This is a genomic window from Microcoleus sp. AT8-A3 (genome assembly GCF_036705675.1).
GTDB lineage: Bacteria > Cyanobacteriota > Cyanobacteriia > Cyanobacteriales > Microcoleaceae > Microcoleus.
This window is the reverse complement of record NZ_JAUBVD010000005.1, coordinates 66,613-124,283: the sequence shown is the minus strand read 5'-3', so window position 1 is coordinate 124,283 and position 57,671 is coordinate 66,613. Positions and strand designations below refer to the sequence as shown.

47 protein-coding genes (1 of these 47 running past the window's edge) are annotated in these 57,671 nt (G+C 45.6%); 20 read left to right on the top strand and 27 right to left on the bottom strand.

The genetic code is table 11. The annotated features are described in order from the left end of the window. From QUB51_RS04890 to QUB51_RS04880, 3 genes are all read right to left on the bottom strand, one after another. Positions 1–1,385: the 5' portion of a tetratricopeptide repeat protein gene (locus tag QUB51_RS04890; protein WP_333260688.1), read on the bottom strand. 820 nt of this gene lie to the left of the window's left edge; only the first 1,385 of its 2,205 coding nucleotides appear in the window; the start codon lies at positions 1,383–1,385; its stop codon lies off the left edge, out of view. Positions 1,386–1,403: 18 nt separating this feature from the next. Next, positions 1,404–2,324: an Rpn family recombination-promoting nuclease/putative transposase gene (locus QUB51_RS04885; RefSeq protein WP_333057191.1), complete on the bottom strand. Its 921-nt coding sequence runs from the start codon at positions 2,322–2,324 to the stop codon at positions 1,404–1,406. 160 nt (positions 2,325–2,484) lie between these two features. Then, positions 2,485–3,420 (bottom strand): NAD-dependent epimerase/dehydratase family protein, encoded by a 936-nt coding sequence (locus QUB51_RS04880; RefSeq protein WP_333057190.1) that lies wholly within the window; start codon positions 3,418–3,420, stop codon positions 2,485–2,487. Positions 3,421–3,691: 271 nt separating this feature from the next. Between QUB51_RS04880 and dnaG the strand changes: the two genes are divergently transcribed. After that, positions 3,692–5,710 carry a DNA primase gene (dnaG, locus tag QUB51_RS04875; RefSeq protein WP_333057188.1) on the top strand — a complete coding sequence of 673 codons (2,019 nt, stop codon included), beginning with the start codon at positions 3,692–3,694 and terminating at the stop codon, positions 5,708–5,710. Positions 5,711–6,086: 376 nt separating this feature from the next. Here dnaG and QUB51_RS04870 read toward each other — a convergent pair whose 3' ends face one another. Beyond that, a complete protein-coding gene (locus QUB51_RS04870) occupies positions 6,087–6,602 on the bottom strand; it encodes a pentapeptide repeat-containing protein (protein WP_333042425.1) in 516 nt (171 codons plus the stop codon). Between the two features lie 14 nt (positions 6,603–6,616). On the opposite strand from QUB51_RS04870, the gene QUB51_RS04865 reads away from it, so the two are divergent. Then, entirely contained in the window at positions 6,617–7,210 is a 594-nt protein-coding gene (locus QUB51_RS04865; RefSeq protein ID WP_333233613.1) for a YraN family protein, read from the top strand. A 201-nt stretch (positions 7,211–7,411) separates the two neighbouring features. Here QUB51_RS04865 and QUB51_RS04860 read toward each other — a convergent pair whose 3' ends face one another. Further along, positions 7,412–7,801 carry a hypothetical protein gene (locus QUB51_RS04860; protein ID WP_006632408.1) on the bottom strand — a complete coding sequence of 130 codons (390 nt, stop codon included), beginning with the start codon at positions 7,799–7,801 and terminating at the stop codon, positions 7,412–7,414. Between the two features lie 148 nt (positions 7,802–7,949). Between QUB51_RS04860 and queA the strand changes: the two genes are divergently transcribed. Next, positions 7,950–9,089, top strand: coding sequence for a tRNA preQ1(34) S-adenosylmethionine ribosyltransferase-isomerase QueA (gene queA, locus QUB51_RS04855; RefSeq protein WP_333260683.1), 1,140 nt, complete (start codon positions 7,950–7,952; stop codon positions 9,087–9,089). Between the two features lie 42 nt (positions 9,090–9,131). Here queA and rpmF read toward each other — a convergent pair whose 3' ends face one another. Both rpmF and QUB51_RS04845 read right to left on the bottom strand, forming a co-directional pair. After that, on the bottom strand, positions 9,132–9,305 hold the full coding sequence (gene rpmF, locus QUB51_RS04850; RefSeq protein ID WP_006632406.1) for a 50S ribosomal protein L32: 174 nt from the start codon (positions 9,303–9,305) through the stop codon (positions 9,132–9,134). Between the two features lie 176 nt (positions 9,306–9,481). Further along, positions 9,482–9,958, bottom strand: coding sequence for a TM2 domain-containing protein (locus tag QUB51_RS04845; protein WP_333057184.1), 477 nt, complete (start codon positions 9,956–9,958; stop codon positions 9,482–9,484). Between the two features lie 416 nt (positions 9,959–10,374). Here QUB51_RS04845 and acsF point away from each other — a divergent pair, with 416 nt between their 5' ends. From acsF to QUB51_RS04830, 3 genes are all read left to right on the top strand, one after another. Then, positions 10,375–11,451, top strand: coding sequence for a magnesium-protoporphyrin IX monomethyl ester (oxidative) cyclase (gene acsF, locus QUB51_RS04840; RefSeq protein WP_333057206.1), 1,077 nt, complete (start codon positions 10,375–10,377; stop codon positions 11,449–11,451). Between the two features lie 160 nt (positions 11,452–11,611). Further along, on the top strand, positions 11,612–12,493 hold the full coding sequence (locus QUB51_RS04835; RefSeq protein ID WP_333057205.1) for a hypothetical protein: 882 nt from the start codon (positions 11,612–11,614) through the stop codon (positions 12,491–12,493). Continuing rightward, positions 12,478–13,887, top strand: a complete 1,410-nt coding sequence (locus tag QUB51_RS04830; RefSeq protein ID WP_333057183.1) for a site-specific DNA-methyltransferase — start codon at positions 12,478–12,480, stop codon at positions 13,885–13,887. The genes QUB51_RS04835 and QUB51_RS04830 overlap by 16 nt, the downstream gene beginning before the upstream one ends. A 121-nt stretch (positions 13,888–14,008) precedes the next feature. Here QUB51_RS04830 and QUB51_RS04825 read toward each other — a convergent pair whose 3' ends face one another. Then, entirely contained in the window at positions 14,009–17,371 is a 3,363-nt protein-coding gene (locus QUB51_RS04825; protein ID WP_333260681.1) for a CHAT domain-containing protein, read from the bottom strand. A 295-nt stretch (positions 17,372–17,666) separates the two neighbouring features. On the opposite strand from QUB51_RS04825, the gene QUB51_RS04820 reads away from it, so the two are divergent. Then, complete coding sequence (locus tag QUB51_RS04820; RefSeq protein WP_333233609.1) at positions 17,667–19,181, top strand: phospholipid carrier-dependent glycosyltransferase; 1,515 nt, start codon at positions 17,667–17,669, stop codon at positions 19,179–19,181. A gap of 329 nt (positions 19,182–19,510) precedes the next feature. On the opposite strand, the gene trmB is transcribed toward QUB51_RS04820, so the two are convergent. From trmB to csaB, 3 genes are all read right to left on the bottom strand, one after another. Beyond that, positions 19,511–20,143 carry a tRNA (guanosine(46)-N7)-methyltransferase TrmB gene (gene trmB / locus QUB51_RS04815; RefSeq protein WP_333057179.1) on the bottom strand — a complete coding sequence of 211 codons (633 nt, stop codon included), beginning with the start codon at positions 20,141–20,143 and terminating at the stop codon, positions 19,511–19,513. A 148-nt stretch (positions 20,144–20,291) separates the two neighbouring features. Continuing rightward, on the bottom strand, positions 20,292–21,023 hold the full coding sequence (locus QUB51_RS04810) for a Uma2 family endonuclease (protein WP_333207655.1): 732 nt from the start codon (positions 21,021–21,023) through the stop codon (positions 20,292–20,294). A 13-nt stretch (positions 21,024–21,036) separates the two neighbouring features. Then, positions 21,037–22,083 (bottom strand): polysaccharide pyruvyl transferase CsaB, encoded by a 1,047-nt coding sequence (gene csaB, locus QUB51_RS04805; RefSeq protein ID WP_333057177.1) that lies wholly within the window; start codon positions 22,081–22,083, stop codon positions 21,037–21,039. Between the two features lie 410 nt (positions 22,084–22,493). On the opposite strand from csaB, the gene QUB51_RS04800 reads away from it, so the two are divergent. From QUB51_RS04800 to QUB51_RS04775, 6 genes are all read left to right on the top strand, one after another. Continuing rightward, on the top strand, positions 22,494–22,805 hold the full coding sequence (locus tag QUB51_RS04800) for a DUF2499 domain-containing protein (protein WP_333154630.1): 312 nt from the start codon (positions 22,494–22,496) through the stop codon (positions 22,803–22,805). 16 nt (positions 22,806–22,821) lie between these two features. Then, a complete protein-coding gene (locus QUB51_RS04795) occupies positions 22,822–23,241 on the top strand; it encodes a lysozyme inhibitor LprI family protein (RefSeq protein WP_333207654.1) in 420 nt (139 codons plus the stop codon). A gap of 201 nt (positions 23,242–23,442) precedes the next feature. Next, positions 23,443–24,738 carry a transposase gene (locus QUB51_RS04790; RefSeq protein ID WP_333233606.1) on the top strand — a complete coding sequence of 432 codons (1,296 nt, stop codon included), beginning with the start codon at positions 23,443–23,445 and terminating at the stop codon, positions 24,736–24,738. 96 nt (positions 24,739–24,834) lie between these two features. Then, positions 24,835–27,495 carry a DNA polymerase III subunit alpha gene (locus tag QUB51_RS04785; RefSeq protein WP_333207652.1) on the top strand — a complete coding sequence of 887 codons (2,661 nt, stop codon included), beginning with the start codon at positions 24,835–24,837 and terminating at the stop codon, positions 27,493–27,495. Position 27,496: 1 nt separating this feature from the next. Next, the gene (locus tag QUB51_RS04780; RefSeq protein WP_333207651.1) at positions 27,497–28,276 is read left to right on the top strand and encodes an LAGLIDADG family homing endonuclease; all 780 of its coding nucleotides are present in this window, start codon (positions 27,497–27,499) and stop codon (positions 28,274–28,276) included. Beyond that, a complete protein-coding gene (locus QUB51_RS04775; protein ID WP_333207650.1) occupies positions 28,269–29,861 on the top strand; it encodes a helix-hairpin-helix domain-containing protein in 1,593 nt (530 codons plus the stop codon). Before QUB51_RS04780 ends, QUB51_RS04775 begins: the two co-directional genes overlap by 8 nt. A gap of 169 nt (positions 29,862–30,030) precedes the next feature. Here QUB51_RS04775 and QUB51_RS04770 read toward each other — a convergent pair whose 3' ends face one another. The 3 genes from QUB51_RS04770 to QUB51_RS04760 all read right to left on the bottom strand — a co-directional run bounded on the left by QUB51_RS04770 (position 30,031) and on the right by QUB51_RS04760 (position 31,754). Further along, the gene (locus QUB51_RS04770; protein WP_333057168.1) at positions 30,031–30,330 is read right to left on the bottom strand and encodes a DUF3593 domain-containing protein; all 300 of its coding nucleotides are present in this window, start codon (positions 30,328–30,330) and stop codon (positions 30,031–30,033) included. A 463-nt stretch (positions 30,331–30,793) separates the two neighbouring features. Further along, positions 30,794–31,444: an ATP-binding protein gene (locus QUB51_RS04765; protein WP_333057167.1), complete on the bottom strand. Its 651-nt coding sequence runs from the start codon at positions 31,442–31,444 to the stop codon at positions 30,794–30,796. A 181-nt stretch (positions 31,445–31,625) separates the two neighbouring features. Beyond that, a complete protein-coding gene (locus tag QUB51_RS04760; RefSeq protein WP_333057166.1) occupies positions 31,626–31,754 on the bottom strand; it encodes a hypothetical protein in 129 nt (42 codons plus the stop codon). Positions 31,755–32,060: 306 nt separating this feature from the next. Here QUB51_RS04760 and QUB51_RS04755 point away from each other — a divergent pair, with 306 nt between their 5' ends. After that, positions 32,061–32,804 carry a pentapeptide repeat-containing protein gene (locus QUB51_RS04755; protein ID WP_333057165.1) on the top strand — a complete coding sequence of 248 codons (744 nt, stop codon included), beginning with the start codon at positions 32,061–32,063 and terminating at the stop codon, positions 32,802–32,804. Positions 32,805–32,906: 102 nt separating this feature from the next. Here the strand turns inward: QUB51_RS04755 and QUB51_RS04750 are convergent, their stop codons facing one another. Together QUB51_RS04750 and gatA are read right to left on the bottom strand one after the other, a co-directional pair. Beyond that, positions 32,907–34,022 carry an alpha/beta fold hydrolase gene (locus QUB51_RS04750; protein ID WP_333057163.1) on the bottom strand — a complete coding sequence of 372 codons (1,116 nt, stop codon included), beginning with the start codon at positions 34,020–34,022 and terminating at the stop codon, positions 32,907–32,909. 142 nt (positions 34,023–34,164) lie between these two features. Continuing rightward, positions 34,165–35,625, bottom strand: a complete 1,461-nt coding sequence (gene gatA / locus QUB51_RS04745; protein WP_333057204.1) for an Asp-tRNA(Asn)/Glu-tRNA(Gln) amidotransferase subunit GatA — start codon at positions 35,623–35,625, stop codon at positions 34,165–34,167. A 1,244-nt stretch (positions 35,626–36,869) separates the two neighbouring features. Between gatA and QUB51_RS04740 the strand changes: the two genes are divergently transcribed. The 3 genes from QUB51_RS04740 to QUB51_RS04730 all read left to right on the top strand — a co-directional run bounded on the left by QUB51_RS04740 (position 36,870) and on the right by QUB51_RS04730 (position 39,730). Then, positions 36,870–37,325, top strand: a complete 456-nt coding sequence (locus QUB51_RS04740; protein WP_333057162.1) for a helix-turn-helix domain-containing protein — start codon at positions 36,870–36,872, stop codon at positions 37,323–37,325. 213 nt (positions 37,326–37,538) lie between these two features. Then, the gene (locus QUB51_RS04735; protein ID WP_333260678.1) at positions 37,539–38,843 is read left to right on the top strand and encodes a serine hydrolase; all 1,305 of its coding nucleotides are present in this window, start codon (positions 37,539–37,541) and stop codon (positions 38,841–38,843) included. Positions 38,844–38,899: 56 nt separating this feature from the next. After that, positions 38,900–39,730 carry an alpha/beta hydrolase gene (locus QUB51_RS04730; protein ID WP_333260675.1) on the top strand — a complete coding sequence of 277 codons (831 nt, stop codon included), beginning with the start codon at positions 38,900–38,902 and terminating at the stop codon, positions 39,728–39,730. A 135-nt stretch (positions 39,731–39,865) separates the two neighbouring features. On the opposite strand, the gene QUB51_RS04725 is transcribed toward QUB51_RS04730, so the two are convergent. From QUB51_RS04725 to carA, 6 genes are all read right to left on the bottom strand, one after another. Further along, positions 39,866–40,144 carry a DUF1816 domain-containing protein gene (locus QUB51_RS04725; protein ID WP_333057159.1) on the bottom strand — a complete coding sequence of 93 codons (279 nt, stop codon included), beginning with the start codon at positions 40,142–40,144 and terminating at the stop codon, positions 39,866–39,868. A 296-nt stretch (positions 40,145–40,440) separates the two neighbouring features. Then, positions 40,441–41,874: a 23S rRNA (guanosine(2251)-2'-O)-methyltransferase RlmB gene (gene rlmB, locus QUB51_RS04720; protein ID WP_333233604.1), complete on the bottom strand. Its 1,434-nt coding sequence runs from the start codon at positions 41,872–41,874 to the stop codon at positions 40,441–40,443. Between the two features lie 162 nt (positions 41,875–42,036). Beyond that, a complete protein-coding gene (locus QUB51_RS04715) occupies positions 42,037–43,218 on the bottom strand; it encodes a transposase (RefSeq protein ID WP_333057157.1) in 1,182 nt (393 codons plus the stop codon). 216 nt (positions 43,219–43,434) lie between these two features. Then, a complete protein-coding gene (locus QUB51_RS04710) occupies positions 43,435–43,881 on the bottom strand; it encodes a ribonuclease III domain-containing protein (protein ID WP_333057156.1) in 447 nt (148 codons plus the stop codon). 383 nt (positions 43,882–44,264) lie between these two features. Beyond that, positions 44,265–44,621, bottom strand: a complete 357-nt coding sequence (locus QUB51_RS04705; protein WP_333037230.1) for an STAS domain-containing protein — start codon at positions 44,619–44,621, stop codon at positions 44,265–44,267. Positions 44,622–44,809: 188 nt separating this feature from the next. Further along, positions 44,810–45,967, bottom strand: a complete 1,158-nt coding sequence (gene carA, locus QUB51_RS04700; RefSeq protein WP_333233603.1) for a glutamine-hydrolyzing carbamoyl-phosphate synthase small subunit — start codon at positions 45,965–45,967, stop codon at positions 44,810–44,812. A gap of 610 nt (positions 45,968–46,577) precedes the next feature. Here carA and QUB51_RS04695 point away from each other — a divergent pair. Further along, on the top strand, positions 46,578–47,222 hold the full coding sequence (locus QUB51_RS04695) for a retropepsin-like aspartic protease (protein ID WP_333057153.1): 645 nt from the start codon (positions 46,578–46,580) through the stop codon (positions 47,220–47,222). A 424-nt stretch (positions 47,223–47,646) separates the two neighbouring features. Here the strand turns inward: QUB51_RS04695 and trpD are convergent, their stop codons facing one another. Together trpD and QUB51_RS04685 are read right to left on the bottom strand one after the other, a co-directional pair. After that, entirely contained in the window at positions 47,647–48,762 is a 1,116-nt protein-coding gene (gene trpD, locus QUB51_RS04690) for an anthranilate phosphoribosyltransferase (protein WP_333058292.1), read from the bottom strand. A 12-nt stretch (positions 48,763–48,774) separates the two neighbouring features. Next, on the bottom strand, positions 48,775–48,948 hold the full coding sequence (locus QUB51_RS04685; RefSeq protein WP_333058293.1) for a hypothetical protein: 174 nt from the start codon (positions 48,946–48,948) through the stop codon (positions 48,775–48,777). A 66-nt stretch (positions 48,949–49,014) separates the two neighbouring features. Here QUB51_RS04685 and QUB51_RS04680 point away from each other — a divergent pair, with 66 nt between their 5' ends. Both QUB51_RS04680 and QUB51_RS04675 read left to right on the top strand, forming a co-directional pair. Further along, complete coding sequence (locus tag QUB51_RS04680) at positions 49,015–49,269, top strand: hypothetical protein (RefSeq protein WP_333058294.1); 255 nt, start codon at positions 49,015–49,017, stop codon at positions 49,267–49,269. Positions 49,270–49,786: 517 nt separating this feature from the next. Further along, the gene (locus QUB51_RS04675) at positions 49,787–52,780 is read left to right on the top strand and encodes a PAS domain S-box protein (protein WP_333058295.1); all 2,994 of its coding nucleotides are present in this window, start codon (positions 49,787–49,789) and stop codon (positions 52,778–52,780) included. Between the two features lie 928 nt (positions 52,781–53,708). Here QUB51_RS04675 and QUB51_RS04670 read toward each other — a convergent pair. The 3 genes from QUB51_RS04670 to QUB51_RS04660 form a co-directional block, all read right to left on the bottom strand. Further along, on the bottom strand, positions 53,709–54,392 hold the full coding sequence (locus QUB51_RS04670) for a ribonuclease HII (RefSeq protein WP_333207648.1): 684 nt from the start codon (positions 54,390–54,392) through the stop codon (positions 53,709–53,711). A 2-nt stretch (positions 54,393–54,394) separates the two neighbouring features. After that, positions 54,395–56,740, bottom strand: coding sequence for an Rne/Rng family ribonuclease (locus QUB51_RS04665; RefSeq protein WP_333058297.1), 2,346 nt, complete (start codon positions 56,738–56,740; stop codon positions 54,395–54,397). 409 nt (positions 56,741–57,149) lie between these two features. Then, positions 57,150–57,278, bottom strand: coding sequence for a hypothetical protein (locus tag QUB51_RS04660; RefSeq protein WP_333058298.1), 129 nt, complete (start codon positions 57,276–57,278; stop codon positions 57,150–57,152). Between the last annotated feature and the right edge of the window lie 393 nt (positions 57,279–57,671).

Below are 57,671 nucleotides of genomic sequence, written 5' to 3'. Positions count from 1 at the left end.
AAAGATGCGATCGCCTCTTGAGACTGTTGCAACTTATCCAAAGCATAACCGCGTCCCGTCCAAGCTTCCAAGTATTCCGGCTTTAATTCTATGGCTTTATCATAAGCTGACTGCGATTCTCGATATTTTTTCAATTCATATAAAGTTTTGGCTTTTTCCTGCCACACTTCCGCGTAGTCAGGCCTGAGATTTATTGCTCGCTCATAAGCGACCAGAGCTTCTTCAAATCGGCTTAAATTGTAAAGAGTATTGCCTCGGTTGTACAGGTCAGTTGCATTGGCAGAATTAAAAGTGTTTACACCATAAATAGATGCTATAATACTGATGCCAATTAAACTGGCGATCGACAATATTTTAAAATACAGTTTTTTTCGGGATTTGGGCGGCCCCTTCGCAGCAGCCACCGGAGGCAATACAGGAACTGTACCGCTGAAAGAATTTTTCAATTCTTTAATAGCTTGCAGCGTTTCGCCGGCACTAGAATAACGTTGCCGAAAATCGTACTTTACCATCTTATCTAAAATAGTCGCAAATTCAGGACTGACTGATGTTTTGTCCTGCCAAATTATTTCCTCTGTCTCGGTATTTTTTGGCATTTGGTGAGGATTTATGCCAGTGAGGAACTGAATTGCGATCGCACCGACGGCATAGATATCGCTGCTGAGTTTCGGGTTGCCGTGAGCTTGTTCGCTGGGCATATAACCGGGCGTACCGATGCTGACACTCAAGCTATTCTTGGGCTGAGGAGTGGTGATTTGAGTAGTAATTTCTTTGACGGCGCCGAAGTCAATTAAAACTAATTTTCCGTCTCTATCTCTGCGGAGTATATTGCGGGGATTGACATCGCGGTGAATCACATTTTGCTGGTGTACAAAGTCTAAAATTTCGAGAAGTTCTTGCAATATACAAATGACTGCATCTTCCTGCATGACTCCCGCAGTTCCTCCTTGGTAAGAGGAACCCCCCCCAGCCCCCCCTTGGTAAGGGGGGGAGCCAAGTCCAGCCCCCCCTTGATAAGGGGGGGAGCCAAGTCCAGCCCCCCCTTGGTAAGGGGGGGTTTGGGGGGGTATAATTTCTTGGCTTAAATCGTGACCTTCAATAAATTCTTGAACTAGGTAAAATTCTTGATTTTCTTCAAAGTAAGCAAAAAGTCGGGGAATGCGATCGTGATTTCCCAACTTGTACAAAACTTGTGCTTCAGTATCAAATAAACGTCTTGCTACCTGTAGAGTTTCCGGATCAGTTGCGTGAGGTTTAAGCTGCTTGACGACGCAGAGGTGATTGCCTGGTAGCTGCTTATCTTCCGCTAAATAAGTTTGAGCAAATCCGCCGCCTCCCAAGTGACGGATAATACTGTAGCGATTGCCGAGTGTTATTCCAAGCATGAGATTTACCTAATATTCCTAATCTTTTGGAGAATTAGCTTCCAACCAAGCTGTTAAATCTTCGGCATTAGAAAAATCTAACATGGCTTCTGCAAGATTCTCTAATTTGTCGATCGGCAATTGGCGAATGCGGCTTTCAATATCCGGGTTTATTTGACCTAAACGGCGACTTAGCAAACGCATAATTAACCCTACTTGTCCTTCTTGTCTGCCTTCTTGTCTGCCTTCTTCCCGACCTAAAGCCACTGAACCCTCTTGATCTTGAGCAAAAAACTCTTGCTGTTGTAATATGTTAAATTCCTCCTGTGTCAAACTAACTTGATTGGCAATTTCAAAAGCTTTCTGAATTTCCGGGACTGTGACCATTGTTTGAGGTACTTCATCCAAAGTGCCAGTAGTTTTGATAAAGTAAATCCACTTGTCCGTAAGAGTTTCCAGTCGATCCAATTCTTTCTTAAATTTTGGCAACTCTACAAATACTAACTCAATATCATTTTGTAGATAATCAGACAGGCGAGTTCTTTCTTTGAAGACAAAATGCGAAATCACATCTTGCTCGCCGCGAAACATTTCAAAATCAGTGATAGTCAAAGCAATCACAGGTCGCAGTTGCTTGTATAGTTCTCCCCTTGTTAATTGGAGTGCATAGGTTTTTGCTGCATTGTACAAAACTCGCTTGCCAAAGGCCTGTACCTTCAAAACTTGCATTTCGATAATCACATATGTGCCGTCATTAAGTAGCGCTTTGACATCTAAGTAGCTGTTTTTTACTCCCGCTATTTGAGGGCCAAGATAAGGGTCAAGGATTTCTAAACTTTCAATTATCGATCGCCCTTCATAGAGTATGGCATTCAAAAAACTAATCAGAATGTCTGTACTCTGGGCGGAGCCAAATATTTTCTTGAAGGCAAAATCAATTTTGGGATTGATAAATCTCATGTTATTTTTCTCCTTCGACATTTGTACTTAACACGGCTGCCAACCTTACTGTGACAGTCTGTTTGCTTTCTTTCTTGTTCCCTCCCCGAACTCGCGGGGAGGGTTAGGGTGGGGTTCTAGATTTTTTCGGACATTAAGATGCTCCCACTATAACTTAACTTCAAACGGCTTTCAAAATCTCGTCATCAACTGAAAAATCTATCTCAGCTTTGCCCCGCCCCGAAACTACATAATCATTCTGAAAAGAATCTTTTAAGCCAGAAACTAAGTCAAATTCCGGCTGCCAGTTAAGCTCGGTGACAGCTTTATTAACTGAAGCAAAAAAGTGCTGCAATCTCATCGGAAAAGCTTTCTTTTTGCCGAAGTCAAATTGTTTGGGATCGTAGTGTACAATCTTAATAGCATCAGGGGATTTACCTGCTGCTTGAATGCAGGCGCGGGCTAAACCGTCAAAGGTGACAAATCGATCGCCTGAAACGTTGTAAATTTGCCCGATCGCCCTAGAGTTGCCCAAAACCGCCGCCATTGCTTTAGCCAAATCCTGACAGTGCCCCAACTGCGTGAAGTGCATTCCGTTACCGGGAATCGGAATCGGTCGATCGCGCACAATGCGATCGAAAAACCAAGCCTCTAAATCGTTATAATTTTGAGGGCCGTAAATGTAAGTCGGGCGAATCGAAGTCCAAGGCAAACCGGACTCTGCCAAGTAATTTTCGGTTTCGCACTTACCCAAATGCCGGCTTTTAGGATCGGTAGCGTCCCCTTCAATATGAGGCATTTGATCCGACTTCAAATAAACCCCCGCAGAGCTCATGTAAACAAAGTGCTGCACCCGCCCTTTAAATATTTCAGCTAAAGGCTTTGTATCGCTGAGTTCGCGGCCGTTGTTGTCAAAAACCGCGTCAAACTCAACCGTCGATAACTTTTCTTTTAGTTGTTCGACATTTGTGCGATCGCCCTGAATCTGTTTTACGCCCGCAACCGGTACAGGCTTGTTGCCCCGGTTAAACAACACCACTTCATGCCCTTGTGCTGCTAAAATCTTAGTAAGATAAACCCCAATAAACCGAGTACCGCCCATCATTAAAATTCGCATTAATTTCGATGCTCCTTACAGTTAGTATAAATATCTTACAATAAAGTTATGCCCTAGGGCGTGTTTTCTATCCCCGGAGATCCCCCTAAATCCCCCTTAAAAAGGGGAGTAGGGGTTGACTTTGACACTAATTATTTCACCTTTTTAAGGAGGCTGGGATTTTGAATCTCATGAGAAATCACTCAGAGTAGATAATTCATCCGTGTATCCGTGTCCTCATCCGTGTAGTGCTTTCCTTCTCCAACACTTTCAATTTGCCTAAAATAGCCCTATGCAAGTTCCCCGGCTGCATCCAGAAACAATCGAAGAAGTCAAACAAAGAGCCGACATAGTAGACGTTATTTCCGGTCGCGTCGTGTTGCGGAAACGCGGCAAAGAATTTGTAGGTTTGTGTCCTTTTCACGACGAAAAATCTCCCAGCTTTACTGTCAGTCCCGGCAAACAAATGTATTATTGTTTCGGCTGCGGTGCAGGCGGCAATGCTTTTAAGTTTCTCATGGAATTGGAGAAACGCCCTTTCAGCGAAGTAGTATTAGAATTAGCTAAAAATTATCAAGTCCCCGTCAAAACAGTCGAACCGGAACACCGACAAGAATTGCAGCGGCAAATTTCTCTGCGGGAACAACTCTATGAAATCTCAGCACTAACAGCCAACTTTTACGAACACGCTTTGCGGCAAACCCAAGGAGAAGAACCCTTAGCTTATCTCAAATCAGAACGCCAGCTAAGCGAAGAAACTATCCAACAATTTCAATTAGGTTATGCACCCCAAGGTTGGGAAGCACTTTACAGTTATTTAGTAGAACAGAAAAACTATCCCGCGCAATTAGTAGAACAAGCTGGATTAATTGTACCCCGAAAAAATGGCGGCAGCGGTTATTACGATCGCTTCCGCAATCGCATTATGATTCCCATTCGCGACACCCAAGGCAGAGTCATCGGTTTCGGCGGCAGAGCTCTCGGCGACGAACAGCCGAAATACCTCAATTCTCCCGAAACAGAACTGTTCGACAAAGGCAAAACTTTATTCGCCTTAGATACAGCCAAAACAGCCATTAGCAAAGCCGATCGCGCAGTGGTTGTAGAGGGGTACTTTGATGCGATCGCACTTCAAGCAGCCGGCATCTCCAACGCCGTCGCTTCCCTCGGCACAGCCTTAAGTTTAAACCAAGTGCGGCAGTTATTGCGCTACACTGACTCCAAACAAATTATCCTTAACTTCGACGCCGACAAAGCAGGAACTCAAGCAGCAGAACGCGCGATTGGGGAAATAGAAAAACTCGCTTATCAAGGAGAAGTCCAACTGCGGGTGCTCAACATTCCCGACGGCAAAGATGCCGACGAATACCTCAAAACATACTCCCCAGAACAATATCGAGAATTGCTCGAAAATGCTCCATTGTGGCTCGACTGGCAATTGCAACAAATGCTCGTAAATCAAGATTTGAAGCAAGCCGATACTTCCCAGCAAGTCACAAAAAAAATTATTAATTTATTAACTAACATCACTGACGACAATCAGCTAGCACATTACCTGCAAAAGTGCGCCGAAATTCTCAGCAAAGGAGATTTTAGACTCACAAAAATGATTGCTGAAAACTTGCTCAATCAAGTAGTCAGCGATTGGGCTAAGCGCCAGAGTCAAGACGAATCTTTGACAATGCCCCTGTTAATTAGAAACAAGCTGAAGCCGAACAAACAATATAAAAAGCAGCGTGCAAGCGGCGAAAACCAAAGCTCAAAATCAAGCTTATCTGCCGTAGCCCGCAGTCTTTTAGAAGAAGCAGAAGCGCAATTATTGCAGATTTATTTGCACTGTCCCGAATACCGCCAAGATGTCAGAGAAGCAATAGAAGCTAGAGACGTGCAGTTTAGCCTTTCTCACCACAGATTTTTGTGGCACCAGATTGTGAATGCAGAAATATTGCACAAAATGTCTTTACAAGTAGCGCCTTCAGAGTTAATATTGAAATTACAAGATAGCTTCATTGAATATCCCAATCAACTCAATCAAATCTCGCATTTATTTCACTTGAATGAGTTCTCAGAAAGAAATGTTTATCGCGCACCTCTAGTAATTAGATCGGCCCTCGCCTGTATCGAGCAAATTATCAGCATGAAGCGCCGCCGGATTGCACTCAATATGTGGGAAAAAGCCAAGGCCGCTAGCAGTGGCGAAGAGGCTATAGAATATCACCAACTATTCTGTGCCGAACAAGAATGGCTCAAGGAATTAGAGCGGCTGCGTCAAGTTAATTTTTACGATTTAACATCCGTGCCTTGGGGCTAATACCCTTTTAGATTTTAGATTTTAGATTTTAGATTGGAGATTGGAGATTGGAGATGACTCGTTCGATATAGGTGGGAAGCTAGGGCTGTTTCGGGGCAACCACGGGGAGTAGGGGTCGGATTGCCCCTACCGAAAAGCAGGGTTTTGTAGGGGCGGTGCCAAGAGTGCCCGCCCAGCCCATAGACGAGCGGGTAGGGGTTTCAGATATCGGGGCAACCACGGGGAGTAGGGGTCGGATTGCCCCTACAAGAGAATGAAACAGCCCTGGGTTTGAAGCTTGCGTGCGGTTACATTTTTTTAAACTGATATAAGGAATAAAGTCCCTACTAAGAACCCGTTTGTACTAAGGACTTTATTACTTTATTCAACGACCCTTTTAATAATCGCAAAAAAGAGTTTCGCGAGTATCTCTACCTGTCACGGGATTAGTACCTTTTGCCACTTTACAAAGTTTTTCTATCATATCGTCTCGCAGCAGTGTCTCAGTAAAATCTGCACCGTCAATGATAGCTCCTTCCAGCCTGGTATTGTAAGCGAAAGCACCCTCAAGGATAGCATTAGTTAAATTCGCTTTCATCATGCGAGCTAAATCTAAAGTAGCACCCGTGAAATTAGCGCCTTCTAAATTTGCTTCTTCCATATTGGCCGCAAAAAAGCTGACGCCCCGCAAATCTGCATTAGTAAAATTGCTGTTGCGAAGATTGGCTTTATTAAAGCTGTCGTCAGTCAGAACTTGGCCAGTAAAATCAGCGCCGACTAGGATTTCTTTGTCGTGATCCAAAGCGAAAGCAGGTGCGGGATTAATGCCGATCGCCCCAGCGGCAATTACTGCTAAAATAACAAAACTCAGCAAGAAAGTATAAATATGTTGGCGAATTCGAGAAATCATCATACAAGTTCAAGCTAATGAGCAGTCGTGACAGTTCTGAATTGAATTCTACCAGAAAGCGCGTCAAGCGTAGCTATCCCGTAGGGAATCGCCCGCTTGCCACCGCTGACTCCAATTCCCCCCAATCTCCAAACTCTAGGGATATCGGCACATTGGGAGAAAACTTAGTCGCCGAGTGGTTGCAGCAGCAAGGTTGGGAAATCCTGCACCGCCAGTGGCACTGTCGCTGGGGAGAGATTGACATCATCGCACTCGGAAGAGATGAAGAAAGCGCAAAAAACCGAAGTCTTCCCAATCACACATCCCAAACATTAGCATTTGTAGAGGTGAAAACTCGCCGCCGGGGAAATTGGGATGCGGGTGGAATGTTGGCTATTAATACCACAAAACAAGCCAAACTTTGGCAAACAGCCGAAATATTTTTAAGCACCCATCCAGATTTAGCCAATAATTATTGTCGCTTTGATGTCGCTTTAGTCAGGTGCGAACCTTCACAACAAAACACTAAGCAAATCTTACCACCATTAACAGCAGCGCACTCTCAATCCGCCGTTGCAGGTAACTACCGACTCACCCTGCAAGAATACATTCGATCGGCTTTTAGCATTTAAAAATATATAATAATTAAAATTTAGAGGGTAAAATCTCAAACCAATGCCCCTAGGTCATTTTTAATTGTTAACTTGCCTAGGCTGTCGCGCAGTTCTCTCTTAAGCTTTAACGGAGCTGAAAAAAGCGTTAAATCTTCTCCCGCTTTCCCCTTCTCTCCCTCTCCTGTTCTGTCATCACAGTTAATGTATATGCGTAGCAATCTAGGCCAGAGTTTCCGGGCAATATCCCAGACCCTTGACAAACTGCTGGCGAAACGCTTCAATTTCTTTGCGGTCAGGGCTGCCGTGACAAACCACGGCCACCTGGTAGCGGCGCATCACGCTCAGTGGCGACTGTCCGGTTTCCAAACTCCAAAGCGCCATTTGCAAGCGAATTTCAGGATCGTAAGGAATCCCGAGTTCGTTCATAAAAGCCCGAAAATCCCCGTGCATTTCGGGAGTTAAGTATTGGCTCATTTTCACCTTTACCACCCAGCCGTCAATTTGGTGAATAACAGTGATAAATTGCAAGGGAAGATGATGAGCCGTGCGTAGGTAATCCACGACTCTCAGAGTAAGGCTAGTATTGGCGATGTAGTAGAGGTATTCCATAACGATCCTTATGAGCAAAGCTGATGCTATACCTCTATCCTCGCGGGGTATACCCGCCACCACAAGGGGAAAAGCACCCGACTTTGGATGGGGGTTTTTACCCAATTTGTTACCCAGTTGACAGATCGATCGCACAGGAATTCACTTGATGACAGAGATGGACTGGTCTTTGGACGGCTACGACTACGAACTTCCGCCCTCGCGCATTGCCCAAAATCCCGTAGTGCCGAGGGACAGTTCTCGCTTGCTGGCTGTAGATTCTCCCAGCAGCCAGCAACACCGGATTTTTAGGGATTTACCCGATTTGCTGCAACCGGGCGACTTGCTGGTACTGAACAACACCCGCGTGCTGCCAGCGAGGCTCTACGGGCACAAACCCAACGGCCCGGCTGTGGAGATATTGTTGATGGAAGAACGGCAGCACAACTGTTGGCTGGCTTTGGTTAAACCGGGGAAACGCTTAAAGTTGGGAGCAAAAATTGAGTTTGATCCCATCGCCCCTGCCGATGAGAACTCGATCGCAGCTCCTTGCTGTTGCCGAACCGATGCCACGATGCCAGATCGTCGTCGATTGACTGCAACAGTTATAGAGAGGGACGACGCCACAGGGGGACGGCTGTTGGAGTTTGACATCCCCACAGATGAGAATCTGGTGAAGTTTTTGGACGAATACGGCCACATACCCCTGCCGCCCTACATCGAAAATTCCCAAGCTTCAGCGGAACAGTACCAGACTGTTTATGCCGATCGGCTTGGGGCGGTGGCGGCCCCCACAGCAGGCCTGCACTTCACCGAAGAATTGTTCAGCCGCTTGGAACAGCGGGGAATAGAAAAAACTTTTGTCACCCTACACGTCGGAGTAGGGACGTTTCGCCCGGTGGAGGTGACAGACGTGACGGCTCACAAAATGCACGGCGAATGGGTGGAAGTACCCGCCGCCACCGTTGAGAAAATCCGGGAAACTCAAGCCCGAGGCGGGCGGATCATTGCCGTGGGTACAACAGCAGTGCGAGCTTTAGAGGGAGCCGCCGCCGCGAGTGGCGATTTTTCCTTGCAACCTTTTTGCGGCCAGACTAATTTGTTTATCTACCCTGGTTACAAGTGGCGGGTTGTAGAGGGGATGATTACCAATTTTCACTTGCCCCGCTCTACTTTGATGATGATGATAAGTGCGATGATTGGAAGGCCTCGGCTGTTGGATTTGTACCGAGAAGCGATCGAGCATCAGTACCGCTTTTATTCCTTTGGCGATGCCATGCTGATTTTACCAGCAGCAAAAAAGGATTGATCGATCGGGCATCGGGTTCGCCCCATGCCCGGTATTCCGTTTCTATTCTTCCTCCTCTTCTTCATTGCCAGGATACACGAAGCTGTTGGAACGTCCAGTCAGAACAGATTTGCCCAGAGACAGAGCTTTCTGAGCTGCCACTACAGCTTTGCGCTTCCATGTGGCCTTACGCATATTCTTCTTGGATTTGGAGGTTTTCTTCTTAGGGACTGCCATGACGCTAAATACTTTCTGCTTATATAGACAAACAAACATTCTAGCCGATTTTGTCGGCAATGCTTACTCAAAAAACGGCAATAACTGCTCACCAACCAATATCAAGTAGTAGGGTGCGTCAGCGATTAGCTTCTGGAAAAATAGACAAAATCCCCTAGATCACGCACCCGCAGCAGCTAAAGTTCGTGAAAGTGGTAGATCACGACGCCAGTTACCGCATCGTTCTCGATACTCACATAATCCGTTTTGAGCAGTGCCGTGAAAGCCTCTTCCACTTCGGCAAAAGTAGCGCCGGTTGCCATCACCCCTTGGGTGACAGATAATCTTCCGTTCTTGGTATAAGCTGCCTTCAGGAGTTTAACCCCTAACTGATCTGGAGTTTGCTTGGAATATGTCGCGGCGATCGCCCCGTTGCTGGGATATAGCGGTATACCTTCGCGAGATACGCCGAGTTTGCCCCTGAGACTGGCATTGTGTTCGTCCACCATGTTCGGCAGCAGCAGCAAGTCAAACAATTGCCCAAACCCAAACAAACCAAAGGTAAACAGCCACAGCAAACCCGTACCAATCTTGCCGTTGTAGAGGCGGTGGAGTCCGAAGGGGCCGAAAAAACAAGCTGCCCATAAAAGGTAACTAACACCTAAATTGCTCATTTTCTGACCGTCCTGCCTGGTTATTCTAAGAATTGGAGTCCTTTTATCCATTTTGTACTTTCTATCTGGTGTTTGAACAGTTTGACACCAGCAGATATTTGTGCATAGTCCGAAGTTATTGGTTATTTACTACCAATTCCCCAATTCCCCATGCCCTAGGCCCCATGCCCCATGCCCCATGCCCATGCCCATGAGTAATTTTGCGTAGCAATTCTTAACGCCAGCAACATATTTTCGCGGGCGAGAGCTTGGTAAACTGGAGGGCGTGGAAATTACAGCAGCTTAGACCTGGATTCCACACGGAGCGCCAAAGCAAGCGCGCCGCCAGCGCTGGCCGGACATACACGAGCGCGATCGCCCGCAGTACCCGACAATGGAAACAAGCGAGTAGTTATAAGCAGAAATCCAATAAACATATGGTAGATTCCCTCAAAAAACCCACTTTTGAAGAACTGCGGCCGGGAGTGAAAGCCCCAGCCAAAGAAACTATTCTCACGCCGAGATTTTACACAACAGATTTTGACGAGATGGCCAAAATGGACATCTCGGTAAACGAAGCCGAACTAGAAGCAATTATCCAAGAGTTCCGCGTTGACTACAACAAAAACCACTTCGTGCGGGATGAGGAGTTCGCTCAATCTTGGGATCACATTGACGGCGAAAAACGCCAGTTGTTCATTGAGTTTCTAGAACGTTCATGCACCGCTGAGTTTTCTGGGTTCTTGCTTTACAAAGAATTGGGACGCAGGCTCAAAGACAAAAATCCAGTGCTCGCCGAGGGTTTCAACCTGATGTCCCGCGACGAAGCGCGGCACGCCGGATTCCTCAACAAAGCGCTGTCCGACTTTAATTTGTCCCTGGATTTGGGTTTCTTGACAAAGAGCCGCAGTTACACATTCTTTAAGCCGAAGTTTATTTTCTACGCGACTTACTTGTCTGAAAAGATTGGTTATTGGCGCTACATCACGATTTACCAGCACTTAAAAGCCCATCCTGAAGACCAGATTTATCCGATTTTCCGATTCTTTGAAAATTGGTGCCAGGATGAAAACCGCCACGGAGATTTCTTCGATGCGGTGATGAGAGCTCAGCCTCAGATGTTGAACGATTGGCGCGCTAAGCTGTGGTGCCGTTTCTTCTTGCTGTCGGTGTTCGCGACAATGTATCTCAATGATATCCAGCGTGCGGGTTTTTATCGATCGCTCGGTCTAGATGCTCGCGAATACGACATCGAAGTCATCAAAAAGACCAACGAAACAGCAGGCCGCGTATTCCCCGTCATGCTGGACGTGAACAATCCAGAATTTTATGAACGGCTGGATATTTGCCTCAAGAACAATCAGCAGTTGACAGCAATTGTTGCTTCTAATACTCCGAAATTCTTGCAATTCTTCCAAAAATTGCCTTTGTACTTGTCGAACGGCTGGCAGTTGTTGAAGCTGTACTTCATGAAAACAATTGAATCACCTTCAGTACAGGGCGCTGTGCGTTAAGTTTTGATTTTTCATCCTCTGTGACGGCGGTTCTGCGGCAAGCAGAGCCGCTTTTTTTAGGTATAATGTTAGATTAGTTTTGATGCTCGATCGTGCGATCGAGTTTCAAATTCAAGCGAAATTTATGAAGGAGTTAATTGTGAGATGAAGGGTGAGTAATATGATATCGGGAAGACGCAACTCTTTTGTAGACTACAAAGCAGATGGACACAACTGGATAACTTTGATGACAGGAGAATACTATCCAGATATCTTACAAGAGGCTTGCCAACTTTACGAACCAGTTTTAGTAATGTTTGGGCAATTACTCAGGACTTCTGAATCATCAGTGCGCCTATTTATACAGATTTCTGAGGTTCCTAGCACATGGATGCGAGTTCAACTTCTCAGGGTGTTTCGCAAGTATGTTAGCCCTGAGATTCCAGTTGAAATGCTCAGAAGGAAAAAAAAGACAGCGGATATTTGCAATCAGTTTGGATCTCGTTTTAGGTCTGTTCAAGAAGTTCAAGCTGCATACATGACTCGTCCTATTCCTGACGAGGCAATGTCCGCTTTGTTGTGGGAATACAAAAGTCGTGGCAACAAAGGATACGACCTAACTGAAAGGTTTTTTTCCTTATTCCGCTTACATTTTCCATACTTGGCAATCCGAGGGCCAGAGCGAGCCGGAAAAGATATCCTGATGGGAAATGTCTTCGCAAACTATTCCAACCCGAAACGCCCAGTTGATTTTGCAATCTACGATATTAATGAAAATGAATTGCTGGCAATAGGATTAGCACGATATGATTCAGATAGAGGTGGTGCACAAGAAGACGATCGAACAGGCGGTTATCGTAGCTGTGCTGATGAAATCCTCAGTTACGCACAAAATCACAATTTAAGAACTAAGGTAATTTTTTTGAATGATGGGCCTGGTCTTTTACTCGGTTCAATGTGGGATGACTACGCAGATATTGAAAATAGTTGGCCAGATCAGATTATGGTATTGACACTGCGTATGGTTCCAGACCGAATTACAGTGGAATGGCTGCGTTATTAAAAATAGGAGTGAGAATGGCTACTGGTATTTCAAAAAAACAATCGAAAGATCAAGCTACATCCAATCTTAATGAAAGTAAATTAAACAATAGCTTGGATGCGTGTTTTTTATATCCGGGAAAACAGCCTGCTAGTGAAGTTTTAGGCACTAAGAAAGCTAAATGTGTAAAATTGTGGGCTAACAATGAACAGCCAAGTGGGCTGGATGAAAACCGTATATACTATGGTGATAACTTGCCCATTTTAGCAAATTTACTTCAAGATAACTCTGTTCAAGGTAAAGTAAAATTAATTTACATAGATCCGCCTTTTGCAACGAAAACTATATTTAAATCGCGATCTCAGACTGATGCTTATTCTGACTTATTAGCAGGTAACAGCTATATTGAATTTATTCGTCAGAGGTTGATACTATTGAGAGAGTTATTAGCTGATGACGGCTCAATATATGTCCATCTTGATGATAAAATGGCATTTTATATCAAGGTGATTATGGATGAAATTTTTGGTCAACGCAATTTTAGAAATTGGATTACTCGCAAAAAATGTAATCCAAAGAACTACACAAAAAAGACTTACGGCAATGTTTCAGATTTTATCCTGTTTTATAGTAAATCAGATACTTATGTCTGGAATCGTCCTGTTGAAGAATGGACAGATAAGCGCGCCAACAAAGAATATGAATACATTGAAAAGGAAACTGGACGGCGATATAAAAAGGTTCCGATTCATGCGCCTGGAGTGCGAAATGGCGAAACTGGAAAGTCTTGGCGAGGGATGAATCCGCCACCGGGAAAGCATTGGCAATTTCCACCTCAAACACTAGATGAAATGGATGCTAGAGGGGAAATATATTGGTCTGCAACAGGAAATCCCCGTCGCAAGATATATTTGGATAGCAGTAGCGGGATTCCCGTACAAGATATTTGGCTAGAGTTTCGCGATGCTCACAATCAGAATATTAAAATTACAGGTTATCCAACTGAGAAAAACCGCGATTTACTTAGTCGAATTATTCGAGCTTCATCAAATCCTGATGATTTAGTGCTCGATTGCTTTGCTGGTTCTGGTACGACTTTGAGTGTGGCTTCGGAGTTTGGGAGGAGATGGATAGGAATTGATAATAGTTCTGAGGCGATCGCAACTACTTTGCGCCGTTTTGCTAAGGGTTGCGAACGAATGGGCGATTTTGTCAGCCAGCAAACATCGCTACACCAGAATCCATCGGATGACGAGTCTCGCCAATTATCGCTTTTTAACTTAGATGAATCTATATTTCAAGCTGAGTCTCCCTTAGAAAAAAGCGAGATGATTAATAACTTTGATCTTTATGCAACTGATTCGTTTGCTGGGGAACTAGAAGATATTGTGAGGCAATGGAGAGAATGGCAGTAGCAGCGGACAATAAAACTCACAAAAAGCATTCCGCCACATCGCAAAAATTGGCTCGACTATTACCATATAAGATTTATCAACTATTAACCTGACTTGATATCCTAGCTGTTTTTCATAAAATTTATCGCCATTCCCCCTGAATAGTAAAAGCCGCCCAATAATAAGGATAACGCCACTCTTCCTGCTTCCACATTTCCAGTTGTGCCGCCCTCAATGCTGCCGCTGGCCTTAACCCTTTTTGCAGCATTCCCTGATAGAAACTCGACATTAATGTAGCTGTTCCTTCATCATCCACATTCCACAAACTCACCACAACTCGCTGAGCCCCTGCATACATAAATCCCCGTGTCAATCCTACCATGCCCTCGCCTTGAATGTTCTGCCCTAATCCGGTTTGACAGGCACTTAACACTACTAAATCTGCTGCTAATTTGAGATTGAAAATATCAGTAAGTCGCAGAAATCCGTTTAAGGGATTCCCCTTTTCATCTACCAGTGACAAGATGATTCCCGATAGTTCCGGGTTAGTGCTATTCGCTAAACCGTGAGTGGCAAAATGAATGATTTTATATTGGCTTAAGTTCTGACTGGTTGCTGCGGCGCGGCTGGCTTCAAAATCCAAAGATGCGGTGCGAGAATTGGCCGGAACTAACGCTTGAATGATTTGAGCTTCTTGGCGAGTGAATTGTAAACGGCTCAACTGTATGTTATTGGCGCGGCTAGAGCGGCTTAAACCGAGATTTACTGATTCTATTGCTTGGGGATTGGCGCTATTAGACTGGGTTCTGACTCGTTCATCGTCACCGCTAAAAACTGGATCGGCGAGCATTGCTAAAGTCCGAGTTGGGGGTTGTCTGTCATTGTAGTTTTGTCTTAAGATTCCCAAGGTGGAAGCAGAAGGCAGCAGCACAATTTCATGGTCTACAATTAAAGGCGAATTCCCATTTTCACCGGATTTTCCGGGGAGTGAGAGGGCGGCAAAGGGGAGGTAATTGAGAATGCCATCGCCAACAATCAGCAGGCGCTTTTGAGCGAGTTGTGCTGCTACTGGCTGTAAAATAATTTGACTAAGCGTGTTGTTAGCTTCAGCAACTCGATCGGGAATGTTTCGGTAGCGCGGGTTAGTCACAGCATTGCGGAAATTGCGGGCGACTTTTTCGATGTCAACCTGTTTGGGCAATTCATAACTGGTGATACTGGTTTTAGTCACAGCCCAGAGATAGCTACGATGTTTCCCTAAAGAATACTGGAGTAAAATGGTATTGTCATCGAGGATTTGTTGTTGAATCTGTGCCAGCGTTAGAGGTTGCGGTTGGGTGAGGGTGGCGTACCGGGGACTGGTGGAGCGGATTTGGGCTTGAATGTCCTGATATTGTCCTAGTAAAGTTTGCCGTTTTTGGTCTAATTCTACTTTTTCTGCGGGGGTATGATTGGGGCGGCTTAGAGTTTCGATTCGGCGTGTTTCTAAGGCATCGAGTTGCTGTTGTAAATTGCGTTCTTGCTGCAATAATTCCGGGGCTACACCTTGGCGAATATCGGCGTTTGCTTCTTGAAGAAGTTCGAGAAGGCTGCGGGCACGGGAACTTTCGCTGGCTTCTAAGGCTTTGCGATCGTAACCAGAGTTGGGATTGGTTTTGTGCAGTTCCATTAACAGGTCAATGTATAACTGGTAATAGTGTTGTACGGTGGCAAAGTATGAGATGCGGAGCTCGTGGTTGGTAATTTTGGTGCGGAGGTTTTCGATGATTTTGATGGAGGTTTCAATGTCAGTGAGGGCTGCGATTAAATTGCCTCGATCGCCTTTGAGAATAGCCCTATTGTAGAGGGTGAGGGCTTCCCCAGGACGATCGCCCACAGCGCGAAACAGTGGCAGGGCTTGGTTGAAATATTCTTCTGCTTTCTGCTGTTTTCCCAATTCTGAGTAAGTATTACCTGCATTGTTGAGGGTGTGGGCTTCTCCACGCGGATCTCTCGCTTTTTGTCTCAAATCGAGGGCTTGTTTGTAGTAGTCGAGGGCTGTTTGTTTTTCTCCCAAATCTGAATAGACTAAGCCAGTATTGTTGAGGATAGTGGCTTCCTTAGCCCGATCGCCCATAGCGCGGAATAAGGGAAGGGCTTGGTTGAAATACTCTTTTGCTTTCTGTTTTTCTCCCAAATCGTTGTAGGCTAAGCCGATGTTGTTGAGTGTGGTGGCTTCCGCAGTGCGATCGCCCAAAGATGTGTCGCTGTTTGCGGGTAGGTTCGAGATGTTGCTGAGGTTGATACTTGCTTCAGGGCGATCGCCCATTTCCCGAATTAGGGAAAGGACTTGGTTATAGTAGTCGATGGCTTGCTGTTTCTCTCCCAAAGCATAGTAGACGGCGCCGATATTGTTGAGGATGACGGCTTGTTTAGGGCGATCGCGTATAGTCTGATGCCAAGAAAGAGCTTGCTTGTAGTAGTTCAGGGCTTGCTGTCTGTCTCCTAATCTATTAATAATGAAGCCGATTTGATGCAGCGTGTAAGCTTCCTTCTCCCTATTTCTAAGCATTTGATAAAGCGAACGCGCTGCATCAAACTTTTGCAAGGCTTCCTGATAAGATGCTGCTGTTTCTTGAGCGAATAATCGCCTAGCTTCCTGAATCAATTGATCGGCTTCATCTGTTTTTTGATTTAATAGTTGTTTGTTTTTCTGAATTAATCGATCGGCTTCCCCATCCGGGATTTGATTTCTACTGAGATCGAGGGTTGTCAGGTTTACCAATCCCGCTAAAGGTTGGGCATCTGCGATTTGATTTCTACTGAGGTGTAGGGCGGTCAGATTTGCCAATCCCCCTAAAGGTTTGATATCTGCGATTTGATTGGATTCGAGGAAAAGCAGTATCAGATTTGTCAATCCCGATAATGGTTTCACATCTGCGATTTTATTGCCACTTAAATAAAGAAAGTTTAACTCAGTCATTTTCGATAAAGGTGTCACATCTACAATTTGATTAGATGCGAGGGACAGCCCTGTTAGATTAGTCAATCCAGCTAAAGGTTTTACATCGACGATTTGATTGGCTTCGAGGAAAAGCTCTGTCAGATTAGTCAGCCCCGATAATGGTTTCACGTCTGAGATTTGATTTAAATTGAGGACGAGATATCTCAGATTAGTCAGTCCCGATAAGGGTTGCACATCTGTTATTTGATTTCTACTGAGGTTGAGCTTTCTCAGATTGGTGAATTTTGATAATGGTTTGATATCGACTATTTGATTGCGAATCAGGGAAAGTTCTGTGAGATTAGTCAGTGTTTTTTGAGCGCGATCGCACTCTTGTGTTTTTGCTTTTGATAGCAACACCTCCACCGTATGTCTGGCTTCAGGGGTCAAATTCTCTTTGTTGCTACAAAAATCAGCAAAACTTTCAAATGTCTGGGGATTTGGCGCGGCGGCAGATCCCATCAAGATAGTCGCACCTACAGCTAACCCCCAACGCCCCCAAATCGAAAGTATGGGATTCATAAGCACTCGCTCAAAAAAAGACATGATTAGCTGCTATCATAATCTATCGCACCTTGTGATCCGCGCTTTTCCTTCCGGCTGGCCAATTAGATCGGGAGCATTTGGTGAAACAATAGTCGTTACTGCTTCTCGCTGCACTCTCCAAGCATTATTAGAAGCCGGGTGTTTCCAAACAACCCGGTTTCTCATCAAAAATTCGGTTTCTGCACAAGTCCTATTTTAGGTTACTCTATATTCAGGAATTTTAAATTAGCGATCGCCCTCAAATTTAGGATCTATTATTTGCTGCTGTTTTATGAAAATCAAGAAAACACAATTTAACAAATCGAATGTTATTTTTTCCCTAGCAATGCTAGGCATTTTTCTATTTTCCTTAACTCTCCGCTTTTGGGAACTAGAGCGATTTAACACCTTAGTATTTGACGAGGTTTATTACGCTAAATTTGCCAACAATTATCTCACAAAAACTCCTTTTTTCAACGCTCACCCGCCTCTGAGCCAGTACATAATTGCGATCGGCATTTGGATCGGCACTCACCTTCCCTTCGGCAAAACCGCCGTCAACAGTATGGCTGGCTCCCTGCTTTCTCCTTGGGATTACCGCTGGCTGAATGCTCTCACAGGTTCCTTTATTCCCCTAGTTGTCGGAGCCCTAGCTTATCAGCTCGTTGGGCGCCGCACCTTTGCTTTTCTGGCTGCTTTATTTATCGCCTGCGACGGTTTGTTTTTAGTTGAATCTCGCTACGCGCTGAACAACATTTATCTAGTTTTGTTTGGAATATTAGGCCAGTTATTTATTTTAAAATCAGTAGAAGCTGAAGGTAAGAAGCGCTGGTTTTGGCTGGTGCTAGCCGGGATAGGTTTCGGCGCATCTGCGGCTATCAAATGGAACGGATTGTGGTTTCTTTTCGGTACTTATCTGATGTTGCTGTGCGCTTGGGCAGTTCGTTTTATTCAGGGAAACAAAGAAGATGAAGAACAGGTTCGCGAGGTTAATTCGGCTCTAATTCCTCCCGAAAGTCCCGTACAAAAACTGACTCAACTCAGTTTTATAGAAGTATGGTTTAGTCTAGCTATTATTCCTATTTTAGTTTATAGCATATCCTGGATTCCTCACCTGCACTTTAATCCAACTCCCAATTTCTGGCAGATGCAAACGGAAATTTTGACTTATCACCAGCGGATTAAAAGCGGCCCAGATGTACATCCTTACTGTTCCGCGTGGTACGGTTGGCCGTTGATGCTGCGCCCGATAGTTTACTTCTTCAAAAAAGCTAGCAACAATGCCCAACCAGATCCGGTTTTGCCGCCTTTACCTGAAGGTGCAACTGAGGTAATTTTTGACGTTCACGCAATGGGAAATCCCTTCCTTTGGTGGCTGTCAACCTTAGCTTTAGTGCTAGTAATAGGAGTTTTAGTTCACCGGATTTTGGTGTGGCTGCAAACGCGCAGCGAGGCTTCTGTTGACACCATAGAACAGCAGCGGCCGATTTTGTTTCCGCCGACTGCTGAAATGTGGCTGGCGTTATATTTAATAGTTAATTGGGCCGCTAATTTGCTGCCTTGGGTGAAGGTGACTCGCTGCATATTTTTGTACCATTATATGGGCTGTTCTGTGTTTTCAGCCTTAGCACTTGCTTGGTGGGTTGACAGGTGGCTGCACAGCCCTCAAACTCGACTCCGAGGGATGGGGGTAACAATTATTTTTCTGGTTTTGGGTGCTTTTATTTTCTGGATGCCTATCTATTTGGGACTGCCTTTGTCGCAAATGGAATGGAAAATTAGGATGTGGCTGCCATCTTGGGTTTAAGCTAGAAATAATTTTTTTATTAACGGGCAAGATGCCCGTTCCACAAGAAAATTAAGTTTTGTGGAACAGGCATCTTGCCTGTTCCTAAATAAAGTTCCACAAGAAAATTAAGTTTTGTGGAACAGGCATCTTGCCTGTTCCTAACCAAGGTGCAAGATGCCCGTTCCACAAGAAAATTAAGTTTTGTGGAACAGGCATCTTGCCTGTTCCTAAATAAAGTTCCACAAGAAAATTAAGTTTTGTGGAACAGGCATCTTGCCTGTTCCTAACCAAGGTGCAAGATGTAAGTTATAACATTTATGACAAAGGTGAGTTGGGAAAAGCGAGCATTATTTTTGATACAGTGCTCGATAAACTGGTTCGCCCCGTTTCAGAGTAGCAATTTCTCTTTCAGTAGGAACAGGCAGGGGATTTTCTGCTAGCCAGTTGTCGCCATTTTGACGTTTAAAACTGGGGTGAGATGAAAAGCGATCGCACATTTCGCTTTCTACTTCCTCAATATCTGACTGGATAAAAACTTCGCCGCCAATTGCCAGATAAGTTGCCAATTCGTTGACTAATTCCTGCTGTACCACCCGCCGTTTGTGGTGCTTTTTCTTGAACCAGGGATCGGGAAACTGAATGCTAACTCGCTGCAAAGTACCTGCGGGTAAAGTTTCTAAAATCGGCTTCAGGGAACTATTCGCATTGCAAAACAAATAGTGCAAATTTGTCAAGGCTTTTTCGTCCCGCCAAAGATTCGCCTCTTCTACCAGAGGTTCCCGAATTTCTAATCCTAGAAAATTCCAGTCAGTTTGTACTTGCGCCATGTGCCACAAAAACCGTCCTCTGCCGCAGCCGATATCTAAATGCAGCGGTAAATTTAAGTCCGCATAGATTTTAGTCCAATCCGGGGGACTTGCAGATGCTTGATATCTAATTGATAGGGGATTGACGTGTTCCCGCACTCTTACTCTTGCCAATTTTGCTGTCTCCTGAATGTAATTTTTAACCGCTGATGAAGGCTGATTAACGCCGATAAATATTGATGTTTGCGATGTTGTTCAATACTTTTTAATTAATGAGCAATTAAAATTTTTCCGCGGAAAATTTTAATTGCTCATTATTGCATTAGGCTTCTGGTTCAATGCCTGCTGCTCTTAATTGGGCGGCTAGTCGATCGGCTTGCTGTTGAACATTTGCTTTTTCCTGCCGTTCCCTTTCTACCATCTCTACTCCCCACAATAACATCTCTCCGCTATCATCCCACCACCGCAACCAATATCCCGTTCTTTCGGCTTTTGTTCCCTGCCAAACACCCAGAAATAACCCAACTCCTGAAATCCAATAACGGCCGAAAGCATCGGGTGGTTGTACTTCATACTTTCCTGATGAATCCAAATGGTAGACTTCTAACACTCCGGCGGCTGGTTCAAAAAGTGCATAGACTGGAACGCGCAATATTTGCTCGTAAAAATACCATTTGCCGGGGGGATAAGTTTGTTTACTAGAATATTCATCGTTGGGACTAGCTGACAAAAATTCCATCACGATCGCCGGGACTTCTCCTTCTAAGTTGGGAGTGTAACTACGGCGAATTTCTTGACTGGAAAGCGACTGAACGTTGCGGGCATAAAACCAATCTGGATCTTTAATAACTAGCTTGCCGTTTAATGTAGCGCAAATTCCCATGTTTGGGGCAACTAATATTCCTGTTAAAATTAGCCCTGCGATTTCTAGGATTTCGCGCAAGGTAGCAGCGAGCAAGGGCTGGTCGATATTTTCCACAGGTTCCTCGTCTAAAATGAAGTCGTCTGGCAATTTTTCCCAGGTAATTTTTAAGTCGGCTGTACTGGCTGTCACGGTATTTTACCTCTTACGTAGACTGCTGGAGCGCGGCTCGCAATACTTCGCGATGAAAGAGCGATCGCTCTACTATAAATTTTATCCTGTCTGGCGATAAGGCGTCGCCGTTAGCATAATGTTCGATCCAGGTTTTGCTGATTAAATAAGGATCGTCTGGCAATTCTGATAATAAGTATCCCGGCATTTCTAGCTCTTCCATTAACTGGCTGACTTTGGGATCGTAGCTGAGAGCAAAACAGCGGCATTCTTCGGATGCGGCCATAATTAAACTGTGGTAGCGCATCCCGATCGCCATTTCGACACCCCGGAACACTCCTTTCAACTTTCTCGGATCGTCTAAACTGAGAATGCAGCTCCTTTTGGGCAGGGCTTCGTGCAAATGTTGGGCAATTTCTAAGTCGTGAGACGCTTGAAAAGGCAGCAGCAAAATTAAGGTGCGAGTTGCTTTTTGAAAGTCAACTAAAGCTTGAGTTAAGATTGACAAACGGGCGGGAGTTAGTGTAGAGTGAGAACGCAAACAAACAGCTACTCTGGGCGCAGGTAAATCCCACAAACCCGACACGGGAGAATTCTCCAAAGCCCACACGGGATCGGGCGCTAAAGTAAAGGGAATTTGCCAATCTGCAAGTAAAGTAGCTGAACCTTTATCCCGCACGCTGACGGCGGTGCATCCAGCAAAACAGCGCTGAGATAACTTGCGAGTCATTTCGCGCTTCAAAGGCCCAATTCCCTGGGCCCAAGCAACAGTTTTTAAGCCCATCTGCTGCGCTAATCCCATCAAACCCCCATAATAGAAAGGGCTCACCATGCTAGTAGCGTCTTGGATTAAACTACCGCCGCCCCAGATTAGGGCGTCGGAGGTGCGGAGTGCTTCGATAACTTGAAAGGCATTCATGCGATCGCGCGCAGCTACCCCGTACCGCTGATTTGTCTCGACAGGATTGCCAGACAGGACGATCGGCGTCACGCCATCAGGTAACATTTGCAGTAGCGATGCCAACAGCGCCTCGTCGCCGCCGTTGCCTTTACCGTAATAGCCGCACAAAATTGCTCGCATTTCTACTCTTTTCTTTGTTGGTAATGGGGAATGTAACTATTTTAGATTTTAGATTTTGGATTTTAGATTTTTTTGAGATTTGAAATTTGATAATACTAATACCCAAAAAAATGTTACTGTCAGCAAACTTCAAGGCTTTACGTCATCAGTCAGCTCAAATCGCAAATCTAATAAAATCTCGAATCGCTAATCTAAAATTGTATGACGGGCCCAAAAACAGGTACAAGTCCCGACTTAAGTCGTGGATGCTCCTAAAATTTTAGACTAAAGCTCAAGCTCCAAGATTCATCTGTGGAGTAAATCTAAAATCTAAAATCTAAAATCTAAAATCGACTGACTCATCATACTTTATATGACAGTTGCCTAAGTCCCGATCGATAAATCTTTCATCTTCGTTCACCATACAAAAAATGCACGCTTTGTCAATTCCCACCTGGATTATTCACGTCTCTAGCGTCGTCGAGTGGATTGCCGCCATCTGGTTAATTTGGACTTACGGCGAAGTCACTCAAAACCGAGCTTGGTGGGCCCTTTCCGCCGGAATGCTGCCCGCTCTCGTCAGCGCTATGTGTGCCTGTACATGGCACTATTTTGACAACTCCCCAGCCCTAGAATGGATTGTTACCCTGCAAGCGGCGATGACTCTATTCGGCAATTTTACTTTGTGGGCGGCGGCTTGGTGGATTTGGCGATCGGCTCAACCAGAAAAAATTAAAGATTGAAAAAGAGGTAAATATTTTGAAAAAAATCACTATTTGGGTCAAATTAGCCGCGAGTTCGCTGTTGTTGACAGCCGGATTTTTGCTTCCCAGCAAAGCCAGCAACACTTCCTGGCAACTTGCCCAACAGCCTAACTGCAAAAGTCCTCAAACTACACAGGAGCAGAATGCGTGTTCCAGTCAAGAGTTTCAGGCAGCAGACAGAAAACTCAATCAAGTATATCAGCAACTTCAGCCGAAACTCAACAGCAAACAAAAGCAAAGATTGATAGTAGCACAGCGTAGTTGGCTCAAGTTTAGAGATGAATCTTGCAATTATGAAATGGGGCAGTTTGAAGGTGGAACTTTGGCTGCTTCTACCTACGGTTATTGCAGAGCGAGGGTGACACAAGAACGGGTTAAAGACTTGGATCGTTATTTGAAACAAGCAAGTTTGTAACAGTGCGATCGCTATTTAGTAATGCAATCGATACCCACCCTACGAGAGAACAACGATTGAGTCCCAAATTTTTTTATAAAAAACTCCCTGAAAACCCTGTGACTTTAGTCCAGGGATGAAAGGGCATCGCAGGATTTATCCTGCCTACCAATTTCCCAACTACCAAATGCAGTAAAATTAATCAAGGGAGGTGAAAGTCAAATGTATGCAGTACAAAAAGATATCTGGCATTTAAAGGGATTCGACAAATCCATTGTAGAGCAACTGCTGAGATGGTCAAACAATCTGTTTAATGTCGGGACTTACGAAAGTCGGCAACGATACTTTAAAGACAAAAGTGCGGTTAAATATCCCGACTTGTACAGGATTGCTAAAACTAACGAGAATTACAGCTTACTTTACTCGCAAGTCGCGCAACAATCCCTTAAATCTGTTGCTGAATCTTTCAGCTCTTTCCGAGCCTTAGAAAGGTTAGTCAAAAAAGGGGAAATCAATCAAAAACCCAGATTGCCTAAGTACAGAACCAAAGGCGGTATGTACCAAGTTTCCTATCCGGGACAAGCCTTAAAAATAGTCGGCAATAGGGTAAGACTCCCTCTAGGAAAGCAAGGGAAAGAACACTTCGGGACAGATGCTCTCTGGATTCCACTACCAGAAAGGCTTAAGGGTTGCCAGATTAAAGAACTCAGGTTAATCCCTAGAAATGGTAAGGTCTGGATTGAATACGTCCATGAATCTCTTACCAAGCAAGCTCCTAGCTGTAGTCTCGAAGTAACAGGGATTCTGGGCATAGATCATGGTATCAACAACTGGCTAACTTGTGTTTCTAGCAATGGTAAGCCATTTATTATTGATGGTCATAAGCTGAAATCTTGGAACCAAGAGTTTAACAAACAAAAAGCCAGAGTTCAATCAGAACATTCCCGACATAAGCTACCTCAAGGATTCTCGTCAAAAAAACTGCAACAGTTATCGGAAAATCGCGCCAGAAGAATGAGAGATGCGGTTAATAAAGCTGTCAGAACTATCATAGATTATTGCGAAAGTTACCAAATTAATGTCATAGCCTTTGGTTGGAATAAAGGACAGAAGCAAGAGGTCAATATGGGAGGAAAAACCAATCAGAACTTTGTCCAAATACCGACAGCTAAAGTCAAAGAAAGATTACAACAAGAATGCGATTCTCTAGGATGGAGATTTGTAGAACAGGATGAATCTTACACTTCAAAAGCCAGCTTCTTAGACCGAGATTTTCTGCCAGTTAAAGTTGGTGAAAAACCTGACAATTGGCAACCATCAGGTAAAAGAATCAAAAGAGGTTTGTACCGTTCGGCGAGCGGATTAATACTGAATGCAGATGTAAATGGTGCTGCCAATATCATCCGAAAATCAAATGTAGCCATAGACTCAATTGTTGAGCGAGTGGGTAGTGGGTTGCTGACAAACCCTTTAAGAATCAAACTTTGGGTGGGTTCATCCCCCAAAGTTTGTCCTTAAGAATCCCCGTGTCTTCAGACCGGGGAGTGTCAATTGATCTTTCTCTATCCGGATGGTGTACAATCTAAAATCTAAAATCTAAAATCCAAAATCGCTATGTCCTTCGTTGGTTTGCACATTCACAGCGATTATAGCTTACTAGATGGGGCGTCTCAGCTACAGCAGCTCGCAGAACGGGCGGTGGAATTGGGGATGCCCGCGATCGCCCTTACAGATCACGGGGTGATGTACGGGGCGATCGAGCTCATCAAAGTTTGCCGAAATAAAAATATCAAGCCGATTATTGGCAATGAAATGTACGTCGTCAACGGCGACATTGAAGTAAAAGTTCGAGGTAGAAGAAAATACCATCAAGTTGTTTTAGCTAAAAATACCCAAGGTTATAAAAACCTAGTCAAACTAACCACAATTTCCCACTTAAAGGGAATGCCAGAAAGAGGTATTTTTGCCCGCCCCTGCATCAACAAGGAACTGCTAAAACAATACTCCGAAGGTTTAATTGTTACCAGTGCTTGTTTGGGCGGCGAAGTTCCCCAAATGATTCTGCAAAACAAGCTAGATACTGCCCGTGAAGTAGCCACATGGTATAAAGAAGTATTTGGAGAAGATTACTATATAGAAATTCAAGACCACGGTTCCCCGGAAGACCGGATTGTTAATGTTGAAATCGTCAAAATTGCCCGCGAACTCAAAATTAAAATAATTGCCACCAATGATTCTCACTATATTTCCTGCAACGACGTAGAAGCACACGATGCTTTGCTGTGCATTAACACCAACAAACTGATTGAAGAAGACAAGCGGATGCGCTACAGCGGTACTGAATACCTTAAGTCCGCAGAGGAGATGGCGCAACTGTTTCGAGACCATTTGGATGATGAAACAATCAAAGAGGCGATCGCAAATACCCTAGAAGTCGCAAATAAAGTATCGAGATACGAGCTCACAGGAGAAGCTCGAATTCCCACAATTCCAATTCCCCCCGAACATACAGCCGATACTTATGTAGAAGAAATATCCTGGCTGGGACTCTTAGAACGCCTCAAAGCCCGCACCAGAAATGAAATCCCCCCAGTCTACAAACAAAGACTAGAATACGAACTGAAAATGCTTCAGCAGATGGGATTTTCGGAATACTTTTTAGTAGTTTGGGACTACATAAAATATGCTAGAGACAACGATATTCCAGTAGGGCCAGGACGCGGTTCTGCCGCAGGTTCTCTAGTTGCCTACGTCCTCAAAATCACCAATATAGACCCCGTACACCACGGACTACTATTCGAGCGATTTCTCAATCCCGAACGGAAATCTATGCCAGACATTGATAGCGATTTCTGCATAGAAAGGCGGGACGACATGATTAAATACGTTACGGAAAAATATGGTAGCGAGCGCGTAGCGCAAATTATTACTTTCAACAGAATGACATCAAAAGCTGTCTTGAAAGATGTTGCCAGAGTGTTAGGTATTCCTTACAAAAAAGCCGACGAAATGGCTAAATTAATTCCCGTGTCCAGGGGAAAACCGGAAAAACTTAAAGTGATGATTTCCAATGACACACCTGCACAGGAATTTAAAGACAACTATGAAAATACAATTTGCATAAATGCAGAAACTGGTACTGAAGTCCCAGTCCGTCAGTGGATTGACATGGCAATTCGCATTGAAGGAACCAACAAAACCTATGGCGTTCACGCAGCAGGTGTGGTAATTTCTTCAGAGCCATTGGATGAACTTGTACCGCTGCAAAAAAATAATGAGGGTGCTGTGATTACCCAATATTTCATGGAAGATTTGGAATTTTTGGGGCTGCTGAAAATGGACTTTTTGGGCTTAAAAAATTTAACAACGCTCCAGAAAACTGTTGATTATATTAAACAAACCCAAAATCTAATTGTCGATCCAGAAATGCTACCTTCTGATATTGAGCGCAGAGCTCAAGAGACTTTTGGCAGAATCAAAAAGTTACCAGATGATGTAGATAAAACCTATAGACTTTTAGAAAGAGGAGATTTAGAAGGTATTTTTCAGTTAGAATCCTCTGGAATGCTGGATGTAGTGAAAAAACTCAAACCTTCCTGTCTTGATGATATTTCTTCTATTTTGGCACTTTACCGACCTGGGCCGCTGGATGCAGGTTTGATTCCTCAGTTTATTGACTGCAAGCACGGTAAAACCGTTGAGTACGATCATCCGCTATTAGAACCGATTTTAAAAGAGACTTACGGAACGCTTTGCTTTCAAGAGCAAATTATGCGGATGGCTCAAGATTTGGCGGGCTATTCTTTGGGTCAAGCTGACTTGCTGCGGCGCGCAATGGGTAAGAAGAAAGCTGATGAAATGCAGAAGCAAAAAGAAACATTTATCGATGGGGCAACTAAGAATGGAGTAAGTCAAAGAATTGCTGAAAAGTTGTTCGCCCAGATGCTACAATTCGCGGAATATTGTTTGAGCTATGACACGAAGATATTGACGGTGGAATATGGGCCCATGGCTATTGGCAAAATCGTTGAGGAAAAAATTGAATGTACTGTTTATAGTGTTGATAGCAACGGTTATATTTATACACAGTCAATTTCACAGTGGCATCGCCGGGGGCAGCAGGAGGTCTTTGAGTATTGTCTGGAAGATGGCTCGATAATTCGCGCCACAAAAGATCACAAGTTTATGACTGTTGGCGGTCAAATGCTGCCCATTGACGAAATCTTTGAACAAGGATTAGACTTAAAACAAATAAACTCTAGCTCAGATATATAAAATGTATCTCGACTATAGGCAGCTAAAATCGGAACACAAGGAAAAAATCATTTCTGCTTTTAATCAGGGCATGGAGTGTCGAGACATCCCTAACTACCTTGGTGTAAGCGAAAGAGCAGTTTCAAGGGTTTTAAAAGAAGCGAACATTAATACTAAGCGGCGAAACCGCTATACTTTAAATGAGAGCTATTTTGATGTAATTGACTCTCAAGCTAAAGCTTATTTATTAGGATTGATAGCTGCTGATGGCTGCGTTACTCAAACTAATTATGTAGCTTTTGAATCTATTGACAAAGAACTTACAGAAATGCTCAGCATAGAGCTACAATACTCTGGTGAAATTAGAGTTATTCAGCCTCAAAATTATGCTCCTCACTACCGAATAAATTTTTCTTCTGAAAAGCTGGCAAGCTCTTTACAGAGCTACGGCATCATAACAGGAAGAACTTTTTCGGAAGTTACCTATTTCCCTAACTTAAAATATTTAGGGTCTTATGTGTTAGGCTATTTTGATGGTGACGGTTGTGCTTATGCAAACAAAGGTAGAAGTGGCGGTTTAGTCTGCATTGTTGGTTCCTTTGAATTTGCCCGCGAACTAGCAATGCACCTAGGGATGGGTTCTGTACAAGAGCATCAATTAAAAAAAGTTTATTATTGGAGAATCTTTAGTCGAAAAAATATACAAGCATTCTATGATTTTGTGTATCAATATCCCAGCTTGGGATTGCAACGAAAGAAAACTAAAATAGAGGCTATTCTCAGGAGTTACAAACATGGTTAAAATTATTAGTCGAAAATCACTAGGAACTCAAGAGGTCTATGACATAGGCGTTGAACGAGAACATAACTTTATCCTAGAAAATAGTTTGGTGGCATCTAACTGTTTTAATAAATCCCATTCAATGGCCTATGCCTATATCACTTATCAAACTGCCTATTTAAAGGCGAATTATCCTCTAGAATACATGGCTGCACTGCTGACGGCTAACAGGGGCGATCAGGATAAAGTACAGAAATATATTGCCAATTGTCTCAAGCTGGGTATTGAGGTTGAGCCGCCCGATGTTAATAGCTCGGAACTTACTTTTACACCGATGCCGAAACAGATGACTGGCTCTGCAAAAGATAAAATTTTGTTTGGAATTTCGGCGGTTAAAAATGTGGGAGAAGCGGCAATTGAAAATATTTTGGCGGCGCGGCAGGAAGGGGGTAAGTTTAAATCGCTGGCTGATTTGTGCGATCGCGTAAATCTCCATTCTGTCAACCGCCGCGCTTTAGAAGCATTAATTCAATGCGGTGCTTTTGATAAAATTGAACACAACCGCAATCAATTAGTACACGACCTCGAAGGGGTAATTAAATGGGCGCAAGAGCGCAAAAGAGACCGAGAAAGCGGCCAAGGTAATCTTTTTGACTTGTTAGGTGGGAATAGCTTTGGCAAGTCAGTCAATACCTATGAGTCCGCGCCAAAATCTAAATTAATAAAAGATTATGACAACCAAGAAAAATTGCGTTTAGAAAAAGAACTGCTTGGCTTTTATGTGTCAGAACATCCCCTAAAGTTTCTCATGCAAGTAAACCCAGACCCCGATGTGGTGACTCTCGAAGAGTTAGCAGATAAAAAGGGGAAAGTATCAGTTATTGTCATGCTCAGCGCTATCAAAATGGTAGTGACAAAAAAAGGCGATGCGATGGCAATTTTGCAATTAGAAGATTTGACTGCTCAAATAAAAGCTGTGGTGTTCCCCAAGTCTTACGAACAAGTGAAACCTTACATTGTAGAGAATGCTATCTTACTGATTAGTGGAAAAATCGAGAAAGATGGAGAGGAAATTCAGATAATTGTAGACACTGCAAAGCCGGTGGAAACAGTACAGGTTGAAGAGGAAATCGAGAGGGCCCAACCGGAAATAAATAACCATTGGCCGGCGGAACCAGTCAACGTTGTACGATCGACAAAACCTGTCGAAGTTTTAGAAATGGTGATTGTCAAGCTGACACCGCAGCAAGTACAAGACGGGAAAAAACTCAATTCCCTCAAAGCTATTTTGCAAGAACTTTCCAATCGTGGAGAAGATGCTAGCGTTTCTGTGGGGGGAATGGTTGTCGGCGAATATTCCTGTCAACCCCTTCGCATTAGCCCTCAATTGTGGGTGCAAGATGGCGAGGGAACTGTTAGCCGGCTCAAGTCGGCTGGATTTGATGCTTGGGTTTTTCCTCTAGAAAATCGCGGGGATGCTGCGGTATTTCGAGAAATGCGATCGCAACTTAATGTACATTCTTGGGCTAGTCGTTTACTTGACACTGAAACCGATCGCCTTCACCAGTATGTCAATTATCTCGCCCAACTAAGGAATGAGAATTAAATAACTTCCACTCTTGAAAGTGGGATGGGCTCTTATAGCCCGTCATGAGTGGACGGGCGGGACGCCCATCCCACAATAACAATTAAAATTGTAAGTTATTTAATTCGCGATCCTAAACAGACGCTAGTCAAATGAAAGTCTCGCATTAATCCCGACTACCCTCTCAAGTTTATTCTTGTGAGGATGCTTTGGCTTTAATCACCGCTTCTCTAAAGCCTAAAACTAATAAAATATTGGCAAGTGTCAAGAATAGTTCCGCAGAACCGTGCAGCCAATCTACATTTGCTAGTGACTCGTTGTAGGCAACTTTTGCGTAAATTGCGGCGGGAATCGTCACCGCTACAAAAACGAGAGTCCCGTAAAATCCCATCAGAGCTAAACGGGGTGTTTTTCCCGATCGAGTCAAAAACCAGAGAAATCCCAAGTAGGGAAATAGAGACAGAACAAATAAAGTTTCTTTGGAAATCATTAGTAATTGGTGAGCGACCAGATACTATGATAAATTAAAATATCAAAAATTAGTGTGAATAATTTTTAACCTTTAATGTTGAGTTTTTAATATTTAATTATAATATTTAATTCGACAGATGCACCCGTTTCTATCGAACCGCTATAGAATCACCCAATACCATAGCTCTTAACCCAAGCCGCAGCAGGTGGGCAGTATTCAAAACCCCTCACCCACGCGGAGACAAAACCCGTAAATTTTCCCCCTAACACCGTTTTTAGCCTACTAACACATTTTTTACCGTGCCAGTCTGTTAATTGTCCAGGAAGCATCTCATATTTGTAAAAACACTTCTTCTGGCTCCTTCCTTCTTCCTCTTCCCTCTTCCCTCCTGCCTCCTGCCTCAAAACTCCTGCCTCAAAACTCCAATTTCTAGCGGAGGCCTGCTTTCATTGAGATGCTCCCATTGTCCATCACCCCAAAGCTACCCAGCAATTAGAAAGAGAGACGGTTCCAAAGTTTTCTGTCTGCTAGGCATCAAGTAAGCCTCGTTCAAAACCTCTAAATCCAAGCCGTTATTTCTATCTGCTGCAATAATTTCCTTCAGCTTAGCATCAAAATCAAAACACGGCCCGCAATCCCAAACTTTGAGTTCCAACCGTCCATTAAACACCGTAATTTCGAGTTGCACAGGAGTTTCTACTGGCAGATTTTTGTGAGCGTGGCGAACTGCATTAGTGAAACCTTCAGCCAACCCCAACTGAATCTTCCACCAAACTTCATTGGGGAGCGATATATCTTTCAACTGTTCAAACCACAACAAAACTTGAGTTAAAGCATTGACATCTGTGTTGACTTGCAGGCTAATATGTTGAATAAAAGTTTCATGCAGCTCTTCTTCCTGCTCTGTTTCAGTCTGCCAATCCCAGGTGTTTAATAAATTCATTAACCCATCTAAAACGCTAGCTTTTTTTATATTTTGGGAGCGATTGCAACCTTCTACTTCGTAACTTTTGCTCAGCCACAAACAGTTTCGATCGTCGAGAGTCCGGGTGTAACTGATCTCGTCTGCAATCTGCCACATGAGTTTGATCCCCCTGCCACCTTCTGCAAGTTGATCTATGCTGTTGGACATCTATTTTCCTCGTCTGAAAGTATTAGCTGTACCCTATTTTCCCACCCGCCGATACATTTGGTATATTTTTTTTATACTTGCTGGCTCGGTATTATTTCGGGGATCATACAAAAATGCTATCTTTTTTATAGAAGGCAGCGCATCAGCAATATGTCTTAAGAGTCTAAGCCAATTGGCTTATTTACCGATCGCCTGTAGGGAGAACGATCGCCCTCGGCAGCAAAATCCCACTGCATCGATTACCAATACTTATCCGTTGTCGGAGTCTGCCACTTGCTGCTGCCGTCGCCAGATATAGAATCCCTGGCATTTAGCGCCTCCGGTCGATCGCCGTTCGCTGCAAGGGAGCCTTGATGTGCGGGCTTTCATCCCAAAGGCGTAGGTAATATCCGCGATGGAGAGCGCGATGGCTACGCCCCGGCTTACGCCTACGAACCTTACACCGTCGAGCCGCGTCCATCCACTAGACTAGGACTTACGCAAACCACCCAGTTTCTGCTTAGAATCTTGGGTTGGACAGCGATGAATTAACGAGGAAACCGGGTTTTTGGTCTCCCGCGCGTAAGTCCAGCAGACTAATCGGTGTTGAAAGGCAGTTACAGGACTTACCAAGACTATGACCAAAATCAAACTGAAAATTCTGACAGCAGCGATAATGCTACTCCCATTTTGCGCCGCACTTCCCTTACAAGCTCAAAATCTGTCCCTAGTAAAGCGGCTGCTAGAAACCAGAGGATGTCCCGGATGCGACTTATTTGGCGCTTCCTTGAGCCGTGCAGATTTGTTTGGCGCTTCCTTGAGCCGCGCCACTCTCAGCAGGGCTGACTTAGTTGATGCCGACTTGACTGCGGCTGACTTAATGGAAGCTAATTTAAACAACGCCAACATGAGAAACGCCTTTTTGGCCGACGCCGACCTCAGCAAAGCCGACATGAGCAGGGCCGACATCAGGGGAGCCAACTTAGAAAATGCCAACCTCAGCGAGAGTTTTCTGCCAGACGCATCCCTCCAGTTGGCTAACTTAAAATGCAGTAATTTGAGCGCCGCTAAACTAACTAGAACTGACCTAAGAAATGCCGATTTAAGCGGTGCAAATCTCAGGGGTGCAGACCTCAAAGAAGCCGATTTAAGCGGTGCAAATCTCAGCGGTGCAGACCTGAGAAATGCCGACTTGAGGGATGCGAGATTGAACAAAGCTAATCTCACAGATGCCAATCTTTGCGGTGCCAGGATGCCAAACCAAAAAACATCTTGGCGAGGCTGCGAGGTTAAGAAAGAAGAAGCTATAAGCGCGAACAATTACTGTAATTACTGCTATGCCTTAAATGACTGGTGGCTTAATGTATTAAGGTTCTACTAAGTAGTATCATCGCGATAACTGCTCTGTTTAATATGTACAGTTAGAAGTGCGAGTAGGCGGTACAGATATCAAACTTAACCTGTTACCGCCAAGAGCTTTGATCTACTGTGAACAACCTAAAAATTGGCTCAGTATTTGCAGATATTCTGCGCCCCCGATATCTGCCACATTAGTGTGACCTCCATCAGGAACTATGTACAACTGTTTGGGTTCAGGTGCTGCATCAAACAGTTTTTTGGTCATTTCCACTGGAACTACATTGTCAGCAGTCCCGTGAATAAACAGCACAGGCATTTGCAGGCGATCGACTTTTGAAAGAGAATCAAACCGCTGTGTCAGCAAAACATCGATCGGAAACATCCAAAACAGCCCTTTTTGGAAATTCACCATCGCCCGCGTCGAAGTAAAAGAGCCTTCTACAATTACCCCTGCCGCCTCCGGGTGACGCAAGGCTAGATCGATCGCGATCGCCCCTCCCAAAGAATGACCGTAGAGATAAATTTGATTCGGGTTAATCCCCCGCTGTTTCACCAAATAATCCCAAGCAAGCTGAGCATCCTCATAAACCTGAGATTCACTCGGAAAATCGCCCTGGCTTTTGCCATAACCACGATAATCCATCACAAATACCGACAAACCTAACCCATGAAATCGATAAGCGTGTTCGACATTTGATCCCACATTTGAAGCATTGCCGTGCAGGTACAAAACTACCCCCCCTAACCCCCCCTTGTTAAGGGGGGGAACCGGAGCGACTGCCGGTCTCTCACTTTGCGGGGACGTTCCGACTCCTCTAGCTCCCCCCCTTGGCAAGGGGGGGCTGGGGGGGGTATCCGAGTCTCCGGTGTTAACAGAGGGAACAGCCTCCCCCTTTCTTGCTCCCCCCCTTGGCAAGGGGGGGCTGGGGGGGGTATCCGAGTCTCCGGTGTTAACAGAGGGAACAGCCTGCCCCTTTCTTGCTCCACCCCTAGCTTCGGGGGGGCTGGGGGGATTTTCCGATGCAGGAATCCACCACCCGTGAACGCTGTCCACCGCGCCTGTTTTAGTTGGAATTGGCAACCAAACATCTTGATATTGCAACTGAAAATCATCTGGCGTAGTTTCGATCGCCCGCGCAGGAAAAAAGATAAACTTACCTTGCGCTACAAAGAGGAATACACAAGCAGCAGAATAAGCAACGGCCAAAACTATCCCAAAAGCTATTAGCGATTTAGACAAAAGGAATACTAGGAAATTGTTCATAGATAGAGCACGCGGGAAATTAGAGATCGCTCAAAAGCTAATGGCAAATTATTAATTCAGACAATTAGCCAAGATCGATTACTAACTTCCGCCACCGTATTCCGCCGATTTTCAGAAATTAATGCAATTCGGGGTGGTGCAAGTGCCAATTCGTAGACTGTTCGTAAGCGTGAGCCACCTGAAACAACCGAGATTCTTGCAAAACATTACCAATCAGTTGTATACCCACCGGCAGTCCTTTATCATCAAATCCGCAGGGCAAACTCAAAGCTGGCAAACCAGCAAGATTCACCGGAATAGTCATCAAATCTGACAAATACATACTCAGGGGGTCATTGAATTTTTCGCCTGCCTTAAATGCGGTAGTAGGAGCAGTGGGACAGACTAAAACATCAACTTGAGAAAAAGCTTTTTCAAAGTCTTCTTTAATCAAAGTCCGAACTTTTTGAGCTTTTAGATAATAGGCATCGTAATATCCAGCCGACAATACGTAAGTGCCGATCGCAATCCGGCGTTTAACTTCCGCACCGAACCCTTGAGAGCGGGTTTTGGCATACATATCCAAAAGATTATCGGAGTCTGGAGACCGGAAACCGTACTTAACTCCATCATATCGCGCCAAATTTGCCGAAGCTTCCGAGGGAGCAATAATGTAGTAAGTGGGCAAACCGTAGCGGAACCGGGGACAAGAAATGACTTGAATTTCGGCGCCCAATTGTTGAAATTGCTCGATCGCCTTAGTAACAGCGTCTTTAACCCCGGAGTCCAGCCCTACACCAAAAGTTTCTTTAATTACACCAATTCTAATCTGACCCTTCGGTCGCAAACTGGGTCTTAAAGCTTGAGCGTAGTCAGGAATTGGGACATTAAGACTCGTGGAATCTTTCGGATCGTAACCGGCGATCGCCCCCAACAAAATCGCCGAATCCTCAACAGTCCGGCCAAAGGGCCCGATTTGATCGAGAGAAGAAGCATAGGCCACCAAACCGTAGCGAGAAACCAACCCATAAGTCGGTTTCAGCCCCACCAACCCGCAAAAAGCTGCAGGTTGGCGGATTGAGCCCCCAGTATCCGAACCCAAACTCACGACGCATTCTCCAGCGGCTACTGCTGCGGCAGAACCGCCAGAAGACCCTCCGGGCACGCGCTCCAAGTCCCAAGGATTCGCGGTAACTTGATAAGCAGAAGTTTCTGTCGAGCTCCCCATTGCAAACTCGTCCATATTCGCCTTACCCACAATCACCGCACCGGCTGCTTGGAGTTTCGAGACGACGGTGGCATCGTAGGGAGGAACAAAATTCTCCAAAATCCGAGAGGCGCAGGTTGTGGGAACGCCCTCGGTGCACATATTATCTTTAACGGCGATCGGGATGCCGGCCAACAGGCCAATTTGCTCTCCGGCTGCGATTTGGGCATCCACTTTATGGGCCTGCGCCAGTGCGCTGTCTGCTGTCACGCACAGAAAGCTTTTCAACTTCGGCTCTAGCTGGGTAATTCGGTCTAATGCTTCTTGAGTAATTTCCACAGCAGAGCGTTCTTTATTGACCAGTTGTCGGTGCAACTCGCGGATGGATGCCATGCTCGTACCTTTATCATTTCTACTTTGAGACAATACAGTTAATATAACTGGCAATTGTACCTGCTTACAGCCCGAAGGCAAAGTCGGCTATTTTTGTGGCGAAAGTTTGAGCCTCGAAGAGGGCTCCGCTAACGGGCGATCGGTCATTTTATATACAATAGATTAAATTACCCAAATCCCACGGGCCACCAAATAGCGATCGAGTTTTTTACCTAATTTTTTAACAAACCAAGAATGCAACTGTATCAGCACTGATGCAAAAAGTGGTTTGACGCCAGATTTATATGAGTAAGGGGTAAGGTGTGCAATGCGACCCCTACATAATTAGGTTCGGTCTCCAAGACTGTCTATGCAAGATCGCAATCATTAGGAAATCAGTCATTCCAAATTCTGTAATCTAAATTCTAAAATATTACAGCCCAGTTTGTCCTCGATGCAACCCAGGATTTATGGGAAAAAAGATGCCCTAAAAAATCAAATAATCCCAGATAATGACTGCTTTATTGCTGGAATATTCAGACTTTACTAAAATTTTTGTTATATAAAAAATCCCACGCTTGTTATATCTGATTTATTTTTAATAGCATAGTTAGCAGCATCTGCCTCGGATTTCTTGTGAAATTAATCACGTCCTGAATATTCCGAAAAACATGAAGGAAAAATAGAAAAGGATGCTAATAAAATATTAGAGTATGGCTGTCGATACCCTAATAATTATGGTCAGATTAGGAAGAGCAGTTTTTTAGTCAACAATCACTGAAAGTTATCAGTCAGCCGAGTGAATTAATGGCTGCGGCGCGATCGAAGAAAATAGTAATCGACCTTTTCCGATCCACGCCCATTGTACTAGAGCTCAAAAAGCCTGTCAGAAATCAGGGGTTCACAAAAAAGCTCGAAACGCTCACCGCCACACCGAGGTCTTTTGTTGCGCGCACCTGCAAAAAAAACAGCAGTCAATCGATTTTAGATTTTCGATTTTAGATTTTAGAGGCGACCCCACGGATAAATGCGGGGGCAATAAGTGATTTTCGATTTTAGATTTTGGATTGATTCCACGGATAAATCACGTGGCGGGTACCACGTTTGAAATTCTTGGTCCTTCCTCAAATGCGACTAGCTGCGTGCATCTGCGCTAAAAAACGCTAGGTATTTGCCGCCACGATCCCCAGGAAAATAATTTCATCCGGAATTATCCCCAAAACCAAAGATATATGGTAAGAAGTTCCCGATGCCCCGTTGGAGGAATGCCACCTAAAGCTCACTTAGAATCCCACCTGACGGCAGAGGAACTCAAAATTCGCTACCGGCAGGCACAAAACACCACAGAGTCGCGCCGCTGGCACTTGCTGCTGTTAGTGTCCCGAAATTGGACTATCAAACAAGCAGCCCAAGTCGTAGGCCTCAACTACGACTACGCCAAAGAAATTGTCCAGCGCTATAACCGAGAAGGGCCTAACTCTGTGAGAAATCGCAGCGGAGACCGCCAGCCCCCTCCTGCAAAATCCTTGCTGAATCCTGAACAGCAAGAAGAACTGCGACAAGCGCTGCTAGGCCCTGCCCCCGACGGCGGAGACTGGACAGGCCCCAAAGTCGCTCGCTGGATTGCCGAAAAGATTGGTAGCGATCATGTCTGGCCCCAACGCGGCTGGGATTACCTCAAGCGGTTGGGTGCTGACTGGCGACGGCGGCGCAGAAAGTAGATAGTTCGCAATATTTAGAGGGGGTTGATTGCCTTCGTGCGATCGCTCCCTTTATTTTGGTTATTTTGCCACATTGGCGCGATCGAACTATTTTAGATTTTAGATTTTAGATTGAAGAAAAAATCTAAAATCTAAAATCTAAAATCTAAAATCGTTTGACTGATGTAACGATAGCTGCTTATATAGAATTTGGTTGTGTTGAGGATGTTAAATATGCGAGGGATCAGGCGTTTTTTGTCGATCGCCAACAAGATGGCGGCAGTAGTAGCCGGCATTGGACTGGTTCAGATGTTAACCATCGCAAGTTCATTCTCTCAATCATCTAACCCGCGTTCCCTAGACGAACTCTACAAAATTCGCGATGGGCTAATTGCCGAATTAGAACAACCCTCATCTCCCTCCCCAGAACCAAGCATCCTCTCCGGCTTAGTTCCCTTCGCAGCCGCCAATCCTCAAGAACAACTGCTACAGCAGTTGCAAGCGGTGGAAGCTCAAATATTAGTAGAAAAGAGGGCTAACGACAACTTACAGCAAGCAGTCCGTTTAGCCAACAGAGCCGTAGAAACTAAACAGCAGCCCAATAAGTCGATCGCATCTTCGCAGCAAACTCAATTTTTCTGGCATCAAGCCCTCAACAACTTGCAGGAAGTTCCTCAAAATTCATTTTTAGCTTCCGTCACTGCCTCAAAAACTCAAGAATACCGGGGAAATTTAACAGCAGCAACCTCTCAAGTGCAGCAAGCAAAATCTGATGTTTTGGGTGCACTTGCCCGGGAAAGCGGTTTGTCGGCTCAAGCTTCGATCGGCCTTTGTAACCTTTCTAGAGAATGCGTACACCTGCGGGGCGATGTACCTCCTGTCAGTCCAGCCAGCTTAATTAAATTGCCGATTGCTGTCGCCCTGATGCAAAAAGTCGAAAAAGAAAAAATTAGTCTGAACCAGGAAGTATTAGTCACTCGCGGTAATTTCACCGAAGACGCATCGGCAAAGATTAGGTCTAATCGCAATTATCCGCTACAGCTACTGTTAGAAGAAATGATCTATCGCAGCAGCAATATCGCCACCAATCAACTAATCGATTATTTGGGTTCGGATTACATCAATCAATATTTAGATAATAGCGGCTACGAAGTCACCCGCGTCAACTTCAAATTAATGGGGGAAAGAATTATGCCCTCCAACCCCGGTTCTGGTCGCAACCGCGTGACTGCTAACGAACTCACCGAAATGATGGTGCAAATTTACAACGGCGAAACACCCGGTGCTAAACTATTAATAGAAACTCTCAACCGCCAGTACGATCACGCTCTGGGATTTGCCGCATTGGAAGGAACGAAAGCTCAGTGGTTGGGGGAAAAAACAGGCCAAAATTCCTGGGTGCTCGGCACAACTTTAGCGATGAGCATCGACGACGAGGCCTATGTGATTACTGTGATTGACAGCCGCAGCGGCGAGCTACAAATGCGCCAGTCTATTTCTAAAATTGCCGATTACATTGTCCGAAACCCCAGCTTTTAACCGCTGGAATATACAATTTATAGCGGGGGACAACGCACCGCCCAAACAGTTAAAAAATGCCGCATCAACAACTCAGTGTTTCCGTCGAAGGCAAAGGATTTCCTATTCTCTGCTTGCACGGCCATCCAGGTTCCGGCGATTGTATGTCGGTATTCACAGAACACCTATCAAAGCGGTTCCAGACGATCGCCCCAGACTTGCGCGGATACGGCAACAGCCGCACCTCAACTTTCTTTGAAATGACCGATCATCTGGTCGATTTAGAAGCACTATTAGACAGATTAGGAGTCGATCGGTGTTTGGTAATCGGATGGTCTTTGGGAGGGATTTTAGCCCTGGAATTAGCCATGAAATATCCCCAGCGAGTCACCGGTTTAATTGTACTCGCATCCGCAGCAAAACCGCGAGGAAGTCACCCTCCCATCTCTTGGCAAGATAACCTTTACACTGGTTTAGCCGGAATTATCAATTGGGTGATACCGGGTTGGCAGTGGAATATTGATACTTTTGCGAGGCGATCGCTCTTTCGCTACTTGATACAGCAGCATAAAGCCACCCCTTACCGCTACTTAGCACAGGCAGGTACCCCCGCCTACCTCAAGACTTCCAACACGGCCACCAAGGCGTTAAATACCGCTCTGAGGGCTGGATACGATCGACTGCTGCACCTGGGCGACATTCATTGTCCGTGCTTAGTGTTGGCCGGAGAAGGCGATCGGCACATCACCTCAGCATCCAGTTTAGAAACCGCCCGCCACCTCCATGATTGTCAGTGGCAGTGTTATCCCAATACAGCCCACTTGTTCCCTTGGGAAATTCCCGATCGGGTACTCGCAGACATCGATCGTTGGATAGAGAGTCACCCCGAAGCAGTGGGCAATTGCTAGTCTTAAATTTGGAGTTTGTCACAAGCAATTAATCACCCAACACTCAACTGTTTTGAAGTTACAACTGACAACTCAAAACCGCACAGCGTTGCGAGGGAAGCGTAGGCCTCTCAAAACTCAAAATTCCCCCTGCTTCTACTGACCGCTCAAAACCGGCCACAGCCCTCCATCACCAAGCTTTCCCAAATCTTCTGCAACCGTCAAAGTAATTGGTTTGCAGCGGTGAATCGAAACACTAACACCTTCTGCCCCTTCATTTTCTATGTCTTCTACATATCCTGCTTTTGCAGTTGCCGCCTCTGCTTGGGTTAAGAACGGGCCAAAATAGTAAATGCACCGCGGCGCTGAAGTTTTAACTTCAACCCACCAAGCCAATCCGAAAAAGTTGAGCAAGCTAATCAAGAATTCTTTCATCTGCTTTTCTTCTAATGTATTTGACGGTGTTTTCAGGGTGCTGCGAACACGCCTAGGCTTTTGTTATTTACACGTGGCTGACTGCTGCCAAGAACCGCTCCAAACCTATTTAAATATATCTAAATAGATTTGTGTCGAATTCCTGTTTGAACCTAGGGGCTAGGCTTCTTCTACTTTCGCCGGAACAAGTAACGACAGTCGATCGACTATCCTTACTTGTTCCGGGTGTCGTGCCACTCCATGCTGGGCGGCATTGACAATAAACTACTCTGTTGTGCTCTTTTTTTCAACCACCTTTACGATCCGTGTACGTGAAACTTTTTGGGCCCGCGCTGACGGTAAATTTCGTATAAAGCCATCCCTGTTGCTACCGAGACATTCAGGCTAGGAGTCTGGCCCCTTAAAGGAATTGAAACTAATCCGTCACATCCGCGCTGTATCAAAAGGCTCAAACCGTCAGCCTCACCACCCACCACTAAAACAGTCGGCCCGGAGAACTTGACTGTCTCTATAGATTGACTGACGCCTGCTGCAGTGCCATAAATCCAGAATCCAGCCTCTTTGAGTTCTTCCAGCGCCCGGTTAAGATTGACAACCCTCGCCACGGGCAGGCTTTCCAATGCCCCTGCTGCCACTTTTCTCACTGCTGAGGTAATCCCAACCGCCCGCCGCTGCGGAATCACCATGCCCTGAGATCCCAATGCTTCTGCGGTGCGAATAATCGCCCCTAGATTGTGCGGGTCGTTGAGTCCTTCTGCTACCACAATTACTGGATCTTCGCAAGCCGACTTAGCCTTTGCGATCAGTTCGCTCAAATCCAGGTATTCGTAGGCTGATACTTGAGCCGCTACGCCTTGGTGGTTTGCTTTGCGCGTGATGTAGTCGAGGCGCAAATCGTCAACTTCGTCAATGATGCTGCCGTTGGCTTTGGCTTCGGTTAGCAAGCTATGAAAGCGGGGATCGTAGCGCAGGTGCGGCACAACCCAGATCCGGTTGAGGACTTGGTTTGTTTCTAAAGCTGCTTGTACCGCATGGCGGCCGTAAATCATGTCGTCTGTGTCTGCGTCTGGTTGCACGACTGTATTGGAGGCAGTGTCAACAGGGCGAGTGTCTCTGTCTTTGTCTCTGTCTCTGAAATGGTTGCCCCGGAATTCCTGCGGGCTATTGTCTTTGTCTCTGTCTTTGTAATAATTGCCCCTGGATTCCTGCGGGCTGCTGTCTCTGTTTCTGTCTCGGAAATTGTTGCGGGCCGGCTGCGGGCTGCTGTCTCTGTCTCTGTCTCGGAAATTGTTGCGGGCCGGCTGGGGGCTGCTGTCTCTGTCTCTGTCTCGGAAATTGTTGCGGGCCGGCTGGGAGCTGCTATCTCTGTCTCTGTCTCGGAAATTGTTGCGGGCCGGCTGGGGGCTGCTATCTCTGTCTCTGTCTTGGTAATAATTGCCCCTGGATTCCTGCGGGCTGCTGTCTCTGTCTTTGAAATGATTATTTCTGCGAATTTCCGGTTGGCTGTCGGAATCGACTCTCCGTTTGAAAATTGCTCTCACGGGCATTTCTCGCGATTGTGGGGCGAAGGTCGATCGCTTTTGAGGGGCGTCTACTCCGCGAGTGTCGGGACGGGGCTTGCGTTCAAAGCGGGGAGAGGATGGTTGTGAGTCCTGACGGCGGCCTTCGCTTTTGAATGGCTTGCTGTCGGAATTCGATCGCGAAAAGTTGGGTTTGGTAAATTTTCTCATTGGTTTCTTGTGGTCAAAAGGTTTTGGCTGAAGGCTAGTCGATTGTAGATTGTAGATGTGAGATTCTTGATTGAGGGAGCAATCTTTGGGCTTTGAGATTTGAGATAGTCTAGCGAGGGAGCAAGGATTTTGCTCTGTTCAAATAGCTAGTTATTGACATACTCACCGCCCTAAAAGTGCGGTGATTCTTGACACTTCACTGACTGACGCAACCGAAGTCGTCTTACTCTGTCTCTGTGTCCGTTTAGAGTCGTGGCAATGCCCTATCCCGACTTTGTTTATATTTTTTGCAGCGTTCTCATCGCGTTCGTGTTCAGTGCCACAATTCAAACACTGAACCGATCTGATTTTTAAATCCAGTCTTCCCCACTTAAAGCCGCAATCCGAGCAAATTTGACTGGTAGGCTCCCAGCGACTAATTACTCTAAAGTCTCGACCAAATTTCTCAGACTTTGCCTCGCACCAAGTTCGGAATTCTCTCCATCCCTGAAGACTAATAGCTCTAGCAAGTTTGCGGTTTTTGACCATTCCAGACACATTCAAGTCTTCTAAAACGATAGTTTGGTTTTCACTAACAATTTTGGTTGACAGCTTGTGCAAGAAATCTTTACGGGTGTCTGCAATTTGATTGTGCAGTTTGGCTATCTGAATCCGAGTTCTATTTCTGCGTTTCGAGTCTTTAGATTGCCGAGCTAGCTTTTTTTGGAGTTTACGAATTTTTCGATCTAACACTTTATAGTCTGGACTTTTAGCTTTCTCCCCATTACTCATCACAGCAAAAGTTTTAATCCCTAAATCAATTCCGACACTTGGGTTTTTAGCATCAATTTGAACGGGCTTAACTTCTACTACAAAGCTCAAGAAATAGCGATTAGCACAGTCCTTTAGTACAGTTACAGAGCTAGGCTCTGATGGTAACTCCCTAGACCAAATAGGGCTAACATTTCCAATTTTTGCCAGATCCACGGACTCACCTTTGATAGAGAAACCTGTTTTAGCAAAAGTTGCAGACTGACTGTTAGTCTTTTTTTTGAATTTGGGTTGACCCACTTTCTTGCCTTTTCTCTTCCCTTTTAGGAAATCAAAATAGTTTTTGTAAGCAACCTCTAACTGTTTGAGGGATTGTTGCAGCGGCACGGACGAAACATCGTTCAACCATGCCCTTTCTTCTGTCTTTTTAGATATAGTTAGAGACTTGGATAGAGTGTTGTACCCAGGATATTTGCCACATCTGCTAACAGCCAAAGCATCGTTCCAAACAACTCTTACACAACCAAACAACTGAGCCAAACTCTGGCGTTGTCTATCGGTTGGATAGAATCTGTATTGGAACCTTGCTTTCATTATTTTTAGCTGTTTTACTACTTTAGTATGCCATACTATTTTAACACGATCGGGAAAATTCAGAAGGAATTAAAGCCGTCCTAGAACGACGGGGTTTTAAACCCATTTCTTTGATAAATCTTGTTTTGCCGATCGAGATTTTTGCGGTTTTATGTTAGCCGTGCCAGGATGGTTAATTACTCCCTCCCCATTCCCAACTCTTAACTGCTAAATCCTTTAAGTCTCAAGTTCTAAAAGTGCCAGAATCTCGGTCAATCTTTCGGGATCGGTGAGGTACAAATATCCGATCAAAGTTTCTAAGCTGCTGGCTTGTTGGTATATCTCTGGATCTGCTCGCTTAGAACGGCCCGCTGCAGCATTGCGGCCGCGCTTGACAATTGCTAATTCTGTACTGTTCAAGTAAGGAGAGAGCGATCGCAAGTGACGCGCTTGAGTTTCGGCTCGTACTTGCCCCACCACCAATTCGTGATAAGCTTGCAATCTTCTGGGCGGGACTAAGTACGAACTCCGAATGTAGAGTTCGTACACTGCATCTCCCAAATATGCCCAGGCTGCGGGCGAAATTCTTTCTATTTCTGCTGGTGTAGCCCTCGCAGGATGCACTCGATTTAAACTGATATCCGTCAGACTCAGTTTGAGTCCGTCATCTGCGATCGGCGACATACTTTTTTAAATAAAACTTCCGCACAGCTTGGTTTTTCTAGTTACTTACTTATTTCGTCTTTCGTCACTTCCGCAATTATAGCTTTTACAGGACTGTTCGCTCTCAGAGCACGAAGCGAGATATATAGGCAAAGCTTGGCGCGACGATCGCACTCCTAAAAAAGGCTTTTTACCAAATCGGGATGCTCTAATTTTTGTACCATTTTTCCGCGTGTTTGCCACACATATTTTACTGCCCCTCCACCGAAACTCTAAGCATCGGGGAAATAGCGGCTGGTGCGTGTCGCAGCTTCTGGGAAAATCGGTATTGTTTTACCACGACAAAAATAAAAATTTGCTATCCAGCGTTGAGAACCGGATAGCTAATTTAATTCACTTTGGCGTCAAGCATCCTTGACGTTTTTTACCGCCTCATCAACCGAAGGCTGCAAAGACAGAAATTTCTCTAAGCGAACCAGTTTAACAGTCTGAGTTACGCGGGGATTTGAGACAATTTGCAATGTCCCTTCCAAGGTTTGGGCTTTTTTGACAAGTTGCACAAGTGCGCCCAAGCCTGAACTATCCACAAAATCTATCTGAGACAAGTCCAAAATTACGTGTTTTGGGCCCTCGTCAATACATTTGCTTATTACCTTCCGAAAAGTTGCCTCAGAAAAAGCGTCCAGCAGGCCCGTCAAGCGAAATAACTGATAGTTATTCTTGACTTCGCGAGTGCCTCTGAGGCTAACGGTCAGGGTCAATGACTCAGGAATGACACCCTCCTAGCTAGATATGGCTTAAAGTCGAGGCTTCATTATAGGAGTTTTTTGGTCTTTTGTCTACAGTTTTTTAGTCATGAGTCATTAGTCATGAGTCATTAGTCAGAAGCGATCGACACAAACAGCCTCTGATGACTACTGACTAATGACTGCTGACTGCTGACTGCTGACTACTTACTGCTGGCTACTTTCTGATTGTCTCGCATTGACTGCACGAATCGATCGAATAAATAGTCGGCGTCGTGCGGGCCCGGACTGGCTTCGGGGTGGTATTGCACTGAAAACAGCGGCAGAGTTTTATGCTTCAATCCGGCTACGGTGCGATCGTTCAAATTGAGATGAGTAATCTCTACTTCGGGGGCTAGGGAATCGGGGTCGATCGCAAAACCATGATTTTGGCTAGTAATTTCTACTTGCTGAGTTAAACCCGCTGGATGATTCAATCCCCGATGGCCGAACTTAAGTTTAAAAGTTTCTGCACCCAAGGAAAGTCCCAAAATTTGGTGTCCCATGCAGATGCCGAATACGGGTTTGTCCGACTTTAACAAAGCTTTCGCAGTCGCGATCCCTTCCGTTACCGCCGCCGGATCTCCGGGGCCGTTGGACAGAAAAATGCCGTCCGGGTTGTATTTGAGGATTTCCTCCGGCGACGTGTCAGCGGGGACAACGATGACCCGACACCCGTAACTCGCCAGACGCCGCAGGATGTTGCGCTTGATCCCAAAGTCTAGCGCTACCACCGTCCACATTTGGCCTTCTTCAGGTTTGACTGTAGGACTGAACTCCCAAACCGAGTCCGTGGCTTCAGACCACTCGTAAACCTTGCGGGTGGTGACTTCCTGGACCAGATTCAGCCCGTCCATGCTGGGGGCATCTTGCACGAGTTCCAAAAGCTCTGCCTGGTCGAGAATCGTGGTCGAAATGCCACCGTTGATCGCTCCCACCGTGCGAATTTTGCGAGTGAGGGCGCGGGTGTCGATCCCGTAAATTCCGGGGATATCGTACTGTTTCAGATAGTCTTGCAGAGATTGTGAGCAGCGCCAGTTGCTGGGGCGGCTGCATACGTTCCGGGCGATCGCACCCCGAATTTGCGGGCGCGAGGATTCTTCGTCTTCAAGATTTACCCCGGTATTGCCCAATTCTGGATAAGTAAAAGTGACAATTTGACCGCAATAGCTGGGATCGGTCAATACTTCTTGGTAGCCCGTCATTCCAGTATTAAATACTACCTCGCCAACGACGGTGGCGTCAGCGCCAAACGACCAGCCGCGGTAAGCAGTACCGTCAGCCAGGACTAGGAGAGCGGGTTGTGCAGTTGAAAGTGACATGGCATCCTTAATTACTTTCGTTTGGTTTAATTCTTACCACTGCCAGGGATTTGATGCTAGTCGGCAATGTACAGATATTATTTTAATTTGTGCCAGGGTTCGCAAAACCAAGGCACTTATGCCGGAGATAATCAACAAGCAGCCATACAGCCGTTCTCAATCTTGGTGAGGTATGCCCTATGCCCACGGAGGCCTATGCCCTATGCCCACGGAGGCCTATGCCCTAGGCCCGCTTATCAAGGGCTATAAGGAATGAGAATTAAATAACTTCCACTCTTGAAAGTGGGATGGGCGTCCCGCCCGTCCACTCATGACGGGCGGGACGCCCATCCCACAATAAGCTGTCACGCATTTAAATTGCATATTCAGGGCGGGCTAGACGGCCCACCCCACAAGAATTAGATTGTTTTTTGACATTCTATTTAAATGCACAACAGCTTAACAATTAAAATTGTAAGTTATTTAATTCGCGATCCTAAGTGCAAATTCTTCATCTCCCCCTGCGCCAGCAATTTATCTGCCAGCAGCTTAGGAGGCGGGCGGAAATTCTATATCTATACCAAAAGGCAGTTGTCGCTGTTACGATCGAGCTAAAGCGTTTAATCAAACTATGGCCAGCAAATCTCCCTTGCCTTTACTCTCAAACTCAAAAAAGCCTCTACCGATCCCTCAAAACCTGCGCCCACCTTTACTGGTTTTAGCAGGGGTTATTTCTCTAAGCAGTTCAATTTTACTAGGAAGTGTTGCCAACTCCTCGCCAGCCGTGGCTCAAGAAAGTGAGGGATGCTTCATGCGGAGCTCGTCAGGGCGAACCCTCAACCTCAGCCAATCAGTCTGCGGTTTTCTCCCCGAAGCATTGACGCCCACCACTTCGGCGGCGGCAAAGTCGGGAGTGTTTCAGGCAAAAATCAAACGCCGAGCAGCTAATATCCCGGTCATAGAAGTCACGTTTAACGGCAAACAAAAGTTCGAGATGATGGTAGATTCTGGAGCTAGTGGCACAGTAATTACACCAGCAATGGCTAAAGCCTTGGGCGTTGTTCTCCAGGGAACAGTGCAAGCACAAACTCCCAACGGAGTGGCTACTTTTCCCCTCGGTCGCCTGAGTTCTATGGAAGCAGGTGGTCTAGCGGTTAACAATGTAGTTGTTGCCATCTCGCCATCCCTAGATATCGGACTGTTGGGTCACGACTTTTTTGGTAATAAAGATGTGACTATTAAGCAAGATGTCATTGAATTTCGATCGCGGTCTTAAACAGAAGTCAGCAGTTAGGATCGCGAATTAAATAACTTACAATTTTAATTGTTATTGTGGGATGGGCGTCCCGCCCGTCCACTCATGACGGGCGGGACGCCCATCCCACTTTCAAGAGTGAAAGTTATTTAATTCTCATTCCTTAGTTGTTATTTGTTAGTTGTTATTTGTTATTGATTACTGGTTATTTATAGCAACTGCTTTCCTAACAACTACCAACTGCTTTCGGGTCAACTAACAACTAATATCATGTCCGATCGATCGCGCATCATACATAGTCGAAGCGGGTTTTTGAGATTGTCGGTTTTTGGCGACTATTGCTGGTGAACCCGCCCATACAGGAATCACGGTCAATCGACAGAACATGATATAACAACTGTCAACTGCCAACTCCCAAATCCCAACTCCCAACTGACAACTGACTTCATTTCAAAAACTCAATTAACTGCTGCAACTTCAACCAAGATTCACCGCTCAATAAAATGTCCTTAGCCATAGAAACTCCTGCTGCGTGAGAGCCCATAGGAATTGCGCCTCCCACCTGAAAAGCCAAAGACGCATTCAAAGCTACAACATCCATTTGTGCGGGCGTACCTTTGCCTTGTAAAACGTTCCGCAAAATCTCGGCGTTTTCCTCAACATTTCCGCCTTTTAAGGAGCCGATCGCACTTGGTGTCAATCCTACCTTTTCCGGGTCTAAAGTAGTGAGTTCCACTTTGCCATCCGACAAAACCGCCAAATCAGTCACATCACCCAAACCCGCCTCGTCCAATTTTTCTCTGCCGTGAACGACTACAGCTAACTCAGTCCCCAACTCGCCCAAAGCTTGAGCAATAGTTGATATCAGACTAGGATCGAACACCCCGATTACCTGCCCTGTAGGGCGCATAGGATTGACAAGGGGCCCTAAAAGGTTAAAAATAGTCCGCACCTTCAAAGTGCGCCGGATCGGCGCTACAGCCTTAAGTGCGGGATGCCACCCAGGCGCAAATAAAAAGGTGATGCCCACAGAGTCTACCGCAGCTTTTACCTTCGCGGGATCGGCGTTGAGGTTGACTCCCAGTGCTTCCAACACGTCAGCAGAACCCACTTTGCTCGATGCGGAGCGATTTCCGTGTTTCGCGACTCGAACTTTGCCCGCGGCGGCCACAAAAGCTACAGCAGTGGAAATGTTAAACGTGGAAGCGCCGTCGCCGCCTGTGCCACAAGTATCAATTAATTTGAGATTGGAGATTGAGGATTTGGGATTGAAAACGCTCTCCGACTCGCCTGCAAGCGACTGAGAATGCAATACCTGAGCCATTCCTGCCAATTCTGGGGCCCAGATGCCTTTGGCTTGGATGGCCGCTAAAATGGCTCCTGAGAGGACGGGGGGAATAGCTTCGGCTAGCCATCCCTGCATCAAGTCGGCTGCTTGGGCGCGTGAGAGAGATTGTCTGTCTAATAGTTGTTGCAGGAGGGCTGGCCACACAGGAGAATCCGGCGTCTGGGTTGAAGCAGGGGATAACTCTGGCGTTGCTAGTAGAGGAGAATCTGTCATTAATATTAGTTTCTAGTCAAATTTAGCTCGATCGAGCTTTGTGGCCAAACTGAGAATCGATCGGGATTTTACCAGACTTGCCGACCACATTTTGCGCGATCGGGCCCAGATTTTTGCCCAAATGCCAGCACCGCTACAGAATTTTTCCGCCCGCAGTAGCAGAATATGAATTTTTTGATACAACAATTACCCTATTGTTGTGCCAACTTTACATAGAAACCCCAAATCGTAAAACTGCCAGGGAGCATCTCAATGAAAGCAGGCAAGCTAGAAATTGGAGTTTTGAGACAGGAGGCAGGAGTTTTGAGGCAGGAGGCAGGAGGGAAGAGGGAAGAGGAAGAAGGAAGGAGCCAGAAGAAGTGTTTTTACAAATATGAGATGCTCCCAACTGCCAGTAGTCTGCTGTATGATCTATCAGCAATAATACTTAACAGTAACTCAGGGCACCCAAAGAGCGATAAAAGTTTCCGACAGGAGTTGTGGAGAGCAAAAAATTTTAGACATTAGGAGAACCTCAGATTCATCTGTGGAGTCAACTTCAATCTAAAATCTCAAATCTCCAATCGAGTGACAGCAAGGACAGCGAGCGTTTAGCTCTTGCAAGTGGGTTAGTTGCTTCGGGTAAGAGTCGATCGTACTCTCACCCAAATCCTAAAAATAGACTCTTGCGGTTGTAGAAGTCGCGGCCTTTTATTGTAACAACATCCTTGCTACTAACTTATTTCAGGGTATTCAACTGCTAATATATTCAAGGAGATTTCAAGGAGCGGGTTTTGCTCGAACACCTGCACCGCAGGCCGATCGATGTGCCAATGCGATCGTGACAGCCAGTCAAGCCTCAAATAAATACCCGATCGACTAAAATTTCAGCAATCACTAACAACTAACCGCCCAGTAGGACAGATGAATAAACACACTCGTCTCCGGTTGCGACACACCATCTTTCAGCCTAACTAACGGCTAAATTTTAACAGGCGGTAGAGCAAAAATATTCAACTCACACACAAGAGCAGGGTATTCAAAAGTGGGAAATCAAAAATTAGGAAATAAAGCAATAGAATGCCTGAATGTCGCGGAGGCACTGCACCAAATGGAAGCAAAATATTATAGTATGTTTGAAAATGCTGTGTCGGGTATTTTTCAAACAACCCAATCCGGTCGCTACATCAGCGCTAACCCAGCTTTGGCTCGCATCTACGGATATAATTCTGCTGAAGAATTAATGGGCTGTCTGACTGATATTAGCGATCAGCTTTACGTCAATCCCGATCGCCGCGATCAGTTTGTTTGTGCTTTGCAAGAAAAGGGCATCGTATCAGATTTTGAGTCGCAAATTTATCGCCGAGATGGAACAATAATTTGGATCGCTGAAAATGCGCGGGCTGTCTGCGATGAATCAGGGAAATTGCTCTACTACGAAGGTTTTGTAGAAGATATCACTCAGCGCAAGCAAGCAGAATCTGCACTTCGAGAAAGCGAAGAACGCCTGCGCTTAATAATAGAAGGGGTTAAGGATTACGCTATATTTATGTTAGATCCAGATGGGTATGTAGCTAGCTGGAATTCTGGTGCAGAACGCATTTTGGGATACATATCTCATGAAATAGTTGGCAATAATTCGGAGTGTTTTTTCACTAAAGATGATATTGAAATCGGCAAGCACAAAGAAAAATTAATCCGGGCTGTGGCCGAAGGTAGATACGAAAATGAAGGCTGGCGGCTTCGCAAAGACGGATCGCGATTTTGGGCGAATATTATTGTTACTCCTTTGCGCGATGAAAGGGGAAAGTTGCAGGGCTTTTCTCAAGTAATGCAGGATATTACTGAGCAAAAGCGGGCGGCTGAGGAAAAGATGCAGTTGATTGCTTCTTTGCAGGCGTCGGAAAAAAAGTTTCGCACTTTGTACGAATCGACGACTGATGCGGTAATGCTGCTAGACGAAGAGGGTTTTTTGGATTGCAATCCGGCTACTTTAAAGTTATTTGGATGCAGCACTGAGTCGGAGTTTTGCGGCAAGCATCCTTCGGAGTTCAGCCCGCCGTTGCAACCGGACGGACAAGATTCTATGAGTCTTTCTCAAGAGCGAATTAATACGGCTTTGCGATCGGGAAATTGCCGTTTTGACTGGCGACACCGTCGTTTGGATGGTTCTGAGTTTCCGGCGGAAGTGCTGCTAACTTCTATGGATATCGGCGGCAAAATTGGGCTGCAAGGCGTGGTGCGCGATATCACTTATCGGGTGCAGGCTGAGGAAGCATTGAAGCAGGCTAATGAGGTATTGGAATGCCGGGTTAAAGAGCGGACAAGTCAGTTGGAAGAGGCTATTAAAAAGTTGAGTTTATCGGAAGAAAAGTTTTCTAAGGCTTTTCGCTCAAGCCCAGATCCGATGATTATTACTACTTTTGCTGAGGGTCGTTTTATTGAAGTTAATGATAGTTTTTTGTTGATGACTGGTTATGATTTAGAAGAAACGACCTGGAATACAGTACCGGGGTTAAATATTTGGGTAAGACCGGAAGATCGAGTGAATTTTAGGCAAATTTTACACGAACAAGGTGTTGTTCGCAATCAGGAATGTGAGTTTAGGATGAAGTCGGGATCGGTGGTGGTGTGTTTGCTGTCAGCAGAGTTGATTAATTTGGACGGCGAACTCTGTATGCTGGCGGTGATGACGGATATTACCGATCGCAAACACGCCGAAGAAGCCCTACGGGAAAGCCAGCGGGCCTTGGCGACGCTGATGAGCAATTTGCCGGGAATGGCCTACCGTTTTCGCAACGATGCCGATCGCAGTATGGAGTTTGTCAGCGAAGGTTGCTATCAGTTAGCCGGCTATTCTCCTGAAGAATTTATCGGCACTCGGCAAGTTTCTATATCGGAATTGACTCACCCAGACGATCGCGAGAATTTGTGGAATGCCGTGCAAGTTGCTTTACAAGAAAATCGACCCTATCAGCTAAATTACCGAATTACTTCTAAAAATGGCGAATTAAAATGGGTTTGGGAGCAAGGTTTGGGAGTGTTTTCCGACTCGGGAGAATTGATAGCTTTAGAAGGGTTAATTACTGATATTTCCGAGCAGAAACGCAGTGAAGAAGCTTTGCGGCGATCGCAAACAGAGTTAACCCAACAAAAACTTCAACTCGAAAATACTTTGCACGAATTGCAGCAAACTCAAGCTCAACTGATTCACACTGAGAAAATGTCTACTCTCGGTCAAATGGTAGCCGGTGTTGCTCACGAAATTAACAATCCTGTTAGCAGCGTCTGCGGCAATCTCGTCCACGTGGGCCACTACACCGAAGATTTGCTGAATTTGCTCGATATGTACCAGAAGCACTGCCCGCAGCCGCCGGCAGCAATTCAAGCTCAAATTAAGGATATCGAATTAGACTTTCTGTTAGAAGATTTGCCGAAAGCAATGTCTTCGATGCAGGTTGGGGCCGATCGCATTCGGGAAATCGTGCGATCGCTCAGAAATTTCTCCCGCAAAGATGATTCTCAAATGAGCAAAGTTAACCTGCACGAAGGCATTGAAGGAACGTTGCTGATTCTGCAAAGTCGCCTGAAAGCCAGAGGTAACTATCCCGAAATTGCGGTAATTAAGGACTATGGAAATTTGCCTTTGGTTGAGTGTTATGCTGGGAAAATCAATCAGGTATTTATGAATTTGATCGGAAATGCGATCGACGCGATCGAGGAATACAACGAAGGGCGTTCAGTTGCTGAAGTCAAAGCTAACCGCAGCAAGATTAAAATTAGGACAGAAGTCCAAAACTCTAATGCTGTAATTAGGATTTCTGACAACGGCCCCGGTATGCCAGAAGAAGTTTCCCAGCAGTTATTCGAGGCTTTTTTTACCACCAAACCCGCCGACAAAGGCACCGGTTTAGGCCTGTCCATTTCCTACAAAGTTGTCCAAGAACACGGTGGCAAACTTAGCTGCGTGTCTGCACTCGGTCACGGAGCCGAGTTTATCATAGAGTTGCCGATCGAACAACCAATCAAACAATCCTAAAGTGCGATCGGGGCGATCGTATCGAGATAACGAGTCGCGGTTTCTAGTGAGGACTAAAGTCCTCATAAAACTGGCTCGGACTAAAGCGGTAAGGTACCGTGGGTATGGAACCCTAAATAGAGAAGTTTTGCTTATGTTCTGTATTACTATAGCAATCCTAAATGATTATACTCGTTACCAGGAAGAGCCTGGTAACGCATATCCGGAGGAAGAGCCTCCATAGTCTGGGCCGAGGCAGAGCCTCGCTTACATCGGTTCCCAGGCAGAGCTTGGGAACCAGTTAAATAGAGAAGTTTTGCTTATGTTCTGTATTACTAAAACCCTGGCTTTGATCTCAACTCGAATTACTGCCCGCACTTACCATTGGTAATGATTGAGAAAGCGACTAATAATACTGGTACTTACTGTTTAACTACCAGCCGGGAAGTCCCGGACGTATATTTAGAGGGGATTAATCTGAGCGCTGCGCCCCTTACCCCGTTGGGAATTACGCCCGCGTGATGAAAGGCTCGTCGGGTGTAGGTACCCAAAGCGACAATTATTCTTTTATACCTCTTGATAACCTGGAAATACTCTGGTACTATATTAGCAAGTGGGGGTGGAACTACCTCACTATAAAAAGCCTTTGCAAAAAAGGAAAAAGAAGCCTGCGGTCTAACGGTAATCCGTTGACAGTCAGGTTCGTTCACGAATGGTTAACATTGACCTACCTGATTGTTTTTACGCCCTTTCTTTCACCTTTTGGGACAAAATGCAAGGGCTAGTTGAGAATGGTGCAAGATGTGAGATCCAACTGAGATATTGCACCATTCTCGCTTAACAGGCTTTTCGGCCTGTTCCACAAGGAAATTCACTCTTTGTGGAACAGGCCGAAAAGCCTGTTCATAAAAGCTTATTGACATTGGTGCAACATTTCAGATACAACTAACTATTTTTGACAAGGGCTAAATGATAATCGGTGAAAGACAGATACACCGCAGCGTTCCAAAGCCAATTTATGTTTAGCTGTTCCATATCCTTTGTTATTTGTCAAGTCATATTCAGGATACTTAACAGCCAAACGTATTATTAATTCATCGCGCCAAACTTTCGCCACAATACTAGCTGCAGCAATCTGAATCGATCGCGCATCACCTTTAATCATCGTCTCTTGCTCGATCGCCAAATTGGGAATCCTTTGATTCCCGTCAACCAAACACAAATCCGGCGTCACCTTCAACTTCAAAATCGCCCGTTTCATCGCCAACAAAGAAGCCTGCAAAATATTGAGGCGATCGATCTCCCGCACCGAAGCCACACCAATTTGACAGTCAACCGCCACAGCCCGGATTTTCACAGCTAACCGACTCCGGGCTGTGGCACTCAACTGCTTGCTGTCGCGAACCCCGGAACTTGCTAATTCATCGAGAACTTCGTCGGGCAAAATGCAGGCTGCAGCCACCACCGGCCCGAACAAAGCGCCTCGTCCGACTTCATCCACACCCGCAATTACCAGAGCATTCGAGGGAGAGGGGGAAAGGGGAAGATGGAAAGATGGGAAGAGAGTAAAAATTTCAACTTCTTCCTTCTTCCCTCTTCTTTCTTTCCTCTTCTCTCTTCCCTCTTCTTTCATAACTATTCATCCACAAGGGCAGATGAGCGACGGCGCCGGCGACGGTTGATAGCAGGCTCCTCGGGTTCGCTTGATTCGATCGGCTCAGGGGATTGGAGCGGCTCAGGGGATTGGAGCGGCTCATTGAGTGAGATCGGCTCATTGAGTGAGATCGGCTCATTGAGTGAGATCGGCTCATTGAGTGAGATCGGCTCCTGGGATTCGTCCATCACATCACTGGGTTCCTCCATCCGATCAAAATCATCAGTTTCGTCGATCAAACTCTCGCCATAAATTTGGACATCATCATCATCATCATCATCATCATCGGCCTCAGAAAAAACAGGCTCAACTACCGACCTTTCTGGATAATAATCCCGTTCCTCATCCTCAACATTCTGGGGAGGCGTCGTCGCTTCAAATTCAAATTCGAGCTGCTCGAAAGGCGGCTTGTTCGGGGCCGCTCCGGGGAGAGTCACCGAAACGATCGCATTCTTAGGATTTTTGACACTGCGATCAGTAAGCACCAAAGGAGAAACCCCCATCAGAGCATAAACATCCTGCTCCTCCGCCGTCATTTCCACCGAAATCACCTCCGGAGGCTCCACCATCGGCTTCATCAACTCAGACTTAGCCGGACGCACACGCTCGAAATCCTCGCGCCTGCCAACAGTAGCCATATTCACCAGCCCGAAGCCCTCCGAAGCCGCCCGGATGCCGGGGGGTGCCAGATACTCAGAGCGCGTATCCGCAACGGGCGCGCTCGAAGTATTCGGCAGTCGCAACTTGCTACGTACCGGTTCCTCCTCCGCCGGGAGAGCAAAAGGCTCTTCGCCAATCCGGCGGCGGCGGCGCCGTCTAGTTCCGTTCCCCAAATCCTGATAGCTGGGATGGTTGAGCAAGTCCAAAGGCGATGCGTTGCTGCCGCTCTCAAAATCCAAACTTTCGCTTTGAGGCTCCCAAGCAGCCCTAGCAGGTTCGGGGGGGCGTTCTTCCCGCACCGGGGCAGAAGTTGCAGCCGCCACAGGCGTCAAGCTGCGACGTTCCAATCCTTCTGGCAAATTCAACAAAACGCGGTTCGACGTAGCAACAGTGCGATCGCCCGATTCCCGCACCGCTGCGGCGAAGTCTTCTTCCCCCGGCAAGTGCACCAGATGACCCAACCCGCTGCAAGTAGGGCAACTGTGGCCGAACAACTCGTAAATATTTTGACCTTGGCGCTTGCGAGTCAGTTCTACCAGCCCCAATTCCGACAGTTGAGCGATTTGCGGTCGAGCTTTGTCAGCTTTGAGAGCTTTATTGAAATGTTCCAGCACCTGCAACTGATCGCGGCGGGATTCCATGTCAATAAAGTCAACAATAATCACCCCGGCAATATTGCGTAACCGCAGTTGTCTAGCAATTTCCGTGGCTGCTTCGCAATTTGTCCAGAGTACCGTTTCCCTAGCCGTGGCCGATCGAGTAAACGAGCCAGAGTTGACATCAATCACCGTCAGCGCCTCAGTCGGCTCGATAATCACATAACCACCCGAAGGCAAATCAACCCTTGGTCTGAGGGCTTCTCGAATCGCAGCGTTAACCCGGAAAAATTCTAAAATCGAGGCGCGCTCTCGGTGGTGGTCGATCAAAACTCCCGCAGGAAGTTTACCACCGTTCCAGCTCATCAACTGCTGCTTCACCCGCTTAATTCCATTTTGCGAGTCCACCACAATCCGATTCACGTCACCGCTGAACATATCCCGCAGCACCCGCTGGATAAAATCGTCATCCCGGTTGAGCAGTGCCGGCGCCCGCGAAGTACCGCCTTCGAGTTGAACAGCTTCCCACTGTTTTTGGAGCACTTCCAAATCTTCCATGATGGCTTCTTCAGTCATCCCTTCAGCTTCAGTGCGTACCAGCAGCCCCATCCCGGCCGGTTTCACCAAAATAGCCAGGGCTCTGAGGCGGTTGCGCTCGGCTTCCGACTTGATCCGCCGCGAGAGATTGACTCCCCTGCCGTAGGGCATCAGTACCAAATAGCGGCCGGGCAGGGTAATGTTGCCTGTTAGCCGGGGGCCTTTGCTGCCCGTCGGTTCTTTCATTACCTGTACCACCACTTTCTGCTGGGGGGTCAGGAGTTCTGTAATTGCTCCTGCCGAGCGTTTAAGGCGCAGCGGGCCGAGGTCTGTGACGTGCATAAACCCGTTACGTTCTGGGTCGCCAATATTGACGAAGGCCGCATCTATCCCAGGGAGTACATTTTCAACAATTCCCAAGTAAATGTCACTGACTTGGTGGCTGCCTGTGGCTACCACAAGTTCTTGGATTTGATCTTCTGAAAATACGGCAGCAATGCGATGCTGCTCTGCTATAACTATCTGCTTTGTCATTCAATTTCCTCAAAAAACTGGCAGCAAGTTAGAGACACTTACGCACTCATAGTGCCTCTGACTTAGACTGTAATTAGTAGTAGCTTGAAGAGTTATTAGCTGTGAGTTGGTGCAGGGTGGAAAGAAAGTTAACTGTTGACCGTTCACTGTTAACTGTTAACTATTGACTGTTCACTGTTAACTGTTACAGATAAAGTAGTTAAACCCGCCCGTACAGAGTTATGAGTTATGCTCAGCAGATAAATCTGAGAGATAGAAATAAGGAGGCTTTTATCGAGTTAGCAATATTGAGATTTGAGTTGACAATTGCGAAATCAATACTCAAAATTCAACACTTACAACTCTTCCTTTGAACGAGCGCGAATAAATTCATTGACACCGTACTAATTTCTTAACACACAACTTAACACTACGAACTGATAACTCCGCTTGCGTGGTGGTTGAGGGCTGGTTTTGAGGGAAAGTAGGTAGGAGTGAAAGCGTAAGGACTTTTGTTGAATTCTTGTGCGATCGCACTCAACATACCGCAGCTTGGCATTCGACTGCAACCTCCGCCCCTGCCAACCCTAAAACCTAGTCAGTCGATTTTAGATTTTAGATTTTAGATTTTAGATTTACTCCACAGATGAATCTGGGACATTTAACTAGAGTCTAAAATCTAAAATTTTTGGTTCTCCACGAATTAAGTCGGGGGCTTATCTCCGTTTGTTGACGGGTCAGTCGATTTTAGATTTTAGATTTTAGATTTTAGATTTACTCCACAGATGAATCTGGGAGATTGAACTAGAGTCTAAAATCTAAAATTTTTGGTTCTCTCCGACTTAAGTCGGGGGCTTATTTCCGTTTTTTGACGGGTCAGTCGATTTTAGATTTTAGATTTTAGATTTTAGATTTACTCCACAGATGAATCTGGGACATTTAACTAGAGTCT

What these genes read in the sequence shown, in the direction of transcription:
- QUB51_RS04790 (WP_333233606.1), top strand. Translation starts at nt 23,443, where the DNA reads ATGTATGCAGTACAAAAAGATATCTGGCATTTAAAGGGATTCGACAAA.
- QUB51_RS04825 (WP_333260681.1), bottom strand. Translation starts at nt 17,371, where the DNA reads ATGAATCCCATACTTTCGATTTGGGGGCGTTGGGGGTTAGCTGTAGGT.
- trpD (WP_333058292.1), bottom strand. Translation starts at nt 48,762, where the DNA reads ATGACAGATTCTCCTCTACTAGCAACGCCAGAGTTATCCCCTGCTTCA.
- QUB51_RS04665 (WP_333058297.1), bottom strand. Translation starts at nt 56,740, where the DNA reads ATGACAAAGCAGATAGTTATAGCAGAGCAGCATCGCATTGCTGCCGTA.
- QUB51_RS04775 (WP_333207650.1), top strand. Translation starts at nt 28,269, where the DNA reads ATGGTTAAAATTATTAGTCGAAAATCACTAGGAACTCAAGAGGTCTAT.
- QUB51_RS04885 (WP_333057191.1), bottom strand. Translation starts at nt 2,324, where the DNA reads ATGAGATTTATCAATCCCAAAATTGATTTTGCCTTCAAGAAAATATTT.
- QUB51_RS04835 (WP_333057205.1), top strand. Translation starts at nt 11,612, where the DNA reads ATGATATCGGGAAGACGCAACTCTTTTGTAGACTACAAAGCAGATGGA.
- QUB51_RS04780 (WP_333207651.1), top strand. Translation starts at nt 27,497, where the DNA reads ATGTATCTCGACTATAGGCAGCTAAAATCGGAACACAAGGAAAAAATC.
- dnaG (WP_333057188.1), top strand. Translation starts at nt 3,692, where the DNA reads ATGCAAGTTCCCCGGCTGCATCCAGAAACAATCGAAGAAGTCAAACAA.
- QUB51_RS04765 (WP_333057167.1), bottom strand. Translation starts at nt 31,444, where the DNA reads ATGTCCAACAGCATAGATCAACTTGCAGAAGGTGGCAGGGGGATCAAA.
- QUB51_RS04740 (WP_333057162.1), top strand. Translation starts at nt 36,870, where the DNA reads ATGCCACCTAAAGCTCACTTAGAATCCCACCTGACGGCAGAGGAACTC.
- QUB51_RS04800 (WP_333154630.1), top strand. Translation starts at nt 22,494, where the DNA reads ATGCACGCTTTGTCAATTCCCACCTGGATTATTCACGTCTCTAGCGTC.
- rlmB (WP_333233604.1), bottom strand. Translation starts at nt 41,874, where the DNA reads ATGAGAAAATTTACCAAACCCAACTTTTCGCGATCGAATTCCGACAGC.
- QUB51_RS04670 (WP_333207648.1), bottom strand. Translation starts at nt 54,392, where the DNA reads ATGAAAGAAGAGGGAAGAGAGAAGAGGAAAGAAAGAAGAGGGAAGAAG.
- QUB51_RS04820 (WP_333233609.1), top strand. Translation starts at nt 17,667, where the DNA reads ATGAAAATCAAGAAAACACAATTTAACAAATCGAATGTTATTTTTTCC.
- QUB51_RS04845 (WP_333057184.1), bottom strand. Translation starts at nt 9,958, where the DNA reads ATGAGCAATTTAGGTGTTAGTTACCTTTTATGGGCAGCTTGTTTTTTC.
- QUB51_RS04865 (WP_333233613.1), top strand. Translation starts at nt 6,617, where the DNA reads ATGAGCAGTCGTGACAGTTCTGAATTGAATTCTACCAGAAAGCGCGTC.
- QUB51_RS04725 (WP_333057159.1), bottom strand. Translation starts at nt 40,144, where the DNA reads ATGAAAGAATTCTTGATTAGCTTGCTCAACTTTTTCGGATTGGCTTGG.
- acsF (WP_333057206.1), top strand. Translation starts at nt 10,375, where the DNA reads ATGGTAGATTCCCTCAAAAAACCCACTTTTGAAGAACTGCGGCCGGGA.
- QUB51_RS04680 (WP_333058294.1), top strand. Translation starts at nt 49,015, where the DNA reads ATGAAAGCAGGCAAGCTAGAAATTGGAGTTTTGAGACAGGAGGCAGGA.
- QUB51_RS04660 (WP_333058298.1), bottom strand. Translation starts at nt 57,278, where the DNA reads ATGCCAAGCTGCGGTATGTTGAGTGCGATCGCACAAGAATTCAACAAA.
- QUB51_RS04870 (WP_333042425.1), bottom strand. Translation starts at nt 6,602, where the DNA reads ATGATGATTTCTCGAATTCGCCAACATATTTATACTTTCTTGCTGAGT.
- QUB51_RS04880 (WP_333057190.1), bottom strand. Translation starts at nt 3,420, where the DNA reads ATGCGAATTTTAATGATGGGCGGTACTCGGTTTATTGGGGTTTATCTT.
- QUB51_RS04760 (WP_333057166.1), bottom strand. Translation starts at nt 31,754, where the DNA reads ATGCCAGGGATTCTATATCTGGCGACGGCAGCAGCAAGTGGCAGACTC.
- QUB51_RS04770 (WP_333057168.1), bottom strand. Translation starts at nt 30,330, where the DNA reads ATGATTTCCAAAGAAACTTTATTTGTTCTGTCTCTATTTCCCTACTTG.
- QUB51_RS04785 (WP_333207652.1), top strand. Translation starts at nt 24,835, where the DNA reads ATGTCCTTCGTTGGTTTGCACATTCACAGCGATTATAGCTTACTAGAT.
- QUB51_RS04860 (WP_006632408.1), bottom strand. Translation starts at nt 7,801, where the DNA reads ATGGAATACCTCTACTACATCGCCAATACTAGCCTTACTCTGAGAGTC.
- QUB51_RS04730 (WP_333260675.1), top strand. Translation starts at nt 38,900, where the DNA reads ATGCCGCATCAACAACTCAGTGTTTCCGTCGAAGGCAAAGGATTTCCT.
- QUB51_RS04830 (WP_333057183.1), top strand. Translation starts at nt 12,478, where the DNA reads ATGGCTGCGTTATTAAAAATAGGAGTGAGAATGGCTACTGGTATTTCA.
- QUB51_RS04695 (WP_333057153.1), top strand. Translation starts at nt 46,578, where the DNA reads ATGGCCAGCAAATCTCCCTTGCCTTTACTCTCAAACTCAAAAAAGCCT.
- QUB51_RS04735 (WP_333260678.1), top strand. Translation starts at nt 37,539, where the DNA reads ATGCGAGGGATCAGGCGTTTTTTGTCGATCGCCAACAAGATGGCGGCA.
- carA (WP_333233603.1), bottom strand. Translation starts at nt 45,967, where the DNA reads ATGTCACTTTCAACTGCACAACCCGCTCTCCTAGTCCTGGCTGACGGT.
- QUB51_RS04710 (WP_333057156.1), bottom strand. Translation starts at nt 43,881, where the DNA reads ATGTCGCCGATCGCAGATGACGGACTCAAACTGAGTCTGACGGATATC.
- QUB51_RS04755 (WP_333057165.1), top strand. Translation starts at nt 32,061, where the DNA reads ATGACCAAAATCAAACTGAAAATTCTGACAGCAGCGATAATGCTACTC.
- csaB (WP_333057177.1), bottom strand. Translation starts at nt 22,083, where the DNA reads ATGCGAGCAATTTTGTGCGGCTATTACGGTAAAGGCAACGGCGGCGAC.
- queA (WP_333260683.1), top strand. Translation starts at nt 7,950, where the DNA reads ATGACAGAGATGGACTGGTCTTTGGACGGCTACGACTACGAACTTCCG.
- rpmF (WP_006632406.1), bottom strand. Translation starts at nt 9,305, where the DNA reads ATGGCAGTCCCTAAGAAGAAAACCTCCAAATCCAAGAAGAATATGCGT.
- QUB51_RS04715 (WP_333057157.1), bottom strand. Translation starts at nt 43,218, where the DNA reads ATGAAAGCAAGGTTCCAATACAGATTCTATCCAACCGATAGACAACGC.
- gatA (WP_333057204.1), bottom strand. Translation starts at nt 35,625, where the DNA reads ATGGCATCCATCCGCGAGTTGCACCGACAACTGGTCAATAAAGAACGC.